Source organism: Saccharothrix sp. NBAS 001 (assembly GCF_056640475.1).
Genome location: NZ_CM153251.1, coordinates 9489215 through 9545760, shown reverse-complemented (window position 1 = coordinate 9545760; position 56546 = coordinate 9489215). Strand labels below are relative to the sequence as shown.

The 56546-nt window shown below is 71.8% G+C and carries 54 protein-coding genes and 1 pseudogene; 15 read left to right on the top strand and 40 right to left on the bottom strand.

Annotated features, from left to right (window positions below; genetic code table 11):
* Positions 1–20: 20 nt before the first annotated feature.
* From AC0HI0_RS43140 to AC0HI0_RS43105, 8 genes are all read right to left on the bottom strand, one after another.
* Positions 21–734 carry a ComEA family DNA-binding protein gene (locus AC0HI0_RS43140; RefSeq protein WP_480929234.1) on the bottom strand — a complete coding sequence of 238 codons (714 nt, stop codon included), beginning with the start codon at positions 732–734 and terminating at the stop codon, positions 21–23.
* Positions 735–819: 85 nt separating this feature from the next.
* Entirely contained in the window at positions 820–1659 is an 840-nt protein-coding gene (locus AC0HI0_RS43135; RefSeq protein ID WP_480929233.1) for a DegV family protein, read from the bottom strand.
* Between the two features lie 11 nt (positions 1660–1670).
* Positions 1671–2402, bottom strand: coding sequence for a diglucosylglycerate octanoyltransferase (gene octT / locus AC0HI0_RS43130; protein ID WP_480929232.1), 732 nt, complete (start codon positions 2400–2402; stop codon positions 1671–1673).
* Positions 2399–3013, bottom strand: coding sequence for a histidine phosphatase family protein (locus AC0HI0_RS43125; RefSeq protein ID WP_480929231.1), 615 nt, complete (start codon positions 3011–3013; stop codon positions 2399–2401). The genes octT and AC0HI0_RS43125 overlap by 4 nt, the downstream gene beginning before the upstream one ends.
* Positions 3010–3396 (bottom strand): ribosome silencing factor, encoded by a 387-nt coding sequence (gene rsfS / locus AC0HI0_RS43120; RefSeq protein WP_480929230.1) that lies wholly within the window; start codon positions 3394–3396, stop codon positions 3010–3012. The genes AC0HI0_RS43125 and rsfS overlap by 4 nt, the downstream gene beginning before the upstream one ends.
* A gap of 69 nt (positions 3397–3465) precedes the next feature.
* Positions 3466–4059 carry a nicotinate-nucleotide adenylyltransferase gene (gene nadD / locus AC0HI0_RS43115; protein ID WP_480929229.1) on the bottom strand — a complete coding sequence of 198 codons (594 nt, stop codon included), beginning with the start codon at positions 4057–4059 and terminating at the stop codon, positions 3466–3468.
* Between the two features lie 228 nt (positions 4060–4287).
* Positions 4288–4509 carry a ferredoxin gene (locus AC0HI0_RS43110; RefSeq protein ID WP_480929228.1) on the bottom strand — a complete coding sequence of 74 codons (222 nt, stop codon included), beginning with the start codon at positions 4507–4509 and terminating at the stop codon, positions 4288–4290.
* A gap of 94 nt (positions 4510–4603) precedes the next feature.
* The gene (locus tag AC0HI0_RS43105; protein ID WP_480929227.1) at positions 4604–5869 is read right to left on the bottom strand and encodes a glutamate-5-semialdehyde dehydrogenase; all 1266 of its coding nucleotides are present in this window, start codon (positions 5867–5869) and stop codon (positions 4604–4606) included.
* A 113-nt stretch (positions 5870–5982) separates the two neighbouring features.
* On the opposite strand from AC0HI0_RS43105, the gene AC0HI0_RS43100 reads away from it, so the two are divergent.
* From AC0HI0_RS43100 to AC0HI0_RS43085, 4 genes are all read left to right on the top strand, one after another.
* Positions 5983–8055, top strand: coding sequence for a RecQ family ATP-dependent DNA helicase (locus AC0HI0_RS43100; RefSeq protein ID WP_480934515.1), 2073 nt, complete (start codon positions 5983–5985; stop codon positions 8053–8055).
* On the top strand, positions 8052–8609 hold the full coding sequence (locus AC0HI0_RS43095) for a GNAT family N-acetyltransferase (RefSeq protein ID WP_480929226.1): 558 nt from the start codon (positions 8052–8054) through the stop codon (positions 8607–8609). Before AC0HI0_RS43100 ends, AC0HI0_RS43095 begins: the two co-directional genes overlap by 4 nt.
* A gap of 264 nt (positions 8610–8873) precedes the next feature.
* Positions 8874–10145 (top strand): MFS transporter, encoded by a 1272-nt coding sequence (locus tag AC0HI0_RS43090; protein WP_480929225.1) that lies wholly within the window; start codon positions 8874–8876, stop codon positions 10143–10145.
* Between the two features lie 158 nt (positions 10146–10303).
* A complete protein-coding gene (locus tag AC0HI0_RS43085; RefSeq protein WP_480929224.1) occupies positions 10304–10711 on the top strand; it encodes a pyridoxamine 5'-phosphate oxidase family protein in 408 nt (135 codons plus the stop codon).
* 86 nt (positions 10712–10797) lie between these two features.
* Here the strand turns inward: AC0HI0_RS43085 and proB are convergent, their stop codons facing one another.
* The 6 genes from proB to AC0HI0_RS43055 form a co-directional block, all read right to left on the bottom strand.
* Positions 10798–11913: a glutamate 5-kinase gene (gene proB / locus AC0HI0_RS43080; protein WP_480934514.1), complete on the bottom strand. Its 1116-nt coding sequence runs from the start codon at positions 11911–11913 to the stop codon at positions 10798–10800.
* A 47-nt stretch (positions 11914–11960) separates the two neighbouring features.
* A complete protein-coding gene (gene obgE, locus AC0HI0_RS43075; protein WP_480929223.1) occupies positions 11961–13430 on the bottom strand; it encodes a GTPase ObgE in 1470 nt (489 codons plus the stop codon).
* A 107-nt stretch (positions 13431–13537) separates the two neighbouring features.
* On the bottom strand, positions 13538–13801 hold the full coding sequence (gene rpmA, locus AC0HI0_RS43070; protein WP_073889563.1) for a 50S ribosomal protein L27: 264 nt from the start codon (positions 13799–13801) through the stop codon (positions 13538–13540).
* A gap of 14 nt (positions 13802–13815) precedes the next feature.
* Complete coding sequence (gene rplU, locus AC0HI0_RS43065; protein WP_480929222.1) at positions 13816–14130, bottom strand: 50S ribosomal protein L21; 315 nt, start codon at positions 14128–14130, stop codon at positions 13816–13818.
* Between the two features lie 235 nt (positions 14131–14365).
* Positions 14366–17149, bottom strand: a complete 2784-nt coding sequence (locus tag AC0HI0_RS43060) for a translation initiation factor IF-2 N-terminal domain-containing protein (protein WP_480929221.1) — start codon at positions 17147–17149, stop codon at positions 14366–14368.
* A gap of 187 nt (positions 17150–17336) precedes the next feature.
* Positions 17337–18119, bottom strand: a complete 783-nt coding sequence (locus AC0HI0_RS43055) for a TIGR03936 family radical SAM-associated protein (protein WP_480929220.1) — start codon at positions 18117–18119, stop codon at positions 17337–17339.
* Between the two features lie 222 nt (positions 18120–18341).
* Between AC0HI0_RS43055 and AC0HI0_RS43050 the strand changes: the two genes are divergently transcribed.
* Positions 18342–19862, top strand: a complete 1521-nt coding sequence (locus AC0HI0_RS43050) for a S8 family peptidase (protein ID WP_480929219.1) — start codon at positions 18342–18344, stop codon at positions 19860–19862.
* A gap of 41 nt (positions 19863–19903) precedes the next feature.
* Here the strand turns inward: AC0HI0_RS43050 and AC0HI0_RS43045 are convergent, their stop codons facing one another.
* From AC0HI0_RS43045 to AC0HI0_RS43025, 5 genes are read right to left on the bottom strand one after another with little or no spacing between them, the layout of a single operon-like run.
* Positions 19904–21868, bottom strand: coding sequence for a TIGR03960 family B12-binding radical SAM protein (locus tag AC0HI0_RS43045; protein ID WP_480929218.1), 1965 nt, complete (start codon positions 21866–21868; stop codon positions 19904–19906).
* 32 nt (positions 21869–21900) lie between these two features.
* Complete coding sequence (locus tag AC0HI0_RS43040; protein WP_480929217.1) at positions 21901–22311, bottom strand: DoxX family protein; 411 nt, start codon at positions 22309–22311, stop codon at positions 21901–21903.
* Between the two features lie 41 nt (positions 22312–22352).
* A complete protein-coding gene (locus tag AC0HI0_RS43035; protein WP_480929216.1) occupies positions 22353–23189 on the bottom strand; it encodes an ABC transporter permease in 837 nt (278 codons plus the stop codon).
* Positions 23190–23191: 2 nt separating this feature from the next.
* Positions 23192–23962, bottom strand: coding sequence for an ABC transporter permease (locus AC0HI0_RS43030; protein ID WP_480929215.1), 771 nt, complete (start codon positions 23960–23962; stop codon positions 23192–23194).
* On the bottom strand, positions 23962–24882 hold the full coding sequence (locus AC0HI0_RS43025; protein WP_480929214.1) for an ABC transporter ATP-binding protein: 921 nt from the start codon (positions 24880–24882) through the stop codon (positions 23962–23964). Before AC0HI0_RS43025 ends, AC0HI0_RS43030 begins: the two co-directional genes overlap by 1 nt.
* Positions 24883–24939: 57 nt before the next feature.
* Between AC0HI0_RS43025 and AC0HI0_RS43020 the strand changes: the two genes are divergently transcribed.
* Positions 24940–25527, top strand: coding sequence for an N-acetyltransferase family protein (locus AC0HI0_RS43020; RefSeq protein WP_480929213.1), 588 nt, complete (start codon positions 24940–24942; stop codon positions 25525–25527).
* A 53-nt stretch (positions 25528–25580) separates the two neighbouring features.
* Here the strand turns inward: AC0HI0_RS43020 and ndk are convergent, their stop codons facing one another.
* The 5 genes from ndk to AC0HI0_RS42995 all read right to left on the bottom strand — a co-directional run bounded on the left by ndk (position 25581) and on the right by AC0HI0_RS42995 (position 28627).
* Complete coding sequence (gene ndk / locus AC0HI0_RS43015) at positions 25581–25991, bottom strand: nucleoside-diphosphate kinase (RefSeq protein ID WP_015098849.1); 411 nt, start codon at positions 25989–25991, stop codon at positions 25581–25583.
* A gap of 121 nt (positions 25992–26112) precedes the next feature.
* Positions 26113–26595: a SitI3 family protein gene (locus AC0HI0_RS43010; RefSeq protein WP_480929212.1), complete on the bottom strand. Its 483-nt coding sequence runs from the start codon at positions 26593–26595 to the stop codon at positions 26113–26115.
* A 9-nt stretch (positions 26596–26604) separates the two neighbouring features.
* Positions 26605–27855: a CdiA C-terminal domain-containing protein gene (locus tag AC0HI0_RS43005; RefSeq protein WP_480929211.1), complete on the bottom strand. Its 1251-nt coding sequence runs from the start codon at positions 27853–27855 to the stop codon at positions 26605–26607.
* The gene (locus AC0HI0_RS43000; protein WP_480929210.1) at positions 27852–28163 is read right to left on the bottom strand and encodes a type VII secretion target; all 312 of its coding nucleotides are present in this window, start codon (positions 28161–28163) and stop codon (positions 27852–27854) included. The genes AC0HI0_RS43005 and AC0HI0_RS43000 overlap by 4 nt, the downstream gene beginning before the upstream one ends.
* Before the next feature lie 20 nt (positions 28164–28183).
* Positions 28184–28627, bottom strand: coding sequence for a YbaB/EbfC family nucleoid-associated protein (locus AC0HI0_RS42995; protein ID WP_480929209.1), 444 nt, complete (start codon positions 28625–28627; stop codon positions 28184–28186).
* Between the two features lie 179 nt (positions 28628–28806).
* Here AC0HI0_RS42995 and AC0HI0_RS42990 point away from each other — a divergent pair, with 179 nt between their 5' ends.
* Positions 28807–29445, top strand: coding sequence for a hypothetical protein (locus AC0HI0_RS42990; protein WP_480929208.1), 639 nt, complete (start codon positions 28807–28809; stop codon positions 29443–29445).
* A gap of 51 nt (positions 29446–29496) precedes the next feature.
* Here AC0HI0_RS42990 and AC0HI0_RS42985 read toward each other — a convergent pair whose 3' ends face one another.
* Complete coding sequence (locus tag AC0HI0_RS42985; RefSeq protein WP_480929207.1) at positions 29497–30102, bottom strand: TetR/AcrR family transcriptional regulator; 606 nt, start codon at positions 30100–30102, stop codon at positions 29497–29499.
* 66 nt (positions 30103–30168) lie between these two features.
* On the opposite strand from AC0HI0_RS42985, the gene AC0HI0_RS42980 reads away from it, so the two are divergent.
* A complete protein-coding gene (locus AC0HI0_RS42980) occupies positions 30169–31074 on the top strand; it encodes an oxidoreductase (RefSeq protein ID WP_480929206.1) in 906 nt (301 codons plus the stop codon).
* A gap of 25 nt (positions 31075–31099) precedes the next feature.
* Here the strand turns inward: AC0HI0_RS42980 and AC0HI0_RS42975 are convergent, their stop codons facing one another.
* From AC0HI0_RS42975 to AC0HI0_RS42955, 5 genes are all read right to left on the bottom strand, one after another.
* Positions 31100–33238, bottom strand: coding sequence for an alpha-amylase family glycosyl hydrolase (locus AC0HI0_RS42975; RefSeq protein ID WP_480929205.1), 2139 nt, complete (start codon positions 33236–33238; stop codon positions 31100–31102).
* A gap of 123 nt (positions 33239–33361) precedes the next feature.
* Entirely contained in the window at positions 33362–34885 is a 1524-nt protein-coding gene (locus AC0HI0_RS42970; RefSeq protein WP_480929204.1) for an alkaline phosphatase D family protein, read from the bottom strand.
* Positions 34886–34986: 101 nt separating this feature from the next.
* Entirely contained in the window at positions 34987–35385 is a 399-nt protein-coding gene (locus AC0HI0_RS42965) for a DUF4233 domain-containing protein (RefSeq protein ID WP_480929203.1), read from the bottom strand.
* A complete protein-coding gene (folC, locus tag AC0HI0_RS42960; protein ID WP_480929202.1) occupies positions 35382–36740 on the bottom strand; it encodes a bifunctional tetrahydrofolate synthase/dihydrofolate synthase in 1359 nt (452 codons plus the stop codon). Before folC ends, AC0HI0_RS42965 begins: the two co-directional genes overlap by 4 nt.
* A complete protein-coding gene (locus tag AC0HI0_RS42955; protein WP_480929201.1) occupies positions 36737–39367 on the bottom strand; it encodes a valine--tRNA ligase in 2631 nt (876 codons plus the stop codon). The genes folC and AC0HI0_RS42955 overlap by 4 nt, the downstream gene beginning before the upstream one ends.
* 222 nt (positions 39368–39589) lie before the next feature.
* Here AC0HI0_RS42955 and AC0HI0_RS42950 point away from each other — a divergent pair, with 222 nt between their 5' ends.
* From AC0HI0_RS42950 to AC0HI0_RS42940, 3 genes and pseudogenes are all read left to right on the top strand, one after another.
* On the top strand, positions 39590–40552 hold the full coding sequence (locus tag AC0HI0_RS42950) for a hypothetical protein (protein ID WP_480929200.1): 963 nt from the start codon (positions 39590–39592) through the stop codon (positions 40550–40552).
* A 204-nt stretch (positions 40553–40756) separates the two neighbouring features.
* Entirely contained in the window at positions 40757–43057 is a 2301-nt protein-coding gene (locus tag AC0HI0_RS42945; RefSeq protein WP_480929199.1) for an FdhF/YdeP family oxidoreductase, read from the top strand.
* 73 nt (positions 43058–43130) lie between these two features.
* Positions 43131–43559, top strand: a pseudogene (locus AC0HI0_RS42940) (DUF2238 domain-containing protein); the annotation flags it as partial.
* Positions 43560–43587: 28 nt separating this feature from the next.
* Here AC0HI0_RS42940 and AC0HI0_RS42935 read toward each other — a convergent pair.
* Positions 43588–43785 (bottom strand): hypothetical protein, encoded by a 198-nt coding sequence (locus tag AC0HI0_RS42935; RefSeq protein ID WP_480934563.1) that lies wholly within the window; start codon positions 43783–43785, stop codon positions 43588–43590.
* 100 nt (positions 43786–43885) lie between these two features.
* Positions 43886–44461 (bottom strand): ArsR/SmtB family transcription factor, encoded by a 576-nt coding sequence (locus tag AC0HI0_RS42930; protein WP_480929198.1) that lies wholly within the window; start codon positions 44459–44461, stop codon positions 43886–43888.
* Positions 44462–44573: 112 nt separating this feature from the next.
* On the opposite strand from AC0HI0_RS42930, the gene AC0HI0_RS42925 reads away from it, so the two are divergent.
* Positions 44574–45089: a hypothetical protein gene (locus AC0HI0_RS42925; protein ID WP_480929197.1), complete on the top strand. Its 516-nt coding sequence runs from the start codon at positions 44574–44576 to the stop codon at positions 45087–45089.
* A gap of 302 nt (positions 45090–45391) precedes the next feature.
* Here the strand turns inward: AC0HI0_RS42925 and AC0HI0_RS42920 are convergent, their stop codons facing one another.
* The 3 genes from AC0HI0_RS42920 to AC0HI0_RS42910 are packed head-to-tail and all read right to left on the bottom strand — an operon-like array spanning position 45392 to position 48399.
* Positions 45392–46912 carry a phytoene desaturase family protein gene (locus AC0HI0_RS42920; protein WP_480929196.1) on the bottom strand — a complete coding sequence of 507 codons (1521 nt, stop codon included), beginning with the start codon at positions 46910–46912 and terminating at the stop codon, positions 45392–45394.
* A 9-nt stretch (positions 46913–46921) separates the two neighbouring features.
* A complete protein-coding gene (locus AC0HI0_RS42915) occupies positions 46922–47029 on the bottom strand; it encodes an MFS transporter small subunit (protein WP_446689066.1) in 108 nt (35 codons plus the stop codon).
* On the bottom strand, positions 47026–48399 hold the full coding sequence (locus AC0HI0_RS42910; RefSeq protein ID WP_480929195.1) for an OFA family MFS transporter: 1374 nt from the start codon (positions 48397–48399) through the stop codon (positions 47026–47028). The genes AC0HI0_RS42915 and AC0HI0_RS42910 overlap by 4 nt, the downstream gene beginning before the upstream one ends.
* Positions 48400–48466: 67 nt before the next feature.
* On the opposite strand from AC0HI0_RS42910, the gene fdhD reads away from it, so the two are divergent.
* Genes fdhD through AC0HI0_RS42895 form a run of 3 tightly spaced genes read left to right on the top strand, consistent with a single transcriptional unit; the run spans position 48467 to position 51385 of the window.
* Complete coding sequence (fdhD, locus tag AC0HI0_RS42905) at positions 48467–49291, top strand: formate dehydrogenase accessory sulfurtransferase FdhD (protein ID WP_480929194.1); 825 nt, start codon at positions 48467–48469, stop codon at positions 49289–49291.
* Positions 49288–50463: a CaiB/BaiF CoA transferase family protein gene (locus tag AC0HI0_RS42900; protein WP_480929193.1), complete on the top strand. Its 1176-nt coding sequence runs from the start codon at positions 49288–49290 to the stop codon at positions 50461–50463. The genes fdhD and AC0HI0_RS42900 overlap by 4 nt, the downstream gene beginning before the upstream one ends.
* A 55-nt stretch (positions 50464–50518) precedes the next feature.
* Positions 50519–51385 carry an alpha/beta hydrolase gene (locus tag AC0HI0_RS42895; RefSeq protein WP_480929192.1) on the top strand — a complete coding sequence of 289 codons (867 nt, stop codon included), beginning with the start codon at positions 50519–50521 and terminating at the stop codon, positions 51383–51385.
* A 7-nt stretch (positions 51386–51392) separates the two neighbouring features.
* Here the strand turns inward: AC0HI0_RS42895 and AC0HI0_RS42890 are convergent, their stop codons facing one another.
* The 5 genes from AC0HI0_RS42890 to tig all read right to left on the bottom strand — a co-directional run bounded on the left by AC0HI0_RS42890 (position 51393) and on the right by tig (position 56209).
* Entirely contained in the window at positions 51393–51980 is a 588-nt protein-coding gene (locus AC0HI0_RS42890; RefSeq protein ID WP_480929191.1) for an RBBP9/YdeN family alpha/beta hydrolase, read from the bottom strand.
* The gene (gene clpX, locus AC0HI0_RS42885) at positions 51977–53257 is read right to left on the bottom strand and encodes an ATP-dependent Clp protease ATP-binding subunit ClpX (RefSeq protein ID WP_184692995.1); all 1281 of its coding nucleotides are present in this window, start codon (positions 53255–53257) and stop codon (positions 51977–51979) included. The genes AC0HI0_RS42890 and clpX overlap by 4 nt, the downstream gene beginning before the upstream one ends.
* 206 nt (positions 53258–53463) lie before the next feature.
* The gene (locus tag AC0HI0_RS42880) at positions 53464–54090 is read right to left on the bottom strand and encodes an ATP-dependent Clp protease proteolytic subunit (RefSeq protein WP_480929190.1); all 627 of its coding nucleotides are present in this window, start codon (positions 54088–54090) and stop codon (positions 53464–53466) included.
* Between the two features lie 29 nt (positions 54091–54119).
* Positions 54120–54725 (bottom strand): ATP-dependent Clp protease proteolytic subunit, encoded by a 606-nt coding sequence (locus AC0HI0_RS42875; RefSeq protein WP_480929189.1) that lies wholly within the window; start codon positions 54723–54725, stop codon positions 54120–54122.
* Positions 54726–54850: 125 nt separating this feature from the next.
* Positions 54851–56209, bottom strand: coding sequence for a trigger factor (tig, locus tag AC0HI0_RS42870; protein ID WP_480929188.1), 1359 nt, complete (start codon positions 56207–56209; stop codon positions 54851–54853).
* Between the last annotated feature and the right edge of the window lie 337 nt (positions 56210–56546).

The window sequence follows — 56546 nt, the reverse complement described above, 5'->3', positions numbered from 1 at the left end:
GGAACGGATCGGACGTCGGGTCAGAGGCGGACCAGGTCGCCGAGTTTGGCCAGTTTGGCTTCACCTATCCCTTCGATCTCGCCAAGTTGGTCGATGGAGGTGAACGGGCCGCGTTTCAGGCGGCGGTCCACGATCCGCTGTGCTGTCACCGGTCCTACGCCGGGCAGGTCGTCCAGTTGCTCCTTCGTCGCGGTGTTGAGGCTGATCGGTTCGCGGTGGCTCTCCGGGTTCTGGGGCGGGATGCCGACGGCGATCTGCTCGCCGTCGGAGACCCGGCGGGCCAGGTTGAGGCCGCGCAGGTCGGCGTTCGGGTTGGGACCGCCGGCCTCGTGGACGGCCTCGGCGACGCGGGCGCCGCTGGTGACCGTCACCAGGCCGGGCCGGGGCACCTCGCCCACGACGTTGACGACCAGGTGTTCGGGGAGCCTGGTCACCTCCGCCGCGAGCGGCAGGGCGGGTGGTGACTCGGGCGCGGGCCGCTGCCACCACAGGCTGAGCGCGACGGCCAGCGCCACGCCGGCCAGCACGCCGCCGAACACGATCGGCCGCCGGGGTAACGCGGGACCCGGCCGCCACCGCCGCAGGAGCGCGCGCAGCCGGCCGGGCGGGCCGGTACCGCCGGACGAGGACGCGAAGACGACCAGCGGGGTGTCCTCGGCGCGGTGCCTGCCCTGGTTCCGGGCGATCAGGGCGTCGAGCCGGGTTGCCGTGGTATCCGGTTTTTCATCGAACATGTGAGCGAGATTAGGCCGGACGGCCCAGTGCTCCCAACGCCGATCTCAAATCTGTGGATGGAGTTTCGGGGCTGTGGACAAGTGGCTAGTGATAGCCGCCGGGGAGAACCACGACCCCCAGCACGCCGGGCCCGGTGTGGGCCCCGATCACCGCTCCGACCTCGGAGATCAGGCATCCGGTCGAGCCCGGGACACGCTCGTCGAGACGGGTCGCCAACTCGGCCGCCCGCTCCGGGGCGGCCAGGTGGTGCACCGCCAGCCCCACCGGACCGGGGCCGGACGCGGCCGCCGCCAGGTCGACCAGCCGCCCGATCGCCCGGCTCGTGGTGCGCACCTTCTCCAACGGCACGATCCGGCCGTCGTCCACGTGCAGCAGGGGCTTGACCGCCAGCGCCGTGCCCACCAGGGCCGCCGCCGCGCCGATCCGGCCGCCCCGCCGCAGGTGGTCCAGCGTCTCGACGCAGAAGAACATCCGGATCCGCCCGGCCGCCTCCATCGCGGCCTTCTCGGCGAGCACGCCGTCCTCGGCCGAGCACGCCGCCAGCGCCGCGAATCCCAGGCCCATCCCGGTGGCCCGCGAGTCGACCACCCGGATCCGGTCCCGGTCGACCTCCTCGGCGGCCAGCCGCGCCGCCTCCCACGTCCCGGACAGTTCACGGGACAGGTGCACGGACACGATCCCGTCCGCACCGTCGGCGAGCACCGAGCGGTACACCTCGGCCAACTCGCCCGGGGTCGGCCTGGACGTGGTGACCCGGCGGTGCTCCCCCAGGGCGGCGGCCAGTTCCGCCGGGCCGAAGTCGACACCGTCCAACCTGCTCCGGCCGTCCACCGCGACGTGCAGCGGCACCACCCGGATGCCGTGCCGCTCGGCGAACCCCTCGGGCAGGTACGCCGTGGAGTCGGTGACGATCGTGGTGGACACGAGTGCCGAGACTACGGCTCGGCCGTCCCCGAGTGGCTGACCGCCACGGACCTGATGAGATCCGCCATCGCCGCGCCGACCAGTGCGTGGCCCTCCCAGCCCCAGTGCATGCCGTCCGGGTTGCCACGCCGTGACCGCACGTGATCCTCGACCAGCGGGGGCACGTCCAGCAACGGCACCTGGACACGTGACGACCAGGAGCGCATGGCACGTTCCGCAGCCGGACGTCCCGTGTGCACGCTCGCGTACGCCGGGGACACGTGCACGGACGGTGTCATCCCGACCGCCCGGACGTCCGGTTCGAACGCGTGCACCGATCGCACGCACGAATCCAGATACCGGATGGTCAAATGCGGCGGCAACGCCACCGGGTGGCCGCCGAGCAGCCGCGACAACCCGGGCTGGAGCGCCCGGTAGGTCTCCCGCGCCCGGCGGCGCAGCCCATCCGGGCGCAGGTAGCGCAGACCCTGCCGCAGGAAGGTCGGCAGCGGCGACGGCAGCGTGTCCATGCTGCCCACCGCGAGCACAAGCACGTCCGTGCGCGGCAACAACGACCAGACGCGTGGATCGCCCGTCAACGCCCACCAGGCGTCCCGGGCGGTCCACCCGAATCCCGCAGCCAGCTCCACGTGGCCGCCCAGCGCGGCGGCGGCCACGTTGGGCCACAACCGCGGGTGGTCGGCGGGCAGCGGCCCCTGAGGGCCGTGGAAGGTCAGCGAATCTCCGAGGACGAGCAGTCTCACCGGGTGGTTCCGGCGTTGTACGACGACAGCCGCCAACGCCCGTCACCCTGGGGACGCCGGGTGAACACCGTCCAGTGGCAGTTGCCGATCCCGCCGAGCAGCGACCACCGGTCCACCGGCAGCTCCAGCAGCCGCCCGGTCAACGCGCTGATCAGGCCACCGTGCGCGCACAGCAGCACGGTGTCGGAGAACTCCCGGTCGACCTGCTCGACCACGGCCAGCGCGCGGTCGGCGACCTCGATCCGGTTCTCGCCGTCCGGCGGCGCGATGGTCGCGTCCGCGCGCCACGCGTCGAGCGCGCCCGGCCACTCGACCTCGATCTCGTCCGTGGTCAGGCCCTGCCACTTGCCGAGGTTGGTCTCCCGCAGCCGCTCGTCGATCCGCAGCCCGATACCGGTGGCGGTGGTGAACACGGTGGCCGTGTCGCGGGCCCGCCGCAGGTCGGACGCCACCACCAGCCCGGGCGCGAACCCGGCCAGCACCGGCACGGCGAACCGCGCCTGGTTCCAACCCGTCTCGGTCAGCCCCACGTCCAGGTGGCCCTGCATCCGACTGGTCGCGTTGTAGTCGGTCTCACCGTGCCGCCACAGCACGAGCCGGTTCAAGGTCATGCCTCGGCGACCTCGTCGGCGACCGGGCCGGCGTCGAACTCGATCCTCGGGCAGTCCTTCCACAGCCGTTCGAGGCCGTAGAAGCTGCGTTCGTCCACGTGCTGGACGTGCACCACGACGTCCACGAAGTCCAGCAGGACCCAGCGGCCTTCGCGCGCGCCCTCGCGGCGGACCGGCTTGCGGCCCGCTTCGCGCAACTGCTCCTCGATGTTGTCCACGATCGCGCCGACCTGCCGCTCGTTGGGAGCGGACGCGATCACGAACACGTCCGTGATCACCAATTGGTCGGACACGTCGAGCACGATCACGTCGTGCGCCTTCTTGTCTGCCGCCGCGTTCGCGGCGACCAGCGCCAACCGTCGTGCCTCGTCGGTGGCTGCCACGTTTCTCCTCATCACCTCGGCGGGCGCCGATACGCCCACACGAGTCAATGAGGGTACCGGCGTCCGCCGTCAGTCCGGCACCGAGTAAAGCCTGCGTTTGGAGATGTACTGAACGACACCGTCCGGGACCAGGTACCAGACGGGCAGGCCGGAGGCGGTGCGGGCGCGCACGGCGGTGGACGAGATGGCCATCGCGGGCACCTCCACGAGGGACACCGCGCCCGGCGGGAGGTGGGTGTCGTCCAGTTCGTAGCCGGGCCGCGTGACGCCGATGAAGTGGGCCAGGCGGAACACGTCGTCGGCGCGCCGCCAGGACAGGATCTGCTCCAGCGCGTCCGCGCCGGTGATGAAGAACAGGTCCGCGTCCGGGTGCATGGCCTTGAGGTCGTTGAGCGTGTCGTAGGTGTAGGTGGGCCCGGCCCGGTCGATGTCCACCCGGCTGACCGAGAACCTCGGGTTCGACGCGGTGGCGACGACCGTCATCAGGTAGCGGTCCTCGGCGGGGCTGACCTCGTGGTCGATCTTCTGCCAGGGCTGGCCGGTCGGCACGAAGATCACTTCGTCGAGCTCGAACCTGGCCTGGACCTCACTGGCGGCGACGAGGTGGCCGTGGTGCACCGGGTCGAAGGTGCCACCCATGACGCCGATCCGGCGGTTGGACATAAGAGGTGAGCGTAGTTCGGCCGGCGCGCGGGCGGCCGGTCGCTCCCCGAACGGCCGCCCGCGCGTCCCGACTCCCCGTCCGCGGCCCAGGGGGAGGGGGCCGCCTACGCGGAGCGCGGCCCACCCCGAAGCAGAGCCGCGCGACAGTGAGACACGGCACGTAGCCAGCGATGACGCGATCGGATGAAGATTTTTTGGCCCATTTCGGGTGACGGCAGTCACAGCACGTCAGATCTCCGGTGCGAGCTGGGTGCCGTCCTCGTCCCGGACCAGGATGGCCTCCATCGGACACGACTCGGCGGCCTCCCGCACCGCCTCGTCCGGGTCCACCGAGCCGTCGACCGGCTCGGCCGTGCTCCCGTCGAGCCGGAAGCGGTCCGGCGCGATCGCCACGCACATCCCACTGCCGACGCACGTGTCGCGGTCGACTTCCAGACTCCACCGGGCCATCGGGCCACCACCTCATCGGCAGACTGAGCGGTCCACGGCCCAGTCTGCCCACCCGAGGGGCCCGATCACCCCGCTGATCGGCGGTACGCGGTGCTCAGGACGACGGTCGGACGTGCCCGTCGCCCCACGCGACCCACTTCGACGAGGTCAGCTCGGACAGCCCCATCGGGCCGCGGGCGTGCAGCTTCTGGGTCGAGATGCCGATCTCCGCGCCCATGCCGAACTCGCCGCCGTCGGTGAACGCGGTCGAGGCGTTGACCATGACCGCCGCCGCGTCGACCCGCGCGGTGAACCGCCGGGCAGAGGCGAAATCGCTGGTCACGATGGCCTCGGTGTGCCCGGAGCCGTGGGCCGCGATGTGCCGCACCGCCTCGTCCAGCGAGTCGACCACGCGGGCCGCGATGTCCAGCGACAGGTATTCGGTGTCCCAGTCCTCGTCGGTGGCCTGGCGCACGCCGGCTTCACGCGCGAACGTCTCGTCGCCGTGCACGGTCACCTGCTGCGCCTGGAGGGCCGCGGTGATGCGCGGCACGAACTCGTCCGCGATGGCGGCGTGCACCAGCAGCGACTCGGCGGCGTTGCACACGCTGGTGCGCCGGGTCTTGGAGTTCAGGACGATCCGCTCGGCCATGTCGAGGTCGGCGGACGCGTCGACGTACACGTGGCAGTTGCCCACGCCGGTCTCGATCGTCGGCACGGTGGCCTGCTGCACGACGGCGTTGATCAGCCCGGACCCGCCGCGCGGGATCACCAGGTCGACCAGGCCGCGCGCGGTGATCAGGTGGGTGACCGAGGCGCGGTCGTGGCACGGCAGCAGCTGCACGCTGTCGGCGGGCAGGCCGGCCGTCTCCAGCGCGTCGCGCAGGATCGCGACCAGCGCGGTGTTCGAGTGCTCGGCCGAGGACGAGCCGCGCAGCAGGGCCGCGTTGCCGGACTTCAGCGCCAGGCCGGCGGCGTCGACGGTGACGTTCGGCCGGGCCTCGTAGACCATGCCGACGACGCCCATCGGGACGCGCACCTGCCGCAGCTCCAGGCCGTTGGGCAGGATCGAGCCGCGCAGCACCTCGCCCACCGGGTCGGCGAGGCCGGCCACGGTCTCCAGGCCCTTGGCCACGCCGTCGATCCGCTGCTCGGTGAGCGCGAGCCGGTCCACCATGCCTTCCGGCAGCCCCGCCGCGCGGCCCGCCTCGATGTCCTTGGCGTTCGCCTCCAAGACCTCCTGGGCGCGGGTGCGCAGGGCGGCGGCCATCTCCAGCAGAGCGGCGTCCTTGCGCTCGCGGGTGGCCAGGACCAGCTCGTGGGCGGCGACTCGGGCGCGCCGGGCGGCGGCGTGCACCTGTTCGCGCAGGTCGTCAGTCACGGAATCAGACTACGGTCACCCGGTCGTGGATGTCGCCGAGGTTCCCAGTGCCCGGGAGCCCCCGGCGATTCCGCGTTGTCGGACCCCTCTGCCATGGTGGTCCGGTGGACGAGATGGCATTGCGCGAACAGGCCGAAGAACGGCTGAGGGCTCTGGCGGGTCCTCGGGCGGCGCTGCGCGAGGACCAGTGGACGGCCATCCGGGCCCTGGTCTCCGAACGGCGGCGCGCGCTGGTGGTGCAGCGGACGGGGTGGGGCAAGTCCGCCGTCTACTTCATCGCGACCGCGTTGTTGCGGTCGCTCGGCGAGGGGCCGACGGTGATCGTGTCACCGCTGCTCGCGTTGATGCGCAACCAGGTCGACGCGGCGGCGCGCGCCGGCGTCCACGCGGCGACCATCAATTCGGCGAATACCGATGAATGGCAGGATGTACAGGATCGGGTGACGTCTGGCGAAATCGACGTTCTCCTGGTGTCACCGGAAAGGTTGAACAATCCTGATTTCCGTGACTCGGTATTGCCCTCGCTGACATCATCGGCAGGGTTGCTGGTGGTGGACGAGGCGCATTGCATCTCGGACTGGGGTCACGATTTCCGACCCGACTACCGGCGGCTGCGGACGCTGCTCACCGAACTCCCGGCCGGGGTGCCGGTGCTGGCGACGACCGCGACGGCCAACGACCGGGTGGTGCGGGACGTGGCCGACCAGCTCGGGTTGGGAGCCGGTTCGGACACTCTGGTGCTGCGCGGGCCGCTGGACCGGGCGAGCCTGCGGCTGGCGGCCGTGCGGCTGCCCACCGCGGAGGCCCGGCTGGGGTGGCTGGCCGAGCAGCTCGACCGGCTGCCGGGTTCGGGGATCATCTACACGCTGACCGTGGCGTCCGCCGACGACGTGGCCGCGTTCCTGCGGGAGCGCGGGTACCCGGTGGCGGCGTACTCGGGCCGCACCGACCCGGCCGAACGGCAGCGGGCGGAAGAGGACCTGCTGGCGAACCGCGTCAAGGCGCTGGTGGCGACATCGGCGCTGGGCATGGGGTTCGACAAGCCGGACCTGGGGTTCGTGGTGCACCTGGGCGCACCGCCCTCCCCCATCGCCTACTACCAGCAGATCGGGCGTGCGGGCCGCGGGGTGGAACGGGCCGAGGTGCTGCTGCTGCCGGGGCCGGAGGACCGGGACATCTGGGCGTACTTCGCGTCGCTGGCGTTCCCTCCGGAGCACGTCGTGCGGCAGGTGCTGGACGCGCTGGCCGACGCGGGGCGGACGTTGTCGACCGCTGCGCTGGAGCCGATGGTCGAGTTGTCGCGCACCCGGCTGGAAGTGGTCTTGAAGGTCCTCGACGTGGACGGCGCGGTGCGCCGGGTGCGCGGGGGCTGGGAGTCGACCGGGCGGGCGTGGTCGTACGACGAGGAGCGGTACGGACGGATCGCGGAGGCGCGCAAGGTCGAGCAGCAGGCCGTGCTGGACTACCTCGCCACCACGGGGTGTCGGATGGAGTTCCTGCTGCGGCAGTTGGACGACCCGCACGCCGCGCCGTGCGGCCGGTGTGACAACTGCACCGGCAGCGGGTGGTCGGCGGAGGTGTCGCCGGACGCCGCGTCGGCGGCGCGGGAGCGGTTGCTGCGCCCCGGTGTGGAGGTCGAGCCGCGCAAGCAGTGGCCGACCGGCATGGCCGCGGTCGGGGTCGGCCTGTCCGGTCGGATCCCGGCGGGCGAGGCGGCCGGGACGGGCCGGGCGCTGGGGCGGCTGACCGACATCGGGTGGGGCAACCGGTTGCGGTCGCTGTTCGCCGGCGACGACCAGGAGGTGCCGGAGGACGTCTTCGCCGCCTGCGTGAAGGTGCTGGCGGCGTGGGGCTGGGAGCAGCGGCCGGTGGGCGTCGTGACGGTCGGGTCGCGGAGCCGGCCGCAGCTGGTCGGCAGCTTCGGGCGGCACCTGTCCACGATCGGACGCCTGCCGTTGCTCGGCCAGGTCTGGCTCGGCGAGGCGGCACGGCGGGCGAACAGCGCGCAGCGGCTCGCCGGCCTGGTGCAGTCCGCCGACGTGCCGGATCTGTCCACAGTGGATGGACCGGTGCTGTTGGTGGACGACCGGATCGACACCGGTTGGACGATGACGGTCGCGGCGCGGTCGTTGCGCCGGGCGGGGGCTCCCGCCGTGCTGCCGTTCGCGCTGGCGGTCACGGCATGACGGTGGCCGACGTCCGGCTGGGCACGAAACGGTTGGTGCTGCGGAGGTTCCGCCCGGAGGACGCGGCCGCGTTCGCGGCCTACCGGTCGGACCCGGAGGTGGCGAGGTACCAGTCGTGGGAACCGCCGTTCGCCTTGGCCTCGGCCGAGGGATTCGTGCGGGAAATGGGGCCGCTGGACCCGGCCGAGCCGGGCTGGTTCCAGTACGCCGTCGAGGCGGCCGGGGTGCTGGTCGGCGACGTCGGCGTCAACCTGCACGACAACAGGAGACAGGCCGAAATCGGCTACACGATCGCGACCGCCCACCAGGGCAACGGGTACGCGACGGAGGCCGTGGGCCGGATGTTGGAGCACCTGTTCGTCGAACGCGGGCTGCACAAGGTGTCCGCCGAGTGCGACGCGCGCAACGAACCGTCGGCGAAACTGCTGGCACGGCTGGGTTTCCGGCTCGAAGGACACCTGGTCGAACACACCTGGACCAAGGACGAGTGGACCGACGACCTGCTGTTCGGACTGCTCGCCCGGGAATGGAGGCCCATCGGACAGACCCGGTGAGAGATCTACCGACTGCGCGCACAGTGTGGTTACGTCCAACCTCATGGCTGCCGTAGAGGTCGAGCACCCACTACCGCTCCACATGCACGTCGTGGCAGGTGCCGCAGACGCGATCGAACCCGTGTGGCCACGTCCGAGAATCCGGGCGCGCCTTGGTGCGGATCGCGGTGATCGGCACGGACGCCGGGGCGACGGGGCGCGGACGTGTCGCACGGGCGGTGCCGCGAGCTGCGCCGGCCGGGTGGCTGGTCGCGGGGTGGGGCGATGACCGGGGCGACCGTGGGACGGCCGCACAGGCTGCCGGTCCGCAAGCTCGTCGCGGCGAGCATCGGCAACGCGATCGAGTGGTACGACTGGAGCGTCTACGCGACGTTCAGCATCTACTTCGCGACGCAGATCTTCCCGGCCGAGAACGAACGGCTGGCGCTGATCAACACCTTGGCGACGTATGCGCTGGCGTTCTTCTTCCGACCGCTCGGCGGCTACCTGCTGGGCCGGTTCGCGGACCTGCGCGGGCGGCGGCCGGCGATGATCCTCACCATCGTACTGATGGCGGGCGGGTCGGTGGCGATCGCGGTGCTGCCCACCTACGCGCAGGTGGGGTGGCTGGCACCGGTGCTGCTGGTGGTGGCTCGGATCGCCCAGGGCCTGTCGCTGGGCGGCGAGGTGTCGAACGCGTCGGCGTACCTGGCCGAGATCGCTCCGGCGGATCGGCGTGGGCGGTACTCGGCGTTCTTCTACGTCTCGACCGGGTGCGCGTTGCTGGTGGCGTCGCTGCTCGGGTTCGGGTTGGCGCGTGCGCTGGACCAGGAGGCGTTGGCGGCTTACGGCTGGCGCATCCCGTTCCTGGTCGGTGGCGTGCTGGGGTTCGTCGGGTTGTGGCTGCGGCGAAGCCTCGACGAGACCGAGCAGTTCGCGGACAACCGGGCGAAGGCGGCGCGGCTGCGGCGGCCGTTGCTCACCACCGTGCGGGAACACCCGAAGGCGGTCGGGCGGCTCGTGGGCGTCTCCATGCTCTCGACGCTGTGCTACTACACGTTCTTCAGCGCGTTGACGCCGTTCGCGGTGAAGACGCGGATGGCCGACGCGGTCGACGTGTTCCTGGCGCTGTCGGTGGCGACCGTGCTGTTCATCGCGTTGCAGTACCCGATGGGCGCGTTGTCCGACCGGTTCGGGCGCAGGCCCCAACTGCTCATGTGGTCCGGGGCCACGGCGGTTCTGGTGGTGCCGTTGTCGATGCTGATCGGTCCCGGAGTGGGCGGGCTGCTCGTGGTGTTCTGCGTGGGGTTGGGGCTGTACACGGCGATGACGTCGATCGCGCCCGCGGTGATGAGCGAGCTGTTCCCGACCGAGTTGCGCGGGTTGGGGATCGGGGCTTGGTACAACCTGACCGTCGCGCTGTTCGGCGGGACCGCGCCGCTGGTCATCGGACTGCTGCCGGGCACGCTGTTCTTCTGGTACGTGGCGGTGGGTGCGGTGGTGGCGTTCGCGGTCGTCCTCACGCTGCCGGAGTCCAAGGGTGTCGAGTTGCGCTAGGGCTTGTCGCCGGCACGGCTGGGCTTTGCGGCGGCTGGTTCAGACGCGTGCGCATTTGTCTCGGACGTGTACGCATGGCCGACTTCCGCGCCGGGCGGTTGACTTGCGGTGCAGTCGACAAGTTCCGTTGTGGCGGGAAAGGGTTGAGCATGTCGGTGATGAGCGCGGCGCAGCGCGAGGAGTTCCTGGCCGAGGTCCACGTCGGGGTGATCGGCGTCGCGCGGCTGTCGGGACCGCCGCTGACCGTGCCGGTCTGGTACCAGTACGAGCCGGGCGGGGACGTGTTCGTGCAGACCGGGCCCAGGTCGGTGAAGTACCGGCTGTTGGACGCGGCGCGGGAGTTCAGCCTGTCGGTCCAGGTCGAGACGCCGCCCTACCGGTACGTGACCGTGTCCGGGCCGGTGGTGGGGATCGAGCAGAAGACCTCGCACGCCGATCTCCTGGCGATGGCCAACCGCTACTTCGACGCCGACGCGGCGGCGGCCTACATGAAGCAGCTTGAGGGTGCCACGGTCGTGACCGTGCGCATGCGTCCGCAGCGTTGGTACTCAGGCGACTACAGCTGACCGTTGCCGGGGCGCGGCTGGAGTGGGGCGGTGGGCCGATGTCCGGTCGAACGCCCGGTGATGCGCGTCTTCGGGGTGGAGTGGGGCTAGTTGGCCTGCAGGGGGACCAGGTCGTCGGCGTGGACGACTTCGCGACGCTGTTCGGCAGGGAGGTCGTGGCTGGAACGGCCGATGAGGGCGGGGAGTTCGCCGGCGTCGAAGGCCACCACGCCGCGGGCGACCACGTGGCCGGACAGGTCCACCAGTTCGACCACGTCGCCGGCTTCGAACGTGCCGTCCACCGCCGTGATGCCCGCCGCCAGCAGCGAACGGCGGCGGCCGACGACCGCGGCGACGGCGCCGTCGTCCAGGGTCAGCCGGCCGGTCGCGCCGGCGGCGTGGCCCAGCCAGAAGCGGCGGGCGGTGAGGCGTGATCCGGTGACCGCGAACGCGGTGCCGACGTCCGCCGGGCCCAGCGCCCGCACAGCGTCCGCCGCACCCGCCAACAGCACCGGGATCCCCGCCGACGCCGCCAGGCGCGCAGCGGCCAGTTTGGACGCCATTCCACCGGTCCCCAGCCCGGACGCCCCGACCGTCCCCGCGCGCACGCCGTCGACGTCGGCCGCGCCGGCGACCTCGGTGACGCGCTGCGCGCCGGGCACGCGGGGATCGCCGTCGTACAGGGCGTCGACGTCGGAGAGCAGGAACAGGGCGTCCGCGCCGACCAGGTGGGCCACCAGGGCGGCCAGGCGGTCGTTGTCGCCGAACCGGATCTCCTCGGTGGCGACCGTGTCGTTCTCGTTCACGACCGGGACCGCGCCGAAGGCCAGCAGGCGGGAGAACGTGCGCTGGGCGTTGCGGTAGTGCGCGCGGCGGACGACGTCGTCGGCGGTCAGCAGCACCTGGCCGACGGTCAGCGAGTAGCGGCCGAACGAGTTCGCGTAGGCGTGGGCGAGGGTGAGCTGCCCGACGCTCGCCGCCGCCTGCTGGGTGGCCAGGTCACGCGGCCTGCGGGTCACGCCCAGCGGGGCCAGGCCCGCCGCGATCGCACCGGAGGACACCAGCACCACCTGGCTGCCGGCCGCGCAGCGGGCCGCGACCGCGTCCACCAGGGAGTCCAGCCGGGAGCGGTCCAGGCCGCCTTCGGCCGTGGTCAGCGACGACGAACCGACCTTCACCACGACCCTGCTCGCCGCCGCCACCGCCTGCCGGGCCCGCGACAACGACGTCGGGAGCGACGGCGACGGGGCCTGGGGCAACTCCGAACCGGTCACTCGTCCTCTTCGTCCTCTTCGTCCTCGTCGAACTCGTCGTAGACACCGGGGATCCGCCGCGCCTTCTTCGCCGCGAGGCGCTCGGACGCGCCGACGCGGTTGTTGGCCTCCAGGCGGGCGTCGGTGCCGCGGCCGGTCATGGTCATGGCGATGCCGGCCGGGGTGGTCGGCTCCCAGTCGAACACCAGGTCGCCGATGGTGACCTGGCAGCCGGGCAGCGCGCCCTGCTTGACCAGCACGTCCTCCACGCCCAGCCGGGCCAGCCGGTCGGCCAGGTAGCCGACGGCCTCGTCGTTGCTGAAGTCCGTCTGGCGGATCCAGCGCTCGGGGCGCTCGCCGCGCACGATGAACCCGCCGGGCACCTGCGGGTCCTCGATGACGGTGAAGCCGGCGTCGTCCACGGCGGTCGGCCGCAGCACGATCCGGGTCGACTCCTGCTTGGGCCGCGACGCCCGGTACTCCTCGACCACGCGGGCCAGCGCGAAGGTGAGTTCTCGCAGCCCCTCGCGGCTGGCCGTGGACACCTCGAACACCGGCAGGCCGCGGGCCTCGATGTCCGGGCGGACGATCTCCGCCAGGTCCCGCGCCTCCGGGATGTCGATCTTGTTCAGCACCACGACGCGCGGGCGCTCGGCCAGGTCGTCGGCCAGCGACGGGGTGTACCGGGCCAGTTCGGCTTCCAGCGCGTCGATGTCCGACAGCGGGTCGCGGTCGGCTTCGTAGGTCGCGCAGTCGACCACGTGCACGAGCACCGCGCAGCGCTCGATGTGGCGCAGGAAGTCCAGGCCGAGGCCCTTGCCCTCGGACGCGCCGGGGATCAGGCCGGGCACGTCGGCCATGGTGAAGATGGTGTCGCCGCCGGTGATCACGCCGAGGTTGGGCACCAGCGTGGTGAACGGGTAGTCGGCGATCTTCGGCTTGGCCGCGGACAGCACCGAGATCAGCGACGACTTGCCCGCCGACGGGAAGCCGAGCAGGCCCACGTCGGCCACGGACTTGAGTTCCAGCACCAGGTCGTGCTGCTCGCCCGGCTCGCCGAGCAGGGCGAACCCGGGTGCCTTGCGGGCCTTGGAGGCCAGCGAGGCGTTGCCGAGCCCGCCGCGACCGCCCTGGGCCGCGATGAGCCGGGTGCCCTCGCCGGTGAGGTCGGCCACCAGCTCGCCGTCGGGGGTCAGCACGACGGTGCCGTCCGGGACGCGCAGCTCCAGGTCCGCGCCGTTCGCGCCGTCCCGGTTCGCGCCCTGGCCGCCCTTGCCGTTGCCGGCGTCGGCGTGCGGGCGGAAGTGGAAGTCCAGGAGGGTGTGGACCTGGGAGTCCACGATGAGGACGACGTCGCCGCCCTTGCCGCCGTTCCCGCCGTCGGGACCGCCCAACGGCTTGAACTTCTCGCGGTGCACGGAGGCGACCCCGTTGCCGCCGTCACCGGCGGCGACGTGGATCACCACCCGGTCGACAAAACGGGACACGGGAAATCACTTCCAAGCGCTAGGTGTGCGGATGTGCTCTACACAAACAACTGAGCGCCGTGGTCCGCGCATTCCCGCGGACACACGGCGCTCAGAGGAGAACTTGCTCAGGCAGCGGCCTCGACCGGAACGATGTTCACGGTCTTGCGGCCACGCTTGGTGCCGAACTCGACGGCGCCGGGCGCGAGCGCGAACAGCGTGTCGTCCTTGCCGCGGCCCACGTTCACACCGGGGTGGAACTTGGTACCGCGCTGGCGGATCAGGATCTCGCCGGCCTTGACGACCTGACCGCCGAACCGCTTGACCCCGAGGTACTGGGGGTTCGAGTCACGGCCGTTGCGGGAGCTGGATGCACCCTTCTTGTGTGCCATGGCTAGTCAGATCCTCACTTACCGGTGATGCCGGTGACCTCGACGCGGGTCAGCTTCTGGCGGTGACCCTGGCGCTTGTGGTAACCAGTCTTGTTCTTGAACTTGTGGATGCGGATCTTGGGACCCTTGGTCTGCTCGACGACCTTGCCGGTCACCGAGATCTTTCCCAGGGCGTCGGCGTCGGCGGTGACGTCGGAGCCGTCCACGACGAGAAGCGGCGCCGGGAAGTTGATTTCGGTGCCCGGTTCGCCTTCGAGCTTCTCGACCTCGACGACGTCGCCGACAGCCACCTTGTACTGCTTGCCGCCGGTCTTGACGATCGCGTACATCGGGACGGAAGTCTCCTGCTACTCGACGGACAGGGCCACGCGCGCCACAGTGCCACTTTGAACTGCCGAGTGGCTGGGCTTCGCACGACTGGGCCCACCGGACGGCGGACCGTGCATCAGGTTACGTGGCGGTGGACCACAGGGTCAAACCGGGGTCGGTGTGACGTGATCGTGCTGGTCACCGCCGGTATGGCCTCGGTCGCCCGAGGCCATACCCGTGCTCGCGGGGAGCTGCTCAGCCTTCCTTGACCGCGCCCAGGGGCGGGCCGGCCGGGCGGGAGGCGGCCCGGCGGGTGCGGCGACGGGTGGCCGCCACGGGCTCGGCGTGGCCGTTGAGCGACTGGTCGGCGGCGTTCGCCTCGGCCGTGCCGACCTGCGTGGGCGGCTGGACGTGCACCGGCTCGTCCTCCTGGACGGGCTCGACCACGACCGGCTCCACCACCGGCTCGACCACGACGGGCTCGTCCTCCGGCGCGGTGGCGGCCTCCACGACCGGCTCCGGCTCGGCGACGGCCGCCACGGGCTCGGCGACGACGGGCTCGGCGACCGGTTCGGCCACCGGCACGTCGGTGTGGCCGGCGTCACCGGGCTCGGCGTCGGCCGGGGTGGCCTCGGCGTTGTCCTGGCGGCTCGCCGCACCGGCCTCGCGGCGGGCGCGACGACGCTGGCGGCGCTCCCGCTTGGGCTCGACGGCCTCGTCGGCGGGCGCGTCCGGAGTGGACGGCTCGGCGACGGCCTCGGGCTCCCGCACGGGCTCCGGGACCGCCTCGGCGACCGGCTCCGGCGTCTCCGCGCCCTTGCCGCGCCGCGACTTGCGGCCCGGCTGCTGCTGCTGTTGCTGCTGCTGGTTCTGGCCGCCGTTGGACGGGCCGTGCGTGTGCACCGGTTCGGTGGACACGACCAGACCGCGCCCGCGGCAGTGCTCGCAGGTCGTGGAGAACGCCTCCAGCAGGCCCGTGCCGACCCGCTTGCGGGTCATCTGCACCAGGCCCAACGACGTCACCTCGGCCACCTGGTGACGCGTCCGGTCCCGGCCCAGGCACTCGGTCAGCCGGCGCAGCACCAGGTCGCGGTTGGACTCCAGGACCATGTCGATGAAGTCGATGACGATGATGCCGCCGACGTCGCGCAGCCGGAGCTGGCGGACGATCTCCTCGGCCGCCTCCAGGTTGTTCCGGGTCACCGTCTCTTCCAGGTTTCCACCCGAACCGGTGAACTTGCCGGTGTTGACGTCGATGACCGTCATCGCCTCGGTGCGGTCCACCACGAGGTAGCCGCCCGACGGCAGCCAGACCTTGCGGTCCAGCGCCTTGAGCAGCTGCTCGTCGATGCGGTGCTCGACGAACACGTCGTTGTTGCCGACGTGCCGGCGCAGCCGCTCCTGGAGGTCCGGCGCGACGTGCCGCACGTAGGCGTCGATGGTGTCCCACGCGTCCGAGCCCTGCACGATCAGCGCGGAGAAGTCCTCGGTGAACAGGTCGCGGACGACCTTCACCAGGAGGTCGGGCTCTTCGTAGAGCAGCTGCGGAGCCTGCGCGCGCGGAGTGTCCTTGTCCTTGATGACCTGCCACGTCGCCTGGAGGCGGGTGACGTCGCGGGCCAGCTCCTCCTCGGCGATGCCCTCGGAGGCGGTGCGGATGATCACGCCGGCGTCCTCGGGGACGACCCTCTTCAGGATGTCCTTGAGGCGCTTGCGCTCGTTGTCGGGCAGCTTGCGGCTGATGCCCGTCGCGCCGCCGCCCGGCACGTACACCAGGAAGCGGCCGGGCAGGCTGATCTGGGTGGTCAGGCGCGCGCCCTTGTGGCCGACCGGGTCCTTGGTGACCTGCACCAGGACGCTGTCGCCGGTGGACAGGGCCTGCTCGATCTTGCGGGCCTTGCCCTCCAGGCCGGCCGCGTCCCAGTCGACCTCGCCGGCGTAGAGCACCGCGTTGCGGCCCCGGCCGATGTCGATGAACGCCGCCTCCATGGACGGCAGCACGTTCTGCACGCGGCCCAGGTAGACGTTGCCGACCAGCGAGCCGGTGCCCGACGACGTGACGAAATGCTCCACGAGCACGCCGTCCTCCAGCACGCCGATCTGCGTGCGGTCGCCGCGCTCGCGCACGACCATGGTGCGCTCGACGGCTTCGCGGCGGGCCAGGAACTCGGCCTCGGACAGCACCGGGGCGCGGCGGCGGCCGGCTTCCCGGCCGTCCCGGCGGCGCTGGCGCTTGGCCTCCAGCCGGGTCGAGCCGCGCACGCTGCGCACCTCGTTCTGGGCGGCCTCGGAGTCGGCCTTGTCGTCGCGCGCGTCCCGCGTCTCGCGGACGTGCACGACGGTGTTGGGCGGGTCGTCCTCGTTCGGGGCGGCTTCCTCGTCCGCGCCGACCTTGCGGCGACGACGGCGACGGCGACGACGGCTGCCGCCGCCCTCGGAGTCGTCGTCGGCCGGGGCCTCGGCGGACTCGGTCTCCTCGGCCTCGGCGGCGGCGGGCTCCTCGCCCGACTCGTCGTCGCCGGCCTCGTCGCCCACGCCCTTGCCCCGGCCACGGCCACGACGGCCACGACGGCGGCGGCGACGGCCTTCGCCCTCGTCACCGGCGTCGTCGGCGGACTCGGCGTCGACGTCGTCCTCCTGGGGCTCCTCCTCGACCACCACGACCGCCGGCGCGGCGGCGACCGGTGCGGGCGGCAGGAACACCGCGGACGGCGGCGCGAACAGCGGTGTGAGCGCGGCCACCTCCCGGGCAGGCAGCGCGGGCGCCTCGGTGGCCTCGTCCACGTCACCGGTGACGATGTCGTCCCAGTTCAGCAAACTCTCGGCGACTTTGAGCGCCAGGTCGCGGCTCACGCTGGACTGGGCGCCCTTGACGGTCTCCCCCAGGTCGGCCAGCGCGGCCACGACGTCCTTGCTGCTGGTGCCCAGCAGCTTCGCCAGCGCGTGCACCCGCAACTTGTCCGGCAGGTCCGCCAGCGCGGGGTGCGCGGATGTGGCGTTACCCCCGCCGGCACCGGCGGGCTTGTTCGTGTTCGACATGCAGCTCCTCCGCCCCCGGGCGCGTCTTGGGAGACGCGGGCCGCGCAGGGGCCTCTCTTGTCCACTCACCGCCGCGGCTGGCGGCGGGAATCCTTTGTTTTTCGCCTCGCTCGCTGTGCGCGGCGGCACAGCAGGTCTTCTTTGCTACCCCGACGACGCCGTCAGCGCCGCTCCGGCAGCGGTCCGGTCAGACCTCCGCCGCCCGGTCAAGGGCGAGCGGGTCGACCAGGCCACCTTCGTCGTCGAGCCGCCCCTGCGCCATCCGGGTCGCCTTCGCGGGCACCGGCGGAACCAGGTCGGCGACGACTCGGAGCGCGCTCAGCACGTCGTCGGGTCGGACGGTAGGTGTTGTCTGCCGTACGACCATCACGAGTATCCCACACGGTTGTGACAAATCCCGTGCATCGTGTCCCGCGTCGCTCGAATGCGTCTGGACCTGCGCCGACTCGGCGGGTCCCGGGGTGGCGGACCGCACCACGGCGGACACCACGGCGGACACCACGGCGGGGCGGACGTCGATCACCCGCTTCCCGTCCTTGGTGAGCCGCTCGACCTCGACCACGTCGGCCGCGAGGAACGCGGCCACCGCTTCGGTCAACCGTTCGGGTGACACTCCCGGCAGCTCCACCTGCCAGGTGCTCGCCTCGATCCGCTCGGGCAGCGTGCCCCCGGCGGCCTGCACGACCTCCACCACGTCCAGGCCGGGCGGCAGCACCGCGTCCAGCGCGATCCGCAGCGCGTCCGGGTCGACCCGCTCCACGACCTGGACCTCGACGTACTCGGCCTCGCTGGCCACGCCGGTCGGCGCGGCACCCACCCACGAGACCTTCGGGTGCGGGCTGAAGCCCTGGGAGTACGCCATGGGCACGCCCGCCCGGCGCAGCGCGCGCTCGAAGGTGCGCGCGATGTCACGGTGCGACGTGAACCGCAACCGACCGCGTTTGGCGTAACGCAGCCGGAGCTTCTGCACGGGCGCGGCCGACGGGTTGGGCTGGCTCTGGCGGCTCAGTGCTACTCCCCTTGGGTGCGGGTGGGGTACCGACGGGGGTAAGCATCCCAACGGTCCACGCTTCTACTCCAGCGGGACGGTACCTTGGTGGCGTTCCGCACCGTTGAGCTTGTCTGGTCGGGCCCGCCTGGCTACCGTCCGGCAGCAGAGGTCCACCCGGCAGCCCAGCACTGGAGGTCCCCCGTGCCTCTGCTCCGCCGCGTCCGAGCGGTCGCGGTCAGCGCAGCGCTGCTCGCGACCGGTCTCCTCGTGGTGTCCGGGTCCACCTCCGCGCACGGCTCGGTGCCCGCCGACGAGGCACCGGCCGCCGCCGACTGCATCCAGCCCGGCCCGACCCTGCGCTACCTGGTGGTGCTCGACCCCGGCACCAGCGAGCCGCTGGCGAACGCCCTGGTCACCGGCGCGTGCGGGACGACCACCGGCTACTACCCGCAGATCGGCGTGGCGGTGGCGGTCTCCGCGGACCCCGGTTTCGGCCGGCGGATCGGCCTGGACCGGGCCTACAGCGCGCAGGCCGACGGCATGTCGAAGAAGACCGGCGCGCCGGCCCGCAAGAAGTCCGACGACGAGGGCCTGGCCGGCCGGTCGGCGTCGGGCCCGGCGGACCGCACCGCCGAGCAGTGGGACATGGACCTGATCCGGGCCGCCGAGGCGCACGCGATCAGCAAGGGCAGCCGGGACGTGGTGGTCGGCGTGCTCGACTCGGGCATCGACCCGACGCACCCCGACCTGGTCGGCGCGCTGGACCCGGCGCTGTCCGCGGGCTGCACGACGGGCGTGGCCGACCCCGCGCGGGCCGCGTGGTCGCCGACGACCTCCGCGCACGGCACGCACGTCGCGGGCACGATCGCGGCCGCCGACGACGGCGCGGGCACGACGGGCGTCGCGCCGGGCGTGCGGATCGCGTCGGTGAAGGTGGTCGACGACGCCGGGTTCATCTACCCCGAGTACGCGGTGTGCGGGTTCATGTGGGCCGCGGCACACGGCATGACCGTGACCAACAACAGCTACTTCATCGACCCGTGGGTGTTCACCTGCCAGAACAAGACCGGGCAGTCGGTGGTCTACGAGGCCGTGCGGCGCGCGGTCGACTACGCGACCGGGCGTGGCGTGCTGACCGTGGCGGCCTCGGGCAACTCGGCGGCGGACCTCACCAAGCCGGGTACGGACGCGCAGAGCCCCACGAACGCGGCACCGGAGGACGTCAAGCCGCGCCCGGTGGACAACACGTGCCTGGTGCTGCCCGTGCAGCTGCCCAAGGTGGTCGGCGTGTCGTCCGTGGGGGCGACCAAGCTCAAAGCCGGGTACTCGTCCTACGGGCTCGGCGCGGTGGACCTGACGGCGCCGGGAGGCGACCGCAAGCAGCAGCCCGAAGAGGGCCAGGCGTGCGTGCTGTCGACCGTGCCTTCGGGGTACGACTACTCGTGCGGCACCTCGATGGCCGCGCCGCACGTGTCGGGGGTGGCGGCGCTGCTGGCGTCGACGCACCCGAGCGCGTCGCCGACCGAGTTGAGCCGGATGCTGAACGCGCAGGCCGAGACCCTGCCCTGCCCCGCCGACTACGACCTCAACGGGACGGGCGCGCAGGACGCGTACTGCACCGGCTATTCCGAGTACAACGGCTTCTACGGGCACGGCCTGGTCGACGCGCTGGCCGCCGTGAGGGGCCAGCGGACCGAAGACGGCGGACGCGGCAGCAACTAGCCCGCCGCGGTGGACCGGGTGGTCCACCGCGGACCGACGGGTCAGGACTGGGTCAGGGCCGGGTTGCGGACCGGGCTCCCCTTGCCCACCGGGGAGATCGGGAGCAGGGTGCGGCCGGTGGGGCCCACCTCGATGTCGGTGCCCATCGCGGGGCACACGCCGCAGTCGAAGCACGGGGTCCAGCGGCAGTCGTCCTGTTCGCGTTCGTCCAGGGCGTCCTGCCAGTCCGCCCACAGCCATTCCTTGTCCAGGCCCGAGTCCAGGTGGTCCCAGGGCAGGACTTCCAGCTCCTCGCGCTCGCGGGTGGTGAACCAGGCCAGGTCCACGCCCAGCGGCGGGAGTTCCCGGGCCGCCGCGTCCACCCAGCGGTCGTAGGAGAAGTGCTCGGACCAGCCGTCGAAACGGCCGCCCTCGCGCCACACCCGCTCGATCACGTGGCCGATCCGGCGGTCGCCCCGGGACAGCAGCCCTTCGATCAGCGAGGGCTGGCCGTCGTGGTAGCGCATCCCGATGTTGCGGCCCAGCGCGCGGTCGGAGTTGACGGCTTCGCGCAGCTTGCGCAGGCGGGCGTCCACTGTGGCCGGATCGCACTGCGCGGCCCACTGGAACGGGGTGTGGGGCTTGGGGACGAAGCCGCCGATGGAGATGGTGCAGCGGATGTCCTTGCGGCCGCTGACCTCCCGGCCGGCCCGGATCACGTTCTTGGCCATCTCGGCGATCTGGAGGACGTCGTCGTCGGTCTCGGTCGGCAGGCCGCACATGAAGTACAGCTTCACCTGCCGCCAGCCCGCGCCGAAGGCCGCGCTGACCGTGCGGATCAGGTCCTCTTCGGACACCATCTTGTTGATCACGCGGCGGATCCGCTCGCTGCCGCCCTCGGGCGCGAAGGTGAGGCCCGAGCGCCGGCCGTTGCGGGACAGCTCGTTGGCCAGGTCGATGTTGAACGCGTCGACCCGCGTGCTGGGCAGCGACAGGCTGGTGTTGGTGCCCTCGTAGCGGTCCGCCAGGCCCTTGGTGACCTCGGCGATCTCCGAGTGGTCCGCACTGGACAGCGAGAGCAGGCCGACCTCTTCGAAACCGGTCGCCGCGAGGCCGCGCTGGACCATCGCGCCGATGCCCTCGATGGAGCGCTCGCGCACCGGCCGGGTGATCATCCCGGCCTGGCAGAAGCGGCAGCCCCGGGTGCAGCCCCGGAAGATCTCCACGCTCATCCGCTCGTGCACCGACTCGGCGAGCGGGACCAGCGGCTGCTTCGGGTACGGCCAGGCGTCGAGGTCCATCGTGGTCCGCTTGAACACCCGGTACGGCACCCGCTCGCGGTTGGGCACCACGCGCTGGATGCGGCCGTCGGGCAGGTACTCGACGTCGTAGAACCGGGGCACGTAGATGCCGCCGGTCTCGGCCAGGCGGGTCAGCAGCTCGTCCCGCCCGCCGGGGCGGCCCTCGGCCTTCCAGGTGCGCACCAGGTCGGTGATCTCCAGGACGGCTTCCTCGCCGTCGCCGAGCACGGCCGCGTCCACGAACCGCGAGATCGGCTCGGGGTTGAACGCCGCGTGCCCGCCGGCGACCACGATCGGGTCGTCGTCGGTGCGGTCGGCGGCGTGCAGCGGGATGCCGGCCAGGTCCAGGGCGGTGAGCAGGTTGGTGTAGCCGAGTTCGGTCGCGAAGCTGACGCCGAGCAGGTCGAACGCCTTGACCGGCCGGTGCGCGTCCACGGTGAACTGGGGCACGCCGTGTTCGCGCATCAGCCGTTCGAGGTCGGGCCACACCGCGTAGGTCCGCTCGGCGAGCACGTCCGGCTGCTCGTTGAGGACCTCGTACAGGATCATGACGCCCTGGTTGGGCAGCCCGACCTCGTACGCGTCCGGGTACATCAGGGACCACCGCACGGTCGCGGAGTCCCAGTCCTTCACCGTCGCGTTCAGTTCCCCGCCGACGTACTGCACCGGCTTCGACACCTGCGGCAGCAGCGGTTCCAACGCGGGGAAGACCGACTCGACACTCACCCGGCCAAGGGTAACGGCATCGCCGGCACCGGTCAGAACAGCGGTCCGGTGATGGTGAGCCCGAGGCCCTCGCCCGCGCCCGCGTACAGGCCGAAGAACAGCAGCGCCGCGCCGGCCAGGGACACGTCCTTGTTGAACTGGATCATCTCCATCTGCCTGGTCTGCAGGTCGGACTGGGTCCAGAAGTTGTGCATGAGGAACGCCGTGGGCAGCAGGAACAGCACGAGCAGCAACGCGCCCAGGTCGGCCCACACGCCGAGCAGGACCATGAGCCCGCCGACGATCATCAGCACGCCGCTGGCCTGGGTGGCGAGCTTGGGCGAGGGGACGTTCTTCGAGGCGGCGTAGCCGGCCATGGCGTCGGTCTGGGTGAGGTGGCCCACGCCCGAGCCGAAGAACAACAACACGAACAGGATGCGGCCGATGAGTGCGATCACGTCCATGACGACCTCCCGGTTTGCCGTTCGCCCAGTGTTCAACCAGGTCAGGCGGTGAGCAACCGGCCGAGCCGTCTCGACGCCACCAATACCCCGATCGTGGCCATCACCAGGAAGTAGGCCACGTGCACCAGCAGCCCCCAGCCGACGAAACCCGTGGTCAGGGCCCTGGTGAGTTCGACCGCGTGGTAGAGCGGGCTGAACCGGACGACCGCCTGGAGGGCCGGCGGGTAGACCGACAGCGGGTAGAACGTGCCGGAGAACAGGAACAGCGGCAGCACGAACAGCTGGACCAGGTCGAAGTCCTGCCAGGACCGCATGAAGGTGGTGGCGGCCATCCCGACGGCGGCGAACGCGACCGCGACCAGCAGGCACGCGGGCAGCGCGAGCAGCGCCCACGGCGAGGAGACCAGGCCGAACCCGAGCATCACGGCGAGGAACCCGGCGGAGTAGAGGCCGCCGCGCGCCAGCGCCCAGGTGGCCTCGCCCAGCGCGATGTCGACCGGCCCCATCGGGGTGGCGAGCACGGCCTCGTACACCCGGGCGTACTTGAACTTGTAGAACAGGTTGTAGGTGGTGTCGAACACCGCGCCGTTCATCGCCGAGGCGGCCAGCAGCGCCGGGGCGACGAACTCGGCGTAGGGCAGCGGCCCGCCGGGGCCGGCGACCACGGCCACCAGCTTGCCGAACCCGAAGCCGAGCGAGAGCAGGAACAGCACCGGCTCGAAGAACCCGGACACGACCGACAGCCAGGCCCGCTGGTTGACCAGGTAGGCGCGTTCGACCAGGACGTGCGAGCGGCCCGCGTACAGGCCCGGCGGCACGATCCGGAACAGCAGGCCGGGCCGCTTCTTCGCGGCGGCGCGGTCGAGGACCCCGGTCACGGTCACACCGCCAGTCGTCGGTGGAAGTAGCGGCGGCCGAGCACCACGCCGACGGCGACCACGGCCGTCAGGTAGGCCAGGTGACCGAGCGCCGGGAGCGGCTCGATCGCGCCGAACGTGACGCCGCGCGCCAGTTCGACGCCGTGCCACACCGGGGTCGCCCAGGCGACCGGGTGCAGCCACCCGGGCAGCTGGTCGAGCGGGAAGAACGCCCCGGTGAACAAGGTCATCGGGATCAGCACGAAGCGGTAGAGGCCGTCGAACGCGTCGGGCTTGTCCCTGGTGGCGGTGAACGCGACGACCGGCGCGCTGAACGCCATCCCGGACAGCACCGCGAACGGCACGGCGAACACGGCGGCCGGGCTGGTCACCGCGCCGAGCAGGGCCGCGACCAGCAGGAACGCCGTGGAGCCCGCAGCGAGCTTGAACGCTATCCAGAGCAGTTGGCCGTAGAGGACCTGGGCGGGCGTGATGGGCGTGGACACGATGCCGAGGTAGGTCTTCTGCCACTTGAACGAGGAGAACACCGCGTAGGTGGACTCGAACATGGCGCTCTGCGCGGCGGCCGTGACGATCAGCGCGGGCGCGAGGAACACCACGTACCGCAGGCCGCCGGTCGCCTCGCCGGGCTGCACCTGGGAGCCGAAGCCCACGCCCATGGCCAGCAGGAACAGCACGGGCTGGACGAAGTTGGAGATCGCCGTGGCGCGCCAGTTGCGGCGGTACCAGGCCCAGTGGCCCTCGACCACGAGCAGGGCGGGTGGCGTGGCCATCAGTCGACCAGGGTCCGGCCGGTGAGGCGGAGGAACACGTCCTCCAGGGAGCCCCGGCGGACCAGGCTGGAGGTCGGCCGCACGCCGCGCGCGTGCACGGCGGACAGCGCCGCCTCGCCGTCGGCGGTGTAGAGCAGCAGCCGGTCGGGCAGCACCTCCACGCGCTCGGCGATGCCCTCGACCGGGACCGGGTCCTGCTCGCCGGGCGGGAAGCGCAGTTCGAGCACCTCGCGGGTGGAGTGCCGGCGGATCAGCTCGGCCGGCGAGCCCTCGGCCGCGATCCGGCCGCCGTCCATCACCACGAGCCGGTCGCACAGCTGCTCCGCCTCGTCCATGTAGTGGGTGGTGACGATCAGCGTGACGCCGTTCTGCTTGAGCCGGAACAGCCGGTCCCACAGCAGGTGGCGGGCCTGCGGGTCGAGGCCGGTGGTCGGTTCGTCGAGGACGACCAGCTCCGGGTCGTTGACCAGCGAACGCGCGATGGTGAGCCGCCGCTTCATGCCGCCCGACAGCGGTTCGACCTCGTCGTCGGCGCGGTCGGTGAGCTGGGCGAACTCCAGCAGCTCGACGGCCTTGGCGCGGACGTGCGCCTTGGACAGGCCGAAGTAGCGGCCGTAGACCTCCAGGTTCTGCCGGACGGTCAGCTCGGTGTCGAGGTTGTCGAGCTGGGGCACGACGCCGAGCCGGGCGCGGATCCTCGGGCCCTCCCGGTCCGGGTCCAGGCCCAGCACGGTCAGCTCGCCGGCGGTGCGCGGGGACACGCACGACACCATCCGCATGGTGGAGGACTTGCCCGCGCCGTTGGGGCCGAGGAACCCGAACGCCTCGCCCTTGCCGACCTCCACGTCGATGCCCCGGACGGCTTCGAACGTGCCGAAGTGCTTCGTCAGGTTGCGGGCTCGGACGAGGGTCGTGGTCACGGACGTCACGCTAGCGGCGGGGTACGACAATCTCCGCGGCGAATCTAGGGTGGCCGCATGGGGATCGTTCTGACCTGGCCTTCCAACGCCGACGAACGGCTGCTGGCCGAGGTGCACGAGGTGTTGCGCGCGGTCGTCGAGGCCGGCGGCGCGATCGGCTGGCTGGAGCCGCCGGAGCGCGTGGAGACCGACGCGTGGGTCGGGTCGGTGTTGAAGAAGGCGCGCGACGGCGACGCGGCGCTCGTGGTGGCCGAGGTGGACGGCGTGGTGCGCGGGACGTCGTGCTGGGTGCGGTCTTCCGGACAAGTCTTCCGGCACAACGCCGAGTTGGGCCGGGTCGCGGCGCACCCGTCGGCGCGCGGGCTGGGGTTGGGGTCGCTGATGGTGTCCGCGGTGGTGGAGAGCGCGCGTGCGGCGGGAGTGGAGCTGTTGACGCTCGGCGTGCGCGGCAACAACCACGGGGCCATCGAGCTGTACGAACGGCTCGGCTTCCAGGAGTGGGGTCGGTTGCGCAACGCGATCGCGGTGGGCGACGTGCGGTACGACAGCGTGCAGATGGTGCTGCCGCTCGGGTTCGACGAGGGCGTCGTGCTGCACGGGTCCGCCGAGGGCGGCCTCGGGTCCTCGCCGCGCCGCAGCGCGTAAGACGCCGAACGGCCCGGACCACGCAGGTGGCCGGGCCGTCCGGGCGGGTCGGCTCAGAGGTTCGGGAACCAGAGCTTGATCTCGCGCTCGGCCGACTCCGCCGAGTCCGAGCCGTGGACCAGGTTGAACTGGACCTCCAGGCCGAAGTCGCCGCGGATCGTGCCCGGCGTGGCCTTCTCCACCGGGTCGGTGCCGCCGGCCAGCTGGCGGAACGCCGGGATCGCCCGGGTGCCCTCCACGACCAGCGCCACCAGCGGGCCGCCGGTGATGAACTCGACCAGGTCGCCGAAGAACGGCTTGCCGTCGTGTTCCGCGTAGTGCTGCTCGGCGGTCGCGCGGTCCACGGTGCGCAGTTCGAGCGCGGCCAGGGTCAGGCCCTTGCGCTCGATGCGGGAGATGACCTCGCCGACCAGGCCGCGGCTGACGCCGTCGGGCTTGACCAGGACCAGGGTGCGCTCGCTCACGGCCGTCAGTACTCCTTCGTACGGGTTCGTGCAAGTACGTGAAGGGTAGCCGCAGGGCCGTCCGCGCCCGCCGTGCGTACCGGAAAGCCGTCGACCACCGGATCACCCGCGCAACGCGCGGCTACTCCTCGCTGAACGCGTGGGTCTCCCTGCGGAACGGGCGGGGGGCCACCGCGCCGAGCCGTTGCGGCGTCCACAGGTCGTCCCGCCCGTTGAGCGTCAACACGCCGGATCGCCGCAGCAGCAGGATCTCCTCGTAGTCGCGGTGCAGCACCGCGTCTCCGGGCACGAGGTCGAGCAGCCCGACGGAGAGCCGGAGCACGACGTCCACCTGGCGGTCGGAGGAGGACTCCTTGTCCAGCCGGAAGATCAGCCGCGCGGTCGGGGTGAAGCCGAGGTCGGCCACGACCGGGTTCCACGGCTGCGGGTTGACCGGAGCGACCAGCACCCAGGTGCCCTGCGCCAGGTCGGCTCCGTCGAGGAACGCCTCCGGTGTCGTCGTCGCGCCGAGCAGGCCCAGCGCGGCGGCCGCGCGGGAAACCGAGACCGCGAGCGCCCGGACGTCCGACGAGGTCGCGATGGCGAGGCTGTAGGAGATGGCCATCAGGTCCTTCTACGGGTAGATGTGCTGGATGTTGCCCTGCTTGTCGATGATCACGACTTCCTTGAGCCGCTCGATCGGCCAGTCGCGCAGCTGGGTGCGCAGCTTGTCGACGTCGACGTCGCTGCCCGCCAAGTTGACCACGATCCGGTCCGCCTGGTGTTCCGCCACCTTCTCCTCGATCCGGCCGGCGACGTTGCGGGCGCTGCCGGTGGTCGGCGAGACGCAGTCGAAGATCTCGCCCTCGATCCGGTAGTCGGGGTTCTTCTTGCCCGGCACCTTCGGGTTCTGCTCGACGTCGTAGCCGGCTTTGGCGAGCGTGTCCGCCGCCTCGTTCTCCCGCCGCAGGGCCGTGCGGTTGGCCTCGTCCTTGTCGCTGTCGCGGATCTTCGTCCGCTCGCCGCCCGGCGTCGCGTCGGGATCGGGTCGGCCGGACGGCCGGGTGTGGTCGGGATGCCCGCCGGTGCCGGGCGGTTCACCCGGCTTCTTCGGCGGCTGACCTCCGCCGCCCTTGCCGCTCAGCTGGTCCAAGCTCTTGCGGATCCGCTTGAGCAGCTCGCCGAGCTTGCGGAGCAACGGCATGAGGTTCTGCAGCGCGCGTACGAGCTTCTTGATGATCTGGGCGATGCGGGCGGCCCACTTGGCCGCCGCGGTGGCGGCCTGGGCGGCGGCGGCGGGCGCGCCGACGACGGTGAGCGCCTCGGCCGCCCACACCAGCAGCCTGCCGACCAGGTCGGCGATCAGGTCGCGGACCGTCTCCCGGACGACGGCGACCAGCACGCCGGCCGTCTTCACCGCGCTGCCGATGCCGCTCGACGCCTCTGCGGCGGCACCGATCAGGGCGGCCGTGTCCGCCGCCCGCCTGCGGTACGCGTCGCCCGCCACCCCGACCCACGCCGCGGTGTCGGCGGCCACGTCCCGCTCGTAGCCGGCCTTGACCTCGCCGACCGCCTTGGCGATGTTCTGCCACGTCTGCGCCTGCGCGGCGACGGCGTCGGCGTTGCCCGCGAGTTCGTCGAGCGCGTCCTGGAGAGGACCCACGTGCTCGATGATGAACGAGATCAGGTTCGACCCCACGGAACCGATCGGGTCCATGACGATGCTGAGCGCTTCGAGGCCGGTGGTCACCGCGCCCAGCCCGATGTCGGCCCAGTTCCCGCTCTCGATGCCGCCGACCAGGTCGCTGATCGACTCCGCGATGCCGATGCCCGTGTACCACTCGGTCGAGTCCTGGACCGGCGCGACCAGCGGCGGTTCGCTCATCGCAACCGGCCCTCGATCCCGATCAGCCCCTCGCCGATCGCGTTGTCCTGGTGCTGGTAGTGGTCGGCGCTGTGCCGCAGGTTCAGCGCGGTCTCCGCCATCCCGTCGCGGCTCGCCAGCAACGCCTCCCGGGCCGCCTGCTCCAGCTCGTTGAACAGCGGGGGCAGGAACTGGCAGATGATGCCGTAGGTGTCGTCCGACATCGCCTGGTTCGCGGCGTCCGCTGCCCGGCCGAGAGCGGCGGCGTGGCCGTCGGCCTTGTCCGCGTGCGCCCGCAGAGCGCCCGGTTCGACCTGATAACCCGACATGGCACTTCCCCCCGAACGCGTCAGCGGTAGACCGATCCGCCGAAGTCCTCGTCGTCGCGGTCGCGCCGCGGTGGTGGCGGCGGTTCGGCGACGCCGAACTTCTGCTCGTAGTAGCCGGTGATCCGATCGGCGCTGTCCTGCGCGTCGGCCCCGAGCGTCTCGTCGGCGACCTCCCGGACGCGGCCCGCGATCCGGGCCTTGGCGCTGCCGAGCGCGGCCAGCAACTGGCTGCGCAGCTCGCCCGGGGTCGTCTGGATCACCCGCTCGGAGAACTCGACGTCGACCAGGTTGCCGTTCGCGTCGGCGGTGACCGTGACCACGCCGTTCGGGCTCGTCGCGGTCAGGCGGACCTCCTCGACCCGGTGCTGGAGCTCCTGGTACCGCGCGGCCTTGCGCTCGAAGCCCGCCACCCAGTCGTCCAGACCGCGTTCCACCCCGGCGGGATCGCCATCGAACAGGTTCAAACCATGTGTCACAGCTCACCCTCCCGACCACGAAGGGTACTCAGCTCCGGTGTTGGCGCGGATCTGAATCGCCAAACGACACTCCGACGGTCACCCGGACGATCTGCGCCCGCCGGGCGGCGTCCTCTGTGGCCGATCAAGACGAGTGCGGACGAACGGGAGGTGCGATAGTGCCGGCCGTGACCTCCGAGAAGTCCGGGACCGGTCCGACGCTCACCGGTGCCGCTGTGCTGTTCGTGCTGCTGCGGCTGCTGGCGGTGTCCGCGTACGACTGGCACACGACGTTCGCGTTGCTGCACACCCTCGACCTGGAGGACGCGCCGGGGCTGTTCCTCGGCACGTTCATGGCCGACCGGCGGATCAGCACGGTGCTGCTGATCCTCACCGTGCCGCTGTCCGCCTTCTACGCCGCCGCCACCCGCTCCCGCGCCGCGCCGCTCGTGGTCACGGTGCTGATCGCGTTCCTGGTGGCGCACGTGCTGACCTACCACCAGTGGTGGGTGCCGGCGTTGGCCGGTGTGCTGGCCGTGGCGGTCGCGGTGGTGGCGGCACGGCGGCGCGACGACGAACCGGGGCCCGCGAAGTTCGTGCTGCACCGGATCGGGTGGATCGTGGGCGGTATGGCGCTCGTGGTGGCGGCGGTCGTGTCGACGCCGTGGGTGCCGCGTGAGCGGATCGAACTCACCGACGGGTCCATCGAGGCGTACGTGGTGGAGACCAGCCCGGGGTTCCTGAAGGTGCTGGTCGCGGACGACCGGGAGTTCCGGATCCTGCGCGACGACGAGGTGCGGTCACGGGTCGAGCTGGCCGACCACTAGCACCCCGGCGGACCGGGGCGGGAACCGTCCACTTCGGACTCCCGCGCCGCGCTACCCGAGCGGACGGGTGCCGCGCAGGAACTGCTCGACCGCCGCCTCCACGAGTCCGTCGAGCAGCTCCGGTTCGACGATGTTGCCGTTGGTGATCGAGGCGATGCCCTGGAGGGTGGCGAACAGGACGATCCCGATCCGTTCGGGGGTGCCGGCTTGGAGCGCCCCCTGCGCCTGCCCCTGGACGATGAGGTCGCGCATCAGCCCGAACGGGGCTTCGGCCGCCTTGCCGATCCGCGCCGCGTCCGGTCGGTGCTTGCAGGTGTACATCAGTTCGAGGAGCGCGGCGTTCTCGGTGGCGAAGCGGGTGTAGGCCGTCGCGGTGGCCCGCACGCGCGAGGGGAAGTCGGCGGCGGCGGTCGTCAGCGCGGCGCGCAGCGCGGTGTCGAGCCGGGTGAACCCGGCTTCGGCGAGCGCGTCGAGCAGCGCCTGGCGGTTCACGAAGTGGCGGCGGGGCGCGGCGTAGCTGACGCCGATCTCCCGGGCCAGGTCGCGCAGCGCCAACTGGTCGGCACCGTGCTCCCGCAGGCCGCGCTCGGCCGCGGCGAGCAGGGCGGCGCGCAGGTTCCCGTGGTGGTAGGGCCGCTCGTCGGTCGCGTCTGGCATGGGACCGACCCTAGCAACCAGATGTCGTCGTTGACTACATTGTTGTCGGCGTTTACTTTGTAGCTCATGTCAACATTCGGGGTTTCGGACATGCCCTCGATGACCGGGCGCACCGTCGTCGTCACCGGCGCGAACAGCGGGCTCGGCCGGGCCGTGGCCCGCGTGCTCGCCGCCAACGACGGGCACGTCGTGCTCGCCGTGCGCAACGTCGACAAGGGCCGCGAGGCCGCCGCGACGATGCCCGGCCGCGTGGAGGTCCGGCGGCTCGACCTGGCCGATCTCGCCTCGGTCCGCGCGTTCGCCGAGGACTTCACCGAACCGGTGGACGTGCTGATCAACAACGCGGGGGTCATGGCCCCGCCCCACTCCCGCACGGCCGACGGGTTCGAGCTGCAGTTCGGGACCAACCACCTGGGGCACTTCGCGCTCACGAACCTGCTCCTGCCCCGGGTCCGGGACCGGGTGGTCACCGTGTCGTCCAACGCCCACCGGGTGGGTGCGATCGACCTGGACGACCTCGACGGGGAGCACCGGCCGTACCGGGCGATGGCCGCCTACGCGCGGTCCAAGCTCGCCAACTTGCTGTTCACGTCGGAACTCCAGCGGCGGCTCACCGACGTCGGCTCACCGGTGCTCGCGACCGCCGCACACCCCGGCATGGCGGCCACGAACCTGCTGAAGTCCGACGGCCGCCGCGTGCGCCACCTCGTGCAGAAGGCGGTGACGGACTTTCTCGCCCAGAGCGACGACGAGGGCGCTCTGCCCATCCTGTACGCGGCCGTGGCGGACATCCCGGGCGACAGCTACGTCGGACCCAACGGCTTCCTGGAGGCGCGCGGCGCGCCCGCACTGGTCGGCCGCTCGGCCAAGGCACGGGACACGGAGGTGGCACGCCGCCTGTGGGCCGCTTCCGAACAGCTGACCGGAGTTTCCTTCCCCGGGCGAACCCTGCAAACCGGAGCGGACGCGTGAGCCGCGTCCGGGCGGTGCCTTACGACTATGGCGCGGGCTCGGCGGCTTTCAACGTCACGGTCACGCCGTCCGCACCGAGCGCTCCCGCGGAATCCTTGGCCACGACCCGGATCTCCACATCTCGGCCGGCCGCCGCGCCCGGCAGTGCCGCGAGGTCGGCGAACACCCGGTAGGGCGCGGTGTCGTCGGTGCCGAGCACGGTCCAGTCCGCGCCGTCGACCCGCGCGGCGAACGTGGCCTGCGCGAACGGCGACGAGATCGCGTCCGCCCGCAGTTCGACCCGGCCGGTCAGCGCCGTCCCCACGGGCGGCGCGACCAGCACGGGCGTCGGCGTGACGGCGCGCAATCGGCCAGTTCCCTTGAGCACCAACGCCGACAGCGGCGGCACGGCCACCCGGACCTTGCCGTCGACCGCCGCGACCTCGGCCCCGGCACGAGGCCAGACGGGGCGGAGCGCGGCGCTGCCCACCGGCACCTCGACCGACGCCGGGGATGTGCCCGCGTTGGCCACCACGAGGTGTTCGACCTGCCGCGCGGCACCGACCCGGCTGAACGCGACGACGTCCCCCGACGCCACGCGCAGGGTCTGGTTCCCGTCGCGCCACACCGGATCCGCGTCGACGAACGCCGCCAACCCGCGCAACTGCCGGTACAGCGGGTGGTCGGTGGCGTAGTTGTCCACCGCGCCGGTCCGGTCGCTGCCGACGAGATCCTCCGCCCGGTACTCGGGAGTGGCGGACGCGAACAGGTCCTGCCGTGCCGCCTTGTCGCCGCCGCTGCCCGCGAAACCCTGCTCGTCGCCGTAGTACACGACGGGGTTGCCGCGCCACAGGTACATCAGGGCGTTGCCGAGTTCCAGCCGGTCCAGCAGCTCGGGTTCGGTGATGCCGGGCCGGTTGCGCCGCACCACCCACGCCGCCCGGCCCATGTCGTGGTTGCCCAGGAACGTCGGCAGCGACGCCGCGTTCGAGTCGGCGTCGGTGTACCGGTCGTCGGCCACCAGCACCTCGCCCAGCCGCGCCGCCCCGCGCCCGGACAGGAACGCCGCAGCGGCGTCCTGGAACGGGAAGTCCAGCGTCGCCTGCATCCGGCCGGTGGTGGTGTAGTGCGAGGTGACCGCCGGGTCGGCGTCGACGACCTCGCCGAACACGAAGAAGTCCTTCTTGCCGCGCTGCTCGGCGTACGCCTTCACGTGCGGCGCGAGAGCCTGCCAGAACTCCAGGTTCACGTGCTTGACGGTGTCGACCCGGTAGCCGTCGATGTCGAGCGCGTCGATCCAGCCGGTGAAGATCCGCTTCATCCCGGCGACGACGGCCGGGTGCTCGGTCATCAGGTCGTCCAGGCCGTAGAAGTCGCCGTACTGGGCGGATTCGCCGGTGAACGTCGAGTCGCCCCGGTTGTGGTAGAGCGCCGGGTCGTTGAGCCACAACGGTTTCTTCGCCCCGTTGACGACCGGCGTGTACGGCGCGGTGAGCTTCGGGAAGGGCTCGCGTCCCGCGATGGCGGCGATGTCGACCGGACGGCCGGACGGGTCGAGGTACGGCACGGCGCTCGTGGGCACGTAGTCGTGGCGGCCCTCGGCGTAGTCGATCAGGTCGGCGGTGTGGTTGGCGACGATGTCGAAGAACACCTTGATGCCGCGGCGGTGCGCGTCGCGGATCAGCCGCCGCATGTCGTCGGTGGAACCGAAGTGCGGGTCCAGCTCGGTGTAGTCGGTGGTCCAGTAGCCGTGGTAGCCGGCCGACACGTCCGCGCCCGTGCCCTGCACCCAGCGGTTGCGGAACACCGGGGTCAGCCAGAGCGCGGTGATCCCCAGGTCGTCGAGGTAGCCGAGCTTGCCGTGCAGGCCCGTCAGGTCGCCGCCGTGGTAGAAGCCCCGGTCGGCCGGGTCGAAGCCGGTCTTGAGCCGGTCGGTCCCGCCGGACCGCCCTCGGTCGTTGCCGGGGTCGCCGTTGGCGAACCGGTCGGGCAGCACGAAGTAGAACCGCTCCCCGGTGACGCCGCGCAGCGCGTCCCGCGCCAAGGCCCGGTCCCCCGGGCGCACGCCCGCGGCGATGTCGGCGACCGCGCCGACCGCGAGCCGGCCGGCGGGTGCGGCGGTGGCGGGCGGGACCGGCACCACCAGCCCGCCGAGCAGCAGGACGACCAGGCCCAGGCGGCGCACGGCGACCTCCTCGTCGCGAGAACTCGCAAGCCCCCACCCGGCACCAGGCCGGATGAGGGCTCACGCAACCACGGCGATCTTGGTCGGACAAGGCTCCGGGCCGCGTTGACGACCTGTCGGAGGCTATCGGCGCTGCGGCTGCAACTTCTTCGACCACAGCGAAGCGCCCGCGATGTCGCGCAGCCACACGGTCAGCTCGCCGTCCCGCGACACCTCGATCTCGCCGAAGTGCTGGAACCCGTCCAGCGGCGTGGTGTTCGCGGCCGGCGGCGCGTGCACGAACACCGCTTCCGGTCCGAACGTCGGGTCCAGCGCGTTGGGCCCGAACGCGCCCGCGTGCAGCGGACCGGACACGAACTCCCAGAACGGGTCGAAGTCCGCCACGGCCGCCCGCTCGGGCGAGTAGTGGTGCGCGGCCGTGTAGTGCACGTCCGCCGTCAGCCACACCGTGTTGCGCACCCGGCGCTTCTTGATCTCCCGCAGCACCCACGCCAGCTCGGTCTCCCGACCGCCCGGCTTGCCCGGCAGGCCGTTCGCGACGCCCTCGATGTCCGCGCCGTCCGGCACGGTCAGGCCGATCGGCAGGTCCGCGGCGATGATCTTCCACGTGGCGCGTGAGCAGTCCAGCGAGTCGACCAGCCACTTCGCCTGCTTCTCGCCCAGGATGTGCCCGACGCCCTCGCGCGGCGCGTTGTTCGCGTCCTTGTAGGTGCGCATGTCGAGGATGAACACCTCGACGTGCTGCCCGTAGGAGAACTTCCGGTACACCCGCCCGTCCACCGCCTTGCGCGGGTCGAGCGGCTGCCACTCGTGGAACGCCTTGAACGCCCGCGCGGCCAGCACGTCCACCCGCTTCTCGGTGTACTGCGGCAGGTCGAGGATCTCGCCGGGGTACCAGTTGTTGGTGACCTCGTGGTCGTCCCACTGCGCGTAGGTGGGCACGTCGGCGGCGAACGTGCGGAACTTCTGGTCGAGCAGGTTGTAGGCGAACTGGCCCCGGTACTCGTCCAGGGTCTCGGCGACCTTCAGCTTCTCCGGCGTCACCACGTTGCGCCAGATCCGGCCGTCGGCCAGGGTCACCGACTCCTTCAGCGGGCCGTCGGCGTAGACGGTGTCGCCGCTGTGGATGAAGAAGTCCGGGCGGCGCGCGGCCATCGCGCCGAAGATCGGCATCCCGCCCAGGTCGGGGTTGCTGCCCCAGCCCTGGCCCGCGACGTCGCCGGACCACACGAACCGCACGCCGTCGCGCCCGATCGGCGCGGTGCGGAAGCTGCCGGTCACCGCCTGGCTGCGGGTGCGGCCGTCGAGGTCCTCGGCGACCACCCGGTAGTGCACCCGGCGGCCCGGCGGCAGGCCGCGCAGCCGCAGCCGGCCCGTGCCACCGGTCTCCGGCGTCAGCAGCGGGCCGCGCAGCGTGCGGGCGCGCCGGAACGACGGGTCCGCCGACACCTCCACCAGCATCCGCGCCGGCCGGTCCGCCCGCGTCCACACCAGGCCGCCGTCGAACGTCACGTCACCGGACTGCACGCCGTGCGTCAGCGCCGGACGCCCCGAGGCCGCCAGCGCGATCCCGGGCACGAACGCCGCCGCCGTGCCGATCGCTCCGGCGCGCAGCAGCGTCCGCCGGTTCACCACACCTTCGGTCATGGCCGGTTTGTAGCCGCCGAACCCGAACCCGCGGTGAACGCGGTCTGCTCACCGGGCGACATCCGCCGGTCGGCGACACGCGACCGGGCAGAGGACGCGCCCTACGCCGACTGCTGCTGGCTGGGCAGCCGGCCCTCGGCCATCCGCTTGGCCACGTCGCGGCGCAGCCACAGCAGGTACACCCAGACCAGGCTGAACAGCACGCCGATCACGCCCAGCGCGGTCAGCAGCCCCCACGACGCGATCATCACCACGTGCAGGACCGCGATCACCCACACGATCCACGGCCGCTTGAGCAGCGCGCACGTCCCGATCAGCGCCACGATCAGGCCCAGCACCAGGTACCCGGTGCCGGTGCCGATCCCGCCGCCGAGCTTCGCGACCACCGGCAGGGCCAGGGCGACCACGATGACCTCCAGGATGAGCGTCCCGGCCATGATGCCCCGGAACGACTTCATCGGGTCCTTCTTGGGCGCGGGCACGCCGGCCGGGGTGGTCACGAGGGCTCCTTGCCGAACAGGGCGCGGGCTTCGCCGGCGGTCACCACGGAGCCCGTCACGATCACGCCGCCGCCGGACACCACGTCGCCGCCGTCGTCCTCCTCGGCCAGCCGGACGGCCTCCTCCAGCGCGTCCACCAGGTGCGGCTGCACGTACATCCGGTCTTCGCCGAAGATCGGGATGGCCACGCCCGCCAGCAGGTCGGGGTCCATCGCGCGCGGTGACGAGTTCGCGGTCAGCACGACCTCGTGCACCACCGGCTCCAGCTCGCTCAGGATGCCCACGGCGTCCTTGTCGTCCATCACGCCGACGACCGCGACCAGCTTGCGGAACCCGAACTCCTCGTCCAGCGCCTTCGCCAGCGCCTTCGCGCCGTGCGGGTTGTGCGCGGCGTCGACCAGCACGGTCGGCGCGGAGCGCACCCGCTCCAGCCGGCCCGGCGACGCCACGGTGGCGAACGCCTCGCGCACCGCGTCCACGTCGATCCGGCGGTCCGCGCCGGCCCCGAAGAACGCCTCCACGGCGGCCAGCGCCAGCGCCGCGTTCGCGGCCTGGTGCGCGCCGTGCAGCGGCAGGAACACCTCTTCGTACACGCCGCCGAGCCCTTGGAGGCGCAGCATCTGCCCGCCGACGGCCACGTCGCGCTGCAGCACCCCGAACTCGGAGCCCTGCCGGGCGACCATGGCGTCGACCTCGGCGATCCGGCGCAGCAGCACCTGCTCGACGGCCGGGTCCTGCTCGGCCAGCAGCGCGACCGAGCCGGGCTTGATGATCCCGGACTTCTCCTCGGCGATGCCCTCCAGCGTCGGGCCCAGGTAGTCGACGTGGTCGATGCCCACGGGTGTGATCACCGCGATCCTGCCGTCGGCGATGTTCGTCGCGTCCCAGGTCCCGCCCAGGCCGACCTCGACCACGGCGGCCTCGACCGGGGCGTCCGCGAACGCCGCGAACGCCATCCCGGTGAGCACCTCGAACTTGCTCAGCGGCACCTCGCCGCGACTGTCCACGATGGACACCAGCGGCTCGATGTCGCGGTAGACCTCGACGTAGCGCTCCGGGCTGATCGGCGCGTTGTCCACGTTGATCCGCTCGGTCACCAGTTGCAGGTGCGGGCTGGTGTAGCGGCCGGTGCGCAGGCCGATCCGGGTCAGCAGGGCGTCGACCATCCGCGAGGTCGACGTCTTGCCGTTGGTGCCGGTGATGTGCAGCACCGGGTAGGACGCCTGCGGGTCGCCCATCAGCTCGGCCAGCGCCCGGATCCGGTCCAGGCTCGGTTCGAGCTTGGTCTCCGGCCAGCGCTGGTTCAGCTCCGCCTCGACCTGGCGCAGCTCGTCGAGCGAGTCGGGCCCGGTCACGACTGGGGCAGCGTGTCGAGGCGGGCGTGGATGCGCTCGATGTCGGCGTTCGCCGCGGCCAGCCGGGACTGGATCTTGGCCACCACCTCGGCGGGCGCCTTGTCGGTGAACGCCGGGTTGTTCAGCTTGCCCTCGCACTGGGCGCGTTCCTTCTCGGCCACCGCGAGGTCCTTGGCCAGCCGCTTGCGCTCGGCCACCACGTCGATCGCGCCGGACAGGTCGAGTTCGACCTTCACCGCGCCCTTGGGCAGGCCGACCTCGATCCGCGCGGACGCGGTGAACCCGTCGTCCGGCTCGGTCATCCGGGTCAGCACGCGCACCGCGGGCACCTGGTCGAGCAGGTCGACGCAGCACGCGCCGCGGACCTTGCCCGCGACCTTCTGCGCGGGCTTGAGGCCCTGGTCGGAGCGGAACCGGCGGATCTCGGTGACCAGCTTCTTGAGGCCCTCGATGCGGGTCGCGGCGACCTCGTCGCGCGCGCCGCCGTGCGCCTGCGGCCACGGCGCGACCACCAGCGACTCGCCGCCGGTCAGCGCCGTCCACAGGGTTTCGGTGATGAACGGCGTCAGCGGGTGCAGCAGCCGCAGCACGACGTCGAGCACGTGCCCGAGCACCGCCTGGGTCGCCTCGGCCCGGGCGCCGCCCTCGGCGATCTGCACCTTGGCCAGCTCCAGGTACCAGTCGCAGAACTCGTCCCAGGTGAAGTGGTAGAGCCCCTCGGCCAGCTTGCCGAACTGGAACGCCTCGAACTGCCCGTCGACCTCCGCGACCAGCCCGTCGAGCAGGTCCAGGATCCAGCGGTCGGCGTCGGTGAGCTGCTCGCGCGGCGGCACCGGGCGTTCCACGGTCGCGCCGTTGCCCAGCGCGAACCTGGTCGCGTTCCACAGCTTCGTGGTGAAGTTGCGGGAGCCGGCCGCCCACTCCTCGGCGATCGCCAGGTCGGAGCCGGGGTTCGCGCCGCGCAGCAGCGTGAACCGGGTGGCGTCCGCGCCGTAGGTGTCCATCCAGTCCAGCGGGTCGATGCCGTTGCCGCGCGACTTCGACATCTTCTTGCCGTACTGGTCGCGGATCAGGCCGTGCAGGAACACGTGGTCGAACGGCTGCTTGCCGTCCATCGCGTACAGGCCGAACATCATCATCCGGACGACCCAGAAGAAGAGGATGTCGTAGCCGGTGGACAGCACGCTGGTCGGGTAGAACTTCGCCAGGTCGCCGGTGGAGGTCGGCCAGCCCAGCGTGGAGAACGGCCACAGGCCCGAGGAGAACCACGTGTCGAGCACGTCCTCGTCCTGCGTCCAGCCCTCGCCGGGCGGCTCGTCGTCCGGGCCGACGCACATCACCTTGTCGTTGGGGCCGTACCAGACCGGGATGCGGTGGCCCCACCACAGCTGGCGCGAGATGCACCAGTCGTTGAGGTTGTCGACCCAGTCGAAGTAGCGCTTGGCCAGCTCCGGCGGGTGGATCGTGGTGCGGCCGTCGCGCACGGCGGCGGCGGCCTCGCGGGCCAGCGGCTCGACCTTCACCCACCACTGCAGCGACAGGCGCGGCTCGATCACCGTGTCGCACCGCGAGCAGTGGCCGACGGAGTGCTTGTACGGGCGCTTCTCGGCGACGATGCGGCCCTGCTCGCGCAGCGCGGCGACCACGGCGGGCCGCGCCTCGAACCGGTCCAGGCCCTCGAACGGGCCCTTCGCGGTGATCACGCCCCGGCCGTCCATCACGGTCAGCGCGGGCAGGTCGTGCCGGCGGCCGATCTCGAAGTCGTTCGGGTCGTGCGCCGGGGTCACCTTGACCGCGCCGGTGCCGAACTTCGGGTCGACGTGCTCGTCGGCCACGATCGGCACGTACCGGCCGGTCAGCGGGACCTCGACGTCGGTGCCGATCAGGTGCCGGTAGCGCTCGTCCTCCGGGTGCACGGCCACCGCCGTGTCGCCCAGCATGGTCTCCGCGCGGGTGGTCGCGACGATGATCGAGTTCTCGCCGGCGCCGTAGCGGATGGAGACCAGCTCGCCGTCGTCCTCGGAGTGGTCGACCTCGATGTCCGACAGCGCCGTCTGGCAGCGCGGGCACCAGTTGATGATCCGCTCGGCGCGGTAGATCAGGCCGTCGTCGAACAGCCGCTTGAAGATCGTCTGGACGGAGCGGGACAGGCCCTCGTCCATGGTGAACCGGACCCGGTCCCAGTCCACGCCGTCGCCGAGGCGGCGCATCTGGCCGAGGATCCGGCCGCCGACCTCCTCGCGCCACTGCCAGACCCGCTCCACGAACTTGTCGCGGCCCAGGTCGTGGCGGGACATGCCCTCGGACGCCAGCGCGCGCTCGACCGCCGTCTGGGTGGCGATGCCCGCGTGGTCCGTGCCCGGCAGCCACAGCACCTCGTAGCCCTGCATCCGCCGGCGGCGGCTGAGGGCGTCCATGACGCTGTGGTTGAGGGCGTGGCCCATGTGCAGGCTGCCGTTGACGTTCGGCGGGGGCAGCACGATGGAGAACGGCGGCTTGTCGCTGTGCGCGTCGGCGGTGAAGTACCCGCGATCAACCCACCGCTGGTACAGCCCGGCTTCTACCTCGGCCGGGTTCCAGGCCGGCGGGAGTTCGGAGCGCTGGGGTGCGGTGGGCGATTCAGTCACGTGGGAAGTCTACGGAGGCCGCGCTATCGACTTCGAATCAGATACCTGGTAACGCCCTCACCTGGCGACGCCCCCGCCGCGCCGGTCCGGGGGCCGGATCGCCCCGGGGACGGGCGGGGCCAGGGGAAAGGCCCGTGCCGAACCTGCGGCGGCCCTGCTAACGTCCGCCGGCCGTCACCTGTTCGAGTGAATGGCGCAGTGATCACACCTGCTGGGGGGCACGTGCACACCGACGGTCTCGACGACCACCCCGACCTGCGCGACGAGAAGTGGATCGCGGAGGCGAACAAGCGGGCGCGCCGGGAGATCCGCAAGCAGCGGCGGTCGGCCCGGCTCAGGGCGAACGGCGGCCGGATCGTCACCGCGGTCGCCGTGGTCGCGATCGCCGCGCTGCTGTTCGGGCTCTACCGGGAGGGCAAGTTCTCCGGGGTCGAGGAGGCGTTGAACGCGCCGCGCGAGGAGACGTTCCGGGTCGACCCGGAGCGCCCGTACCGCAACACGCCCGCCGACGCGTGGGCGGACGGCGAAGCCGGCGTCGCGCCGCCGGCGGCCAAGCCCGTCGGCGGGTTCACCGCCGAGCAGGTCGCGGACGCGTACCGGCAGGTCAAGCAGGCCGTGGTGACGTCCCGGCTGGACCGGGCGGTGATCCAGGACCACGACGTGGAGCGGTACATCGGGCTGCTCGCCTACGACCTGCAGGACCAGATGCGGCAGCTCTACGACGGCCGGCACGACGAGGAGGCGTCGCTGGTGGTGACCCGGATCGCGAAGGGGCAGCGGCTGCTGGCCGCCGCGCCCAAGGTCAACGGCACGATGACCGCCGAGGCCGGGCGGCCGGGCGAGATCGTGGTGCGCACGAACTACGTGTTCGCCTACGCGTTCGAGAGCGACCAGCAGCCGACGGACCCGATGGACATCGTCGTCGTGCGGCGGGTCGCGATGACCTACGTCGTGCGCAGCGGCGATTCGTCCACGCCGGAGAGCAACGGCCTGTGGACCGACGCCACGGACGGCTACGACTACTCGATCGCGTGCGGGGCGGCCAAGCGGGGGTTCCTCGCGCCCGGCATCAGCGAACGCCGTGACCTGGGCCGGGACCACCCGGAGAGCACCCGGGACGACGGCCCGCCCGAGGACTACTTCGACCCGGGCCGGTCGGTGGAGATCCACGACAGCTGCGGGTGACCAGGTCACCCGATCGGTCGATTCGCGCCGTGAGTGGCGCCGCTCACAATCAACTGTGATCACCGGTCGCCGCGGGGACCCGGCACCGGATTCACGGGCCGTTCTCAACCCCTTGGGGCCCGTGACAGCGGTCCGGCGCCGCCCCGCCGCCGACGGTCGATCGTGGTACCGCTGGCGCGCTCGCGCGGGGCGCGCCAGCGCACAATGGTCCCCATGAGCAAGCCACCCCAGCACGACATCGACGAGTCGCAGCTCGACGTGACCGGACCCAAGCGGTGGGCGGCGGGGATCCCCGGCGTGGCCGTGTCGCTCAAACGCGGCGTGGAGCAGATGGGCGTGGCCCGCACGGTCACCACGCTGCGGCTGCTCAACCAGCGCGAGGGGTTCGACTGCCCGGGTTGCGCGTGGCCCGAGCCGCAGGGGCACCGCAAGCTGGCCGAGTTCTGCGAGAACGGCGCGAAGGCGGTCGCCGAGGAGGCCACCCGCCGCCGGGTCGGGCCGGACTTCTTCGCCGCGCACCCGGTCGCCGAGCTGGCCGGCAAGACCGACTACTGGCTGGGCCAGCAGGGCCGGATCACCGACCCGGTGGTGCTGCGCGAGGGTGCCGAGCACTACGAGCCGATCTCCTGGAGCGACGCGTTCGCGCTGGTCGCGGACGAGCTGACCGGGTTGGCCGACCCGAACGAGGCGGTGTTCTACACTTCCGGCCGGACCAGCAACGAGGCCGCGTTCCTCTACCAGCTGCTGGTCCGCTCGTTCGGCACGAACAACCTGCCGGACTGCTCCAACATGTGCCACGAGTCCTCCGGCGCGGCGCTGTCGGAGACCACCGGCATCGGCAAGGGCTCGGTGAGCATCGAGGACTTCAACCGGGCCGACCTGATCGTGGTGATCGGCCAGAACCCCGGCACCAACCACCCCCGGATGCTCTCCGCGCTGGAGGAGGCCAAGAAGAACGGGGCGAAGATCGTCGCGGTCAACCCGCTGCCCGAGGCCGGCCTGCTGCGGTTCAAGAACCCGCAGAACGTGCGCGGCGTGGTCGGCGCGGGCACCCAGCTCGCCGACGAGTTCCTCCAGATCCGGCTCGGCGGCGACCAGGCGCTGTTCCAGGCGGTCGGGAACCTGCTGCTGTCCTGGGACGCGGCGGACGCCGAGTTCGTGGCCAACTACACCGACGGGTTCGCCGAGTACGCCGAGCACGTGCGCGAACTCGACTGGGACGCGGTCGACACCGCGACCGGGCTGCCGCGCGAGCAGGTCGAGCTGCTGGCCCGGATGCTGGCCGACTCGCAGCGCACCATCTTCTGCTGGGCGATGGGCCTGACCCAGCACAAGCACTCCGTGCCGACGATCCGCGAGATCGCGAACGTGGCGCTGCTGCGCGGCATGATCGGCAAGCCCGGCGCCGGGCTGTGCCCGGTGCGCGGCCACTCGAACGTGCAGGGCGACCGGACCATGGGCATCTGGGAGAAGATGCCGGAGAAGTTCATGTCCGCGCTGGAGACCGAGTTCGGCATCACCGTGCCGCGCGAGCACGGGTTCGACACGGTCGCCTCGATCCGCGCGATGCGCGACGGCAAGGCCCGGGTGTTCTTCGCGGTGGGCGGCAACTTCGCGTCCGCCACGCCGGACACCGAGGTCACCGAGCGCGCGCTGCGCTCGTGCAGGCTGACCGTGCACGTGTCGACCAAGCTCAACCGCTCGCACGTGGTGCACGGCACGACGGCGCTGATCCTGCCCACGCTGGGCCGCACCGAGAGCGACCTCCAGCACGGCGGCGAGCAGTTCGTGACGGTCGAGGACTCGATGTCGGTGGTGCACCGCTCGCGCGGGCGGCTGGAGCCGGCGAGCGACCGGCTGCTGTCGGAGGTGTCCATCGTGTGCCGGCTGGCGCGGGCCGTGCTGGGGCCGGACCACCCGGTGCCGTGGGAGGAGTTCGAGAAGGACTACGACCTGATCCGGGACCGGATCTCCCGGGTCGTGCCGGGGTGCGCGGACTACAACGAGCGGGTGCGCCGGCCGGACGGGTTCGTGCTGCCGCACGCGCCGCGCGACGCCCGCGAGTTCACCGGGACGCGCACCGGCAAGGCGCACTTCTCGGCCGACGAGCTGACCGTGCTGCGGGTGCCGGTCGGCCGGCTGCTGTTGCAGACCATGCGCAGCCACGACCAGTACAACACCACGATCTACGGCCTGGACGACCGCTACCGGGGCGTGAAGGACGGCCGGCGGGTGGTGTTCGTCAGCCCGGCGGACCTGGACGAGCTGGACCTGCTGGACGGGCACTTCGTGGACCTGGTCAGCGAGTGGCCGCAGGACCCGACCGGGGTGACCGAACGCCGCGCCGAGCGGTTCCGGGTGGTGTCCTACCCGACCGCGAAGGGCTGCGCGGCGGCGTACTTCCCGGAGGCCAACGCGCTGGTGCCGCTGGACTCCACCGCGACCGAGTCCGGGACGCCCACCTCCAAGTCGATCGTGGTCCGGCTGGAGCGGCTGCCCGACTGACGCGAGAACCGCCGCCCGACCCCTCGCCGGGCGGCGGTTCTCGCGATCGGCCCCGGCGGCCGGACGCGCGCGGGTGGCGTCCGGCCGCCATGAGCAGGGGGCACCGCCGGTCCTTGGCCGCGTTCCTGGTCCTGGTGGCCGTCACCTGGCGGGATCCCCCGTGGCCGGGCGAGCAGGCCCTGCGCACCTCGTCGACGGTGGTCGCGCCGGCTGTACTCGGCGGTGCCGTACGACGACTGGACCGACGCGCTGTTCGGGTTCCGCCTGTCGGAGGTCTTCTCCTGGCGGCGCAAACGCTTCGACCGGCTGGTGCACTTCGCGTACGGGGTGTGCGACCGGGGTCCTGGTCCGCGGGCTCGGCCCGTTGCGGGCGTTGGAAGTGGTGGTCGCGACCAGCGCGGTCTACGAGCTGTTCGAGTGGGGCATCGCGCTGACGCGGGCCCCGGAGTTGGCGGAGGCGTACAACGGGCAGCAGGGCGACGTCCGGGACGCCCACGAGGACATGGCGTTGGCGACCCCGGGTTCGCCGGTCACCCTGCCGTTCGCTGCCAGGAGAAGCCGACGCTCGCGACCAGCGAGCGGCGCTCCCGGGCCACCTCCCAGTCGAGTTTCAGCAAGCCGGAGAAGGCTTTGAGCCTGCTCCGGCCGAGCCGGTGGCGCCTGGCGGCGGCCTCGTCGTCGCGGCCGCGCTGGCGGGCTATGTCGTACAGGGCGTCGTAAACGGGCATGGCGAATCCCCCTCGATCGCTGGGCCTGAGGTCGGTGGCAAAGGGTGGACGAGCACGGTATCGAGCGGGCACCGGGCCGCTCCACCGAAATAGCGCGGTGCTACTCCCGCCGGGGCGCGACGGTCGTGGCCTGGAAGATGCGCACCGGACGTGCGCCCTCGGGCCGCGCCGCCGGGTCCTGGCGTCGTTCCTCGAACTTCTCCAGCACCGCGAACATGGCCGTGCGCACCTCGTCGAGTTCGGCGGCGGTGAGGAATTCCAGGTGCGCCCGGATACCGGTGGCGGTCTGCCATTCGAGCGGTTCGAGGCTCTTGCGGCGCAAGCGCTCGCGCATCGTGGCGAACTCCTGCTCGATCAGCGCCTCGCTCGCGGCCTCGGCGGCCAGGGCGGTCTCGTCGTCCATGCCCTCGGTGGACCAGCTCTGGTGGTGCCGCAGCATCCGCCACGGCTTCTGCCGGCCCTTGACGTCCGGCACCTCCTCCACGAACCCGTACTTGGCCAGCATGTTCAGGTGGTAGGAGCAGCCGGCCACGCTCTCGCCGAGCGCCTGGGCGCACTGGGTCGCGGTGCGCTGGCCCTCGCTGGTGAGCAGGTCGATCAGCTTCCAGCGGAACGGGTGCGCGAGCGCGCGCAGCTCCCTCGGGTCCCTGATGAGGTCTTCGCGCGGCTCGGCCATGGCCCCAGCGTACGCATATCAAGAACCCTTTAGCAAGGTTCCTTGATATAGCGCTCGGGTAACGTCGGCACCCGTCCGGACGAACCCCCGGGCGACGGGGACTGGAGGATCTGTGGTCATCAAGAACGCACTCGCGGCCGTGGTGGGGCTCGTCGTGCTCACCGCCTGCACCTCCACCCCGGAGAGCGCGCCGACGACGACCGCCTCCACCCCGCAGACCACGACGGGCGCCTCCGCCCCGGTCGAGGGCATCGACTGCACCAAGGCCCCGGCCGACGTCGTGGGCGCGGCCCTCCAGCTCAACCTCAAGCACCCCGCCGAGACCGTCGACGGCAAGCTGGTCACCTGCCGCTACGAAGGCGGCGGCGCGACGACCCTGGTCCGCTTCGCCACCGGCGCCGACGCCGCCTCCTTCGCCAAGGGCAAGGAGGGCTTCGGCTCGGGCGGCCAACGCGCCAAGGACCTGCCGGGCTTCTTCGACGAGGCGTGGACCGGCTCGCTGGGCACCGGCGAGGTGGTGCTGAACACCCTGTCGGCGCGCAAGGGCCCGTTGGAGATCACGGTGACCTCGGGCGCGAACTTCGACCAGGAGAAGAAGGCCGTCACCGCGCTGTTCGAACGGGTCTAGGGCTGTTCGGGGTTCGGGTCCGGGTTCGCCGCGGTGGTGTGCTGGTGGGGCTGGTGGAACACGGGGTGTGGCGCGCTCCGCGCCGGACGCGGGCACGTCTGCCGGTCGGGATCGTGCCGCCCTCCGGCGGCAACGGACGGCGCGGGCCGAGGCGGCCGGTCCGGGTTCCCGGCCGGGCCGGTCCGCCTCGCACCGGTCCGGACGCGGTGGCCGCGGACAAGGCGTTCCTCCGAAGCCACGAGGAGCGATCGTGTGGCGGAAAGCCCTGACCCCAACCACATGATCCAAACCCCGAACAGCTCCTAGCGCTCCAGCACGGCCATCGCGGCGTTGTGCCCGGCGATCCCGCTCACCCCGCCGCCGCGCCGCGCCCCCGCGCCGCACACGAACAGGTTCGGCACGTCGGTCTCCACGCCCCAGCGCCCGACCTCGTCCTCCTCCTCGGCGAACGGCCACGCCAGCGCGTCGTGGAAGATGTTGCCGCGCGGCAACCCCAGCTCCGCCTCCAGGTCGAGCGGCGTGCGGGCCTCCAGGCACGGCCGGCCGTCGGCGTCGACCGCCAGGCAGTCCTCGATCGGCTCCTCCAGGTGCGCGTTCAACGCCGTGAGGTACCGGTCGACCAGCTGCCCGCGCAGCCCGTCGTTGTCCGGCTCGAACAGCGCGGCCGGGGTGTGCAGGCCGAACAGGGTCAGCGTGTGCCACCCGCGCCCGGCCAGGTCGGCGGACAGGATCGACGGGTCGGTCAGCGTGTGGCAGTACATCTCGGCGGGCAGCACGGCCGGCACCCGCCCGGCGGCGCTGTCCCGGTAGGCCGTTTCGAGCTGCGCGTACGACTCGTCCAGGTGCAGCGTGCCCGCGAACGCGAGCTTCGGGTCGATCCCGCCGCGCACCTTCGGCAGCCGCTCCAGCAGCATGTTCACCTTGAGCTGGGAGCCCTCGGCGACCGGCCCGCCCGCCTTGCCGCGCAACGCGTCCAGCACGTGCGGCGCGACCCCGGGCAGCACGAACCGCGCGCCGACCACGCGCCCGTCGTACTCGACCTCGGCGGTCTTGCCGTCCGCCTCCACCCGGGACACCTCCGCGCCGGTCACGACCTCCGCGCCGGCCTCCCGCGCGGCCCGCGCCAGTTCGGCGGTCACCGCGCCCATCCCGCCGACCGGCACCTTCCACTCCCCCGTGCCGTTGCCGATCACGTGGTAGAGGAAGCAGCGGTTGGCGGCCAGGTCGTGCAACGAGGTGTGCGTGCCGATCAGGCCGTCGGTCGCGACCACGCCGCGCACCACGTCGTCGGCGAACAGCTCCTCCAGCGTCGCGCCCAGCGGGCGCTCGAAAACCTGCTCCCACAACCGCATCCGGGCCACCGAGTCGACCCGGATCCGGGCGTGCTCGCGGGACTCCAGCGGCTCCAGCAGGGTGGGCGCGAGGGCTCCGGCGAGCAGCTCCAGGTCGGCGTACCAGCGCCGCCAGCGCTCGTACTCGGCGTCCGACCCGGTCAGCGCGCGGAACGACGCCGCGGTGGCCTCGCCCGGCGTGCGCTCGACCAGCAGGTTGCCCGCCGGGGTGTAGGACGACGCGGCCCGCGACTTCAGCGCCACGGTCAGCCCGAGGTCGGCCACGATCCGGTCGGGCAGCAGGCTGACCAGGTACGAGTAGCGCGACAGCCGGGCGTCCACGCCGGGGAACGCGTGCTCGCTCACCGCCGCGCCGCCGACGTGGTCGAGCTTTTCGAGCACCAGCACGGAGCGCCCGGCGCGCGCCAGGTAGGCCGCCGCGACCAGCGCGTTGTGCCCGCCGCCGACCACCACCACGTCGTAGGAATCCACCCTCCGACACTAACCGGTGAACAGCGCCGTCACCTTGCGGATCAGCTCGACCAACCCGTAGGCCAACGGCAGCCCCACCCAGAGCCAGGCGAACACCACCAACGCCGTGCGGTTCACCCGGACGCTCCTTCCGCCACTGGTTCGTGGTGCTTCGCGGCCACCGGGCGGACCAGCTCGTTGGCCACGAACCCGACGACCAGCAACGCGATCATGATGTACAGCGAGGTCGTGTAGAGGTCCGGCCCGGACTTGCCGGCCGCCTTCCGGCCGTCCGCGACGGCGTTCACGATCAGCGGCCCGAGCACGCCCGCCAGCGACCACGCGGTGAGCAGCCGGCCGTGGATCGCACCCACCTGGTAGGTGCCGAACAGGTCCTTGAGGTACGCCGGGACCGTGGCGAACCCGCCGCCGTAGAACGACAGGATCAGCATGGCGCACACCACGAACAGCACCTTGGACGTGTTGCCCGCCAACGCCAGCGCCAGGTAGGTCAGCGCGCCCGCGCCCAGGTAGACCCGGTAGATGTTCTTACGCCCCACCAGGTCCGATGTGGACGACCACACGATCCGGCCCGCCATGTTCGCCAGCGACAGCAGGGCCACGAACCCGGCCGCGGCCCCGGCGGCGACCGGCGCGGACGTGTCGGCGAAGAAGTCCCGGATCATCGGCGACGCCTTCTCCAGGATCCCGATGCCCGCCGTGACGTTGAAGCACAGCACCACCCACAGGCACCAGAACTGCGGGGTCTTCACGGCGTTGCGCGCCGACACGTTCACCGCCGAGCGGACCACCCGCTGCTCGGCGCTCGCGGCGGGCACCCGGATCAGCAGCACGCCGACGGACATGAACACCGCGTACGCCAGGCCGTGCACCAGGAACGCCTGCGCGATGCCGGTGTGGGTGCGGCCGAACGACTCCAGCATCTGCGCCGACCACGGCGACGCGATCAGCGCGCCGCCGCCGAACCCCATGATGGCGATCCCGGTCGCCATCCCCGGCCGGTCCGGGAACCACTTGATCAGCGTGGAGACCGGCGAGATGTACCCGATGCCCAGGCCGATGCCGCCGACGAACCCGTAGCCGAGCACCACCAGCCAGTACTGCCCGGTCCACGCGCCCAGCGCGGAGATCAGGAAACCGGAGGAGAAGCACGTGGCGGACACGAACATCGCCCAGCGCGGCCCGTTGCGCTCCACCAAGGTCCCGCCGAACGCCGCCGAGAGGCCCAGCATCACGATGCCGAGCTGGAACGGCAGCGCGCTCTGCGTGCCGGACAGTCCGAGCGCGCTCTCCAGCGGCGGCTTGAACACGCTCCACGCGTACGCCTGGCCGATGGCGAGGTGGACCGACAGCGCGGCGGGCGGGACCAGCCAGCGGTTCCACCCCGGCGGCGCGACGCTGCGCGCGCGGTCGAGGAACCCTGTCGCACCGGATCTCCCGGCTGTGCCCGAGCCCACTGCACCGGACCGCGCCGCGCTGGACCCCATCGGCCGACACCTCCGTAACCTGGTGGGTGACTGACCTGGAAATTTAGCGTCGGGAAGGAGTTCCACGATGGGGCGTGTCACCGTCCGTCGCCCAGTGGTCACGTATTCGCGACGAACGCACCGCACGCGGGTCGACGCGCTGGCCGCCGAGGAGCCGTTGGAGCTGCGGGTCGGCGGCAAGGCGCTGGCCGTGACGATGCGCACACCCGGCCACGACGTGGAACTGGCGCACGGCTTCCTGCTCAGCGAAGGCGTGATCGGCGGGCTCGCCGACGTGTCCGTGGCCCGGTTCTGCGAGGGCACCGGCCCGGACGGGCTCAACACCTACAACGTGCTCGACGTCACGCTGGCCGACCACGTGCCGCCGCCGGAGGCGGGCGTCGAGCGGAACTTCTACACCACCTCGTCCTGCGGGGTGTGCGGCAAGGCGGCGCTGGACGCGGTGAAGCTCAAGACCCGCTACTCCCCCGCCGACGACCCGGTGCGGGTCGACGTCGACGTGCTGGCGGGCCTGCCCGACGCGCTGCGCGCGAAGCAGAAGGTGTTCGCCTCCACGGGCGGGCTGCACGCCGCCGGAATTTTCACCGCATCGGGTGAAGCCCTGGTGGTCCGCGAGGACGTCGGCCGGCACAACGCGGTGGACAAGGTGCTCGGCTGGGCCGTGCTCCAGGACCGGGTGCCGCTGACCGGGACGGTGCTGATGGTGTCCGGGCGGGCGTCGTTCGAGCTGGTCCAGAAGGCCGCGATGGCCGGCGTGCCGGTGCTCTCGGCCGTGTCCGCGCCGTCGTCGCTGGCCGCGGAGCTGGCCGACGAGCAGGGCGTCACGCTGGTCGGCTTCCTGCGCGGCGACTCGATGAACGTCTACTCGGGCGCGGAACGGATCACCGCTTGAGACCCGCGAGACCCCTCGACGGCGTCCTCGTCGTCAGCGTCGAGCAAGCCGTGGCGGTGCCGTACGCGACCAGGTTGCTGGCCGACCTCGGCGCGCGCGTGGTGAAGGTGGAACGCCCGGACGGCGGCGATTTCGCCCGCCACTACGACCGGGCGTGCGGCGAGGTGTCCTCGTACTTCGCCTGGACGAACGCCGGCAAGCAGTCGCTGACCCTCGACCTCAAGCACCCCGAGGGCCGCGAGGTGCTCGCCGACCTGGTCGCGCCGGCCGACGTGGTGCTGTGCAACCTCGCACCGGGCGCGGCACGTCGACTGGGTGTGGACGCCGACACGCTCCGGGCAGCGCACCCGTCGCTGGTGGTCGGCGAGCTGTCCGGGTACGGCGAGACCGGCCCGTACGCGGCGCGCAAGGCGTTCGACGCGCTGGTGCAGTCCGAGGCGGGCCTGGTGGAGCTGACCGGCGACGGCGAGGTGACCGCGCGGGCGGGCATCTCGGTCGCCGACATCGCCGCCGGCGTGCAGCTCCAGTCCGCCGTGCTGGCCGCGCTGCTGCACCGGGAGCGCACCGGCGAGGGCGTCACGCTGCGGCTGACCCTGTTCGAGGCGATGGCCGAGTGGATGCACCAGCCCGCGCTGTACGCGGCGGGCACCGGGGCCGCGCCGCCGCGCACCGGGGCGCACCACCCGAGCATCGCGCCGTACGGGCCGTTCCGGTGCCGGGACGGCGCGGTGCACCTGGCCGTCCAGAACGACCCGCAGTGGCGGCGGCTGTGCGGGGTGCTCGGCCGGCCCGAGCTGGCCGACGACGTGCGGTTCGGCACGGTGGGCACGAGGGTGGCGCACCGGCCCGAACTGCACGCCGAACTCGACTTCACCGGCTGGGCCGCGGCCGACCTGCTGGCGGCGCTGGACGCGGCCGACGTGCCCGCCGCCCGCACCCGGGGCGTCGCCGACCTGCCCGACCACCCGCAGCTCGTCGCGCGCGAGCGGTGGACGCGGGTCGGCGTGCCGGGCGGCGCGGCGGCGGTGCTGCGGCCACCGGTGGATTCCACCGGGTGGGACTGGGCGCCGGGCCGGGTGCCCGCGCTGGGCGAGCACACCGACCACGTGCTGAGCGCGCTCGGCTACCCGGCGGAGCGGATCGCGGCTCTTCGGGCGCGATCCGTCGTTTAGCGAAACGCCCGGGGTGCCCGGGGCGATGGAACCGGGGGATTCGCAGGAGGGGGACATGGTCAGCAGGCGGACGGTGCTCGGCGCGCTCGGCGCGACCGGGTTGGCCGTGACGGGCGTCGCCGCGGCGCTCAACGGCCAGTCGCCGGGCGGCGACGCGCTCCGGCACGTCCTGGGCGTGGCCGGTCCGGTGCCGGCGGGCAAGCGGCCCGTGGTGCGCGTGGAACGGGTCTACTCCCGGTACCGCCGCCGCGAGGTCGACCTGGTGACGATCCTGCCGCCGGGCGTGCCCACCAGCACCCTGCCGATGTCGGTCCTGCTGCACGGCCTGCACGGCAACGCCCGGTTCGCGGCCGTCGGCGGGATGCCGGACGCGCTGGTCGGCGCGGTGGGCCGGCGGTCCGTGCCGCCGTTCGGGTTCGTCGCGGTGGACGGTGGCGACAACTACTGGCACGAGAACGCGCCCGGCGACGACCCGATGGCGATGCTGCTCGAAGAAGTGCCCCGGTGGCTCGCCGAACGCTCCTACGGGCCGCTGTTCGCGTGCACCGGGGTGTCCATGGGCGGCTTCGGCGCGCTGGTCTACGCCCGCCGGCGCGCGGAGCGCCGGGAACCGCTCAAGGCGGTCGCGGCCATCTCCCCCGGCCTGCTGCTGAACTGGCCGGAGATGGCCAAGCGGCGGGCGTTCGCGGACCAGGAGCAGTGGGCCGCGCTGGACCCGCTCAAGCACCTGGACAAACTCGGCCCGGCCCCGGTCGGCGTGTGGATCGGCGACCACGACCGGTTCATCGAGGGCACCCGCAGGTTCATCGCCGCCGCGAAGCCGGCCGTGGCGTCGGTGACGCCCGGCGGCCACGACGACGTGTTCTACCGCAAGATCGTGCCGGACGTGATCCGCTTCCTCGGCAAGCGCGTCGCCGGGTAGACCGGGATCAGCGCGGGGTGAGCGGCGTGCGGTCGCTGCGGACCCACTTCAGGACCGCGCTCCACGGGCCGTAGTCGGCCGCCACGTTCAGGTGCGCGCCGCCGACGATGACGTCCACGTCCAGCCGCAGCGCCTCGGCGAGTTCCTTGCCCTGCACCACCGTGCAGTACGGGTCGCCCTCGCCGACCACCAGGCGGGTGCGCACCCCCGCCCGGCGCACGGCCGTCGGGTCCAGCGGGACGTCGAGGAACTCGGTGACCAGCGGCTCGTCGCGGAACTCCGGGCTGACCGGGGCGACCAGCAGCACCCGGTCGACCCGCAGCGCCGGGTCGAACTCCCCGGTCGCGTGGTGCAGCCACAGCAGGCACGCCAGCGAGTGCGCGACCACCACCCGCTCGCCCGAGGTGGGCGCGGCGGCGAGGTGTTCGCGCAACTCGGCCAGCCACACGTGCAGCTGCGGTGCGTCCGGCATGGTGAACTGCGGCAGGTCGACCTGGCCACCGTGGTGGGCCAGCTCGCCTGCCAGCCAGTTCTGCCAGTGCGTCGGCCCGGAACCGCCCAGACCGTGCAGGATCAGCGTGTACGGGAGGCTCACGCCGACTTCTCGCGCCGCTCCCGCCGGGACGGCTGCCGCGCGACGATGGTCGGGTTCACGTTCTCCTTGACCGTCTGCTCGGTGATGACGACCTTGGCGACGTCCGTGCGGCTCGGGATGTCGTACATCACCGGCAGCAGGACCTCCTCCATGATCGCCCGCAGGCCGCGCGCCCCGGTGCCGCGCAGGATCGCCTGGTCGGCCACGGCCTCCATCGCGGTCTTGGTGAACTCCAACTCCACGCCGTCCATCTCGAACAGCTTCTGGTACTGCTTGACCAGGGCGTTCTTCGGCTCGGTGAGGATGCGGACGAGTGATTCCTTGTCCAGGTTGGTGACGCTGGCCACCATCGGCAGACGCCCGATGAACTCGGGGATCAGGCCGAACTTGATCAGGTCCTCGGGCATCGAGTCGGCGAAGTAGTCCGCCGCGTCGACCTCGGCCTTGGTGCGCACCTCGGCGCCGAAGCCCAGACCGCGCTTGCCCACCCGGTCCTGGATGATCTTCTCCAGGCCCGCGAACGCGCCCGCCACGATGAACAGCACGTTCGTCGTGTCGATCTGGATGAACTCCTGGTGGGGGTGCTTGCGCCCGCCCTGCGGCGGCACGGACGCGGTGGTGCCCTCCAGGATCTTCAGCAGGGCCTGCTGCACGCCCTCGCCGGAGACGTCCCGGGTGATCGACGGGTTTTCACTCTTTCGAGCGATCTTGTCGACCTCGTCGATGTAGATGATGCCGGTCTCGGCGCGCTTGACGTCGTAGTCCGCCGCCTGGATCAGCTTGAGCAGGATGTTCTCCACATCCTCGCCCACGTAGCCCGCCTCGGTCAGCGCCGTGGCGTCCGCGATGGCGAACGGCACGTTCAGCATCTTCGCCAAGGTCTGGGCCAGGTAGGTCTTGCCGCACCCGGTGGGGCCGAGCATGAGGATGTTCGACTTGGCGAGTTCCACGCCGTCGTCGCGCCCCTCGCGCCCGCGGTCGCCCGCCTGGATGCGCTTGTAGTGGTTGTAGACCGCCACCGAGAGCGTGCGCTTGGCCTCGTTCTGGCCGATCACGTACTGGTCGAGGAACTCGTGGATCTCGGCGGGCTTGGGCAGCTCGTCGAGCTTGACGTCCCCAGCCTCCGCGAGTTCTTCCTCGATGATCTCGTTGCAGAGGTCGATGCACTCATCGCAGATGTAGACACCGGGGCCGGCGATGAGTTTTTTCACCTGCTTCTGGCTCTTCCCGCAGAAAGAGCACTTCAGCAGGTCGCCGCCGTCACCGATACGCGCCATGACCGCTGACCTCTGTCCCCTCCGGCGCACGACCTGGTGAGGTGCGCCTGACTGCTTCTGTGGCATCCGCCCGCCGGCTGCGGGGTCCGCCCGTTCCCCTCGACGGTACCTGGCCTACCCACCTGTGTGGGAGGACCAGCGTGCCCCCGACACCCCGAACCGGGCAGGAACCCTGGTCGGTTCGGCGTGTCGGGCGTCACGTGGCACTACTTGGCCGACAGCTTCCGGTACGGCAGGACGCTGTCCACGATGCCGTACTCCCGGGCCTCGTCGGCGGTCAGGATCTTGTCCCGCTCGATGTCCGTGCGCACCTGCTCGGGCGTCTTGTTCGTGTGCCGGGCGAGGGTGCTCTCCAGCAGGCGACGCACCCGCTGGATCTCGTTCGACTGGATCTCCAGGTCCGAGACCTGGCCGTACACGCCCTCGGTCGCGGGCTGGTGGATCAGGATCCGCGAGTTGGGCAGCGCGTGCCGCTTGCCGGGCGTGCCCGCCGCCAGCAGCACCGCGGCGGCCGAGGCCGCCTGGCCCAGGCAGTAGGTCTGGATGTCCGGCCGGACGAACTGCATGGTGTCGTAGATGGCCATCAGCGAGGTGAACGAACCACCCGGCGAGTTGATGTACATCAGGATGTCGCGGTCGGGGTCCTCCGACTCCAGCACGAGCAGCTGGGCCATCACGTCGTTGGCCGACGCGTCGTCCACCTGCACGCCGAGGAAGATGATGCGCTCCTCGAACAGCTTGTTGTACGGGTTGGACTCCTTGATGCCGTAGCTCGTGCGCTCGACGAACGAGGGGAGCACGTACCGGGACTGCGGCGCGTGGAACTGGCTCACTGGTTCTCTCCTGGTCCTCTGCTGCCCGGTCAGTTGGTGTTCGCCTGGCTGGCGCGGGTGATCACCTTGTCCACGAAGCCGTACTCCAGGGCTTCCTGGGCGGTGAACCAGCGGTCGCGGTCGGAGTCGGCGATGACGCGCTCCACCGGCTGCCCGGTGTGCTGCGCGATCAGCTCCGCCATCTCCTGCTTGGTCCGGGTGAGCATGTCCGCCTGGATGGCGATGTCGGCCGCGGTGCCGCCGACGCCGGCCGAGGGCTGGTGCATGAGGATGCGGGCGTGCGGCAGCGCGTGCCGCTTGCCGGGCGTGCCCGCGGAGAGCAGGAACTGGCCCATCGACGCGGCCAGACCCATCGCGTAGGTCGCCACGTCGGGCTCGATGAGCTGCATCGTGTCGAAGATCGCCATGCCCGCGGTCACCGAGCCGCCGGGCGAGTTGATGTAGAGCGTGATGTCCTTCTCCGGGTCTTCGGCCGCGAGGAGGAGCAACTGGGCGGTGATCTGGTTGGCGATGCCCTCTTCGACCTGCGACCCCAGCACGATGATCCGCTCGCGGAGCAGGCGCTCGTAGACCGAGTCGTTGAGGTTCATCCCCGTGGCCGACCGCATCTCGGGCGTCGGGAAGTGCTGCGTCACGTCTGCCTGCCTAACTTTGCCGAAAAGAGTCTCGTACCAACGACCTTAACGAAGACGGGCGGCGTCGCCTTCCCGACACCGCCCGCGTTCGCTCAGGGCTTCAACTCCGGTGGAGATCCGACCGGCTACGCGGTCGGCTCGGCCGCGGATTCCTCAGTGGACTTGGTCTCGCCGAACAGCTCGTCCAGGTCGAGCGCGTTGCCCGCCTCGTCGGTCACGGTGGCCTGGCGGACCACCGAGGCCAGCGCCTTGCCGCGGCGCACGTCGGCGAAGATCGCGCCGAGCTGGCCGGACTGCTGCGCGCGCTTGACGTACTCGTCCGGGCTGATGCCGAACCGCTGCGCCTGGTAGATGATCCGCTCGGTCAGCTCACCGTCGGTGACCGAGAGCTGCTCGGCGTCGGCGATGGCGTCGAGCACGAGCTGCGTCTTGACCGCCTGCTCGGCGGCGGTGCGCACCTCGGTGTCGAACTCCTCCTGGGTCTGGCCCTGCTCGACCAGCCACTCGGCGAAGCGGTTCTCGTCGTGGTCGAAGGCGTGCACGGCGTCGTGCGCACGGGCCTCGACCTCGCCCTGCACGACGGCCTCGGGCAGCGGCACCTCGACGGCGGCCAGCAGCGCCTCCAGGACCTTGTCCCGGGCCTGCACGCCCTGCTGCATCTTCTTGACCCGGCCCAGGCGGACCCGCAGGTCGGCCTTCAGCTCGTCGAGGGTGTCGAACTCGCTGGCCAGCTGCGCGAAGTCGTCGTCCAGCTCGGGGAGCTGACGCTCCTTGACGGAGTTGAGGACCACGGTGACCTCGGCGTCACGACCGGCGTGGTCACCCGCCACCAGGTTGGTGGTGAAGACCTTGGACTCGCCCTCGGACGCGCCGACCAGGGCGTCGTCGATGCCCTCCACGAGCTGGCCGGAGCCGATCTCGTAGGACAGGCCGGTGGTCTTGGCCTCCTCGACCTCCTCGCCGTCGACCGTGGCGGACAGGTCGACCACGACGAAGTCGCCCTGCTCGGCGGGGCGCTGGACGCCGGTCAGCGTGCCGAAGCGGGCGCGCAGCTCGTCGAGCTGGGTGGCCACGTCCTCGTCGGTGACCTCCTGCTCGTCCACGCTCACGGCCAGCTCGCCGAACGCGGGCACGGTGATCTCGGGGCGGACGTCGACCTCGGCGGTGAACGCCAGGGACTCGCCGTCCTCGATCTTCGTGACCTCGAAGTCCGGGCGGCCGAGCGTGCGGATCTCGCCGGAGTTGACCGCTTCCAGGTACTTGGCCGGGATCGCCTCCTGGACGACCTCGTCCAGGACCGGCGCGCGGCCGATGCGGCTCTCCAGCACGCGGGCGGGGGCCTTGCCGGGGCGGAAGCCGGGGATGCGGACCTGCTTGGCCAGCTTGCGGTACGCGCGGTCGAAGTCCGACTTGAGCTCGTCGAACGGCACCTCGACGTTGATCCGGACCCGCGTCGGGCTCAGGTGCTCGACGGTGCTCTTCAACGTGGTCTCCTCGTAACGGGCAGGACGTGCGGAACATCCCGAAAACGCTCTGGTCGGGCGCCGGGATTCCGCATGAGTCTAGGCGGTGGGAGGTGACCGGGGTCCGGCACCCCGGGAACTCGCGCGCACTACCGCGCGGGCGCCTGTGCGGGAGATCGTCGCCGACCGGCTTCGGGATCGCGTTCGGACCACTTCGGGATCGCCCGCCGCGGCCGGGTGCCGACCTGGTCCACCGAGCCCTTCGCCCGCTTGTCACGGACTCGCCGGCACGCGGTCCCGCAGCGCCGCAGGGGACGTGCCGGCGAATTCCACGATCGATTCCGGGCACTCCGCGGGC

Bases quoted from the DNA above. Each gene is read 5' to 3' on its own strand.
- AC0HI0_RS43000 (WP_480929210.1), bottom strand. From the start codon at position 28,163: ATGTCGGGTTATCAGGTCGAACCGGGCGCTCTGCGGGCGCACGCGGAC.
- AC0HI0_RS43060 (WP_480929221.1), bottom strand. From the start codon at position 17,149: ATGTCGAACACGAACAAGCCCGCCGGTGCCGGCGGGGGTAACGCCACA.
- AC0HI0_RS43085 (WP_480929224.1), top strand. From the start codon at position 10,304: ATGAGCGCGGCGCAGCGCGAGGAGTTCCTGGCCGAGGTCCACGTCGGG.
- nadD (WP_480929229.1), bottom strand. From the start codon at position 4,059: ATGTCCAACCGCCGGATCGGCGTCATGGGTGGCACCTTCGACCCGGTG.
- AC0HI0_RS43020 (WP_480929213.1), top strand. From the start codon at position 24,940: ATGGGGATCGTTCTGACCTGGCCTTCCAACGCCGACGAACGGCTGCTG.
- AC0HI0_RS42895 (WP_480929192.1), top strand. From the start codon at position 50,519: ATGGTCAGCAGGCGGACGGTGCTCGGCGCGCTCGGCGCGACCGGGTTG.
- rpmA (WP_073889563.1), bottom strand. From the start codon at position 13,801: ATGGCACACAAGAAGGGTGCATCCAGCTCCCGCAACGGCCGTGACTCG.
- AC0HI0_RS43110 (WP_480929228.1), bottom strand. From the start codon at position 4,509: ATGGCCCGGTGGAGTCTGGAAGTCGACCGCGACACGTGCGTCGGCAGT.
- AC0HI0_RS42935 (WP_480934563.1), bottom strand. From the start codon at position 43,785: ATGCCCGTTTACGACGCCCTGTACGACATAGCCCGCCAGCGCGGCCGC.
- clpX (WP_184692995.1), bottom strand. From the start codon at position 53,257: ATGGCGCGTATCGGTGACGGCGGCGACCTGCTGAAGTGCTCTTTCTGC.
- AC0HI0_RS43140 (WP_480929234.1), bottom strand. From the start codon at position 734: ATGTTCGATGAAAAACCGGATACCACGGCAACCCGGCTCGACGCCCTG.
- AC0HI0_RS43040 (WP_480929217.1), bottom strand. From the start codon at position 22,311: ATGGACGTGATCGCACTCATCGGCCGCATCCTGTTCGTGTTGTTGTTC.
- AC0HI0_RS42945 (WP_480929199.1), top strand. From the start codon at position 40,757: ATGGTCCCCATGAGCAAGCCACCCCAGCACGACATCGACGAGTCGCAG.
- AC0HI0_RS43100 (WP_480934515.1), top strand. From the start codon at position 5,983: ATGGCATTGCGCGAACAGGCCGAAGAACGGCTGAGGGCTCTGGCGGGT.
- AC0HI0_RS43125 (WP_480929231.1), bottom strand. From the start codon at position 3,013: ATGACCTTGAACCGGCTCGTGCTGTGGCGGCACGGTGAGACCGACTAC.
- rplU (WP_480929222.1), bottom strand. From the start codon at position 14,130: ATGTACGCGATCGTCAAGACCGGCGGCAAGCAGTACAAGGTGGCTGTC.
- AC0HI0_RS42910 (WP_480929195.1), bottom strand. From the start codon at position 48,399: ATGGGGTCCAGCGCGGCGCGGTCCGGTGCAGTGGGCTCGGGCACAGCC.
- AC0HI0_RS42985 (WP_480929207.1), bottom strand. From the start codon at position 30,102: ATGCCAGACGCGACCGACGAGCGGCCCTACCACCACGGGAACCTGCGC.
- AC0HI0_RS43030 (WP_480929215.1), bottom strand. From the start codon at position 23,962: ATGGCCACGCCACCCGCCCTGCTCGTGGTCGAGGGCCACTGGGCCTGG.
- fdhD (WP_480929194.1), top strand. From the start codon at position 48,467: ATGGGGCGTGTCACCGTCCGTCGCCCAGTGGTCACGTATTCGCGACGA.
- AC0HI0_RS42970 (WP_480929204.1), bottom strand. From the start codon at position 34,885: ATGACCGAAGGTGTGGTGAACCGGCGGACGCTGCTGCGCGCCGGAGCG.
- AC0HI0_RS42980 (WP_480929206.1), top strand. From the start codon at position 30,169: ATGTCAACATTCGGGGTTTCGGACATGCCCTCGATGACCGGGCGCACC.
- AC0HI0_RS43090 (WP_480929225.1), top strand. From the start codon at position 8,874: ATGACCGGGGCGACCGTGGGACGGCCGCACAGGCTGCCGGTCCGCAAG.
- AC0HI0_RS43095 (WP_480929226.1), top strand. From the start codon at position 8,052: ATGACGGTGGCCGACGTCCGGCTGGGCACGAAACGGTTGGTGCTGCGG.
- AC0HI0_RS42930 (WP_480929198.1), bottom strand. From the start codon at position 44,461: ATGGCCGAGCCGCGCGAAGACCTCATCAGGGACCCGAGGGAGCTGCGC.
- AC0HI0_RS43010 (WP_480929212.1), bottom strand. From the start codon at position 26,595: ATGGCCATCTCCTACAGCCTCGCCATCGCGACCTCGTCGGACGTCCGG.
- AC0HI0_RS43005 (WP_480929211.1), bottom strand. From the start codon at position 27,855: ATGAGCGAACCGCCGCTGGTCGCGCCGGTCCAGGACTCGACCGAGTGG.